The organism is Paracoccus thiocyanatus, from assembly GCF_900156255.1.
Classification (GTDB): domain Bacteria; phylum Pseudomonadota; class Alphaproteobacteria; order Rhodobacterales; family Rhodobacteraceae; genus Paracoccus; species Paracoccus thiocyanatus.
In genome coordinates this window covers 108,590-162,312 of the sequence record NZ_FTMK01000007.1, presented here as the reverse complement: position 1 = coordinate 162,312, position 53,723 = coordinate 108,590, and the positions used below count along the sequence as shown (strand labels likewise).

The 53,723-nt window shown below is 67.7% G+C and carries 52 protein-coding genes, 3 tRNA genes and 1 pseudogene (1 of these 56 cut by a window edge); 31 read left to right on the top strand and 25 right to left on the bottom strand.

The features are described from left to right. A pseudogene (locus F3H32_RS07700) lies at positions 1 to 210 on the bottom strand (IS21 family transposase); the annotation flags it as partial. 135 nt (positions 211 to 345) lie between these two features. Between F3H32_RS07700 and F3H32_RS18160 the strand changes: the two are divergent. Beyond that, positions 346 to 564: an integrase gene (locus F3H32_RS18160; protein ID WP_149765325.1), complete on the top strand. Its 219-nt coding sequence runs from the start codon at positions 346 to 348 to the stop codon at positions 562 to 564. Positions 565 to 579: 15 nt separating this feature from the next. Here the strand turns inward: F3H32_RS18160 and F3H32_RS07690 are convergent. Continuing rightward, positions 580 to 656: transfer RNA gene (locus F3H32_RS07690), tRNA-Arg, on the bottom strand. Between the two features lie 84 nt (positions 657 to 740). After that, the gene (locus F3H32_RS07685) at positions 741 to 2,171 is read right to left on the bottom strand and encodes a sensor histidine kinase (protein WP_149765324.1); all 1,431 of its coding nucleotides are present in this window, start codon (positions 2,169 to 2,171) and stop codon (positions 741 to 743) included. Between the two features lie 237 nt (positions 2,172 to 2,408). On the opposite strand from F3H32_RS07685, the gene rpmH reads away from it, so the two are divergent. The 10 genes from rpmH to F3H32_RS07635 all read left to right on the top strand — a co-directional run bounded on the left by rpmH (position 2,409) and on the right by F3H32_RS07635 (position 10,986). Beyond that, on the top strand, positions 2,409 to 2,546 hold the full coding sequence (gene rpmH, locus F3H32_RS07680) for a 50S ribosomal protein L34 (protein WP_115754894.1): 138 nt from the start codon (positions 2,409 to 2,411) through the stop codon (positions 2,544 to 2,546). A gap of 31 nt (positions 2,547 to 2,577) precedes the next feature. Then, the gene (rnpA, locus tag F3H32_RS07675; RefSeq protein ID WP_149765323.1) at positions 2,578 to 3,021 is read left to right on the top strand and encodes a ribonuclease P protein component; all 444 of its coding nucleotides are present in this window, start codon (positions 2,578 to 2,580) and stop codon (positions 3,019 to 3,021) included. Next, a complete protein-coding gene (gene yidD, locus F3H32_RS07670) occupies positions 3,018 to 3,260 on the top strand; it encodes a membrane protein insertion efficiency factor YidD (protein WP_149765322.1) in 243 nt (80 codons plus the stop codon). The genes rnpA and yidD overlap by 4 nt, the downstream gene beginning before the upstream one ends. A 49-nt stretch (positions 3,261 to 3,309) precedes the next feature. Next, entirely contained in the window at positions 3,310 to 4,203 is an 894-nt protein-coding gene (ttcA, locus tag F3H32_RS07665; protein ID WP_149765321.1) for a tRNA 2-thiocytidine(32) synthetase TtcA, read from the top strand. Between the two features lie 60 nt (positions 4,204 to 4,263). After that, entirely contained in the window at positions 4,264 to 5,544 is a 1,281-nt protein-coding gene (locus F3H32_RS07660) for an EAL domain-containing protein (protein ID WP_149765320.1), read from the top strand. 510 nt (positions 5,545 to 6,054) lie between these two features. After that, positions 6,055 to 7,965: a membrane protein insertase YidC gene (yidC, locus tag F3H32_RS07655; protein WP_149765319.1), complete on the top strand. Its 1,911-nt coding sequence runs from the start codon at positions 6,055 to 6,057 to the stop codon at positions 7,963 to 7,965. Continuing rightward, entirely contained in the window at positions 7,962 to 8,720 is a 759-nt protein-coding gene (locus tag F3H32_RS07650; RefSeq protein WP_149765318.1) for an MOSC domain-containing protein, read from the top strand. Before yidC ends, F3H32_RS07650 begins: the two co-directional genes overlap by 4 nt. After that, positions 8,717 to 9,367 carry a ribosome biogenesis GTP-binding protein YihA/YsxC gene (gene yihA, locus F3H32_RS07645; RefSeq protein ID WP_149765317.1) on the top strand — a complete coding sequence of 217 codons (651 nt, stop codon included), beginning with the start codon at positions 8,717 to 8,719 and terminating at the stop codon, positions 9,365 to 9,367. Before F3H32_RS07650 ends, yihA begins: the two co-directional genes overlap by 4 nt. A 93-nt stretch (positions 9,368 to 9,460) precedes the next feature. Continuing rightward, positions 9,461 to 10,360 carry an acetylglutamate kinase gene (gene argB, locus F3H32_RS07640; protein ID WP_115754920.1) on the top strand — a complete coding sequence of 300 codons (900 nt, stop codon included), beginning with the start codon at positions 9,461 to 9,463 and terminating at the stop codon, positions 10,358 to 10,360. Positions 10,361 to 10,467: 107 nt separating this feature from the next. Continuing rightward, positions 10,468 to 10,986, top strand: coding sequence for a SixA phosphatase family protein (locus F3H32_RS07635; RefSeq protein WP_149765316.1), 519 nt, complete (start codon positions 10,468 to 10,470; stop codon positions 10,984 to 10,986). Here the strand turns inward: F3H32_RS07635 and F3H32_RS07630 are convergent. Continuing rightward, positions 10,983 to 11,942, bottom strand: a complete 960-nt coding sequence (locus F3H32_RS07630; protein ID WP_149765315.1) for a 1-phosphofructokinase family hexose kinase — start codon at positions 11,940 to 11,942, stop codon at positions 10,983 to 10,985. The genes F3H32_RS07635 and F3H32_RS07630 overlap by 4 nt on opposite strands. Then, a complete protein-coding gene (locus tag F3H32_RS07625; protein WP_149765314.1) occupies positions 11,942 to 12,349 on the bottom strand; it encodes a metallopeptidase family protein in 408 nt (135 codons plus the stop codon). Before F3H32_RS07625 ends, F3H32_RS07630 begins: the two co-directional genes overlap by 1 nt. 78 nt (positions 12,350 to 12,427) lie before the next feature. On the opposite strand from F3H32_RS07625, the gene gltX reads away from it, so the two are divergent. Next, positions 12,428 to 13,753, top strand: a complete 1,326-nt coding sequence (gltX, locus tag F3H32_RS07620) for a glutamate--tRNA ligase (protein ID WP_149765313.1) — start codon at positions 12,428 to 12,430, stop codon at positions 13,751 to 13,753. Between the two features lie 517 nt (positions 13,754 to 14,270). After that, positions 14,271 to 15,605 carry a trigger factor gene (tig, locus tag F3H32_RS07615; protein ID WP_149765312.1) on the top strand — a complete coding sequence of 445 codons (1,335 nt, stop codon included), beginning with the start codon at positions 14,271 to 14,273 and terminating at the stop codon, positions 15,603 to 15,605. Positions 15,606 to 15,686: 81 nt separating this feature from the next. On the opposite strand, the gene F3H32_RS07610 is transcribed toward tig, so the two are convergent. From F3H32_RS07610 to rpsF, 4 genes are all read right to left on the bottom strand, one after another. Next, positions 15,687 to 16,511, bottom strand: a complete 825-nt coding sequence (locus F3H32_RS07610; protein WP_149765311.1) for a hypothetical protein — start codon at positions 16,509 to 16,511, stop codon at positions 15,687 to 15,689. Positions 16,512 to 16,669: 158 nt separating this feature from the next. After that, a complete protein-coding gene (gene rplI / locus F3H32_RS07605) occupies positions 16,670 to 17,254 on the bottom strand; it encodes a 50S ribosomal protein L9 (RefSeq protein WP_149765310.1) in 585 nt (194 codons plus the stop codon). Positions 17,255 to 17,266: 12 nt separating this feature from the next. Then, positions 17,267 to 17,494 carry a 30S ribosomal protein S18 gene (rpsR, locus tag F3H32_RS07600; RefSeq protein WP_022704737.1) on the bottom strand — a complete coding sequence of 76 codons (228 nt, stop codon included), beginning with the start codon at positions 17,492 to 17,494 and terminating at the stop codon, positions 17,267 to 17,269. Positions 17,495 to 17,512: 18 nt separating this feature from the next. Beyond that, positions 17,513 to 17,908 carry a 30S ribosomal protein S6 gene (rpsF, locus tag F3H32_RS07595; protein ID WP_115754880.1) on the bottom strand — a complete coding sequence of 132 codons (396 nt, stop codon included), beginning with the start codon at positions 17,906 to 17,908 and terminating at the stop codon, positions 17,513 to 17,515. A 289-nt stretch (positions 17,909 to 18,197) separates the two neighbouring features. Here rpsF and F3H32_RS07590 point away from each other — a divergent pair, with 289 nt between their 5' ends. Beyond that, positions 18,198 to 18,779 (top strand): YceI family protein, encoded by a 582-nt coding sequence (locus tag F3H32_RS07590; RefSeq protein WP_149765309.1) that lies wholly within the window; start codon positions 18,198 to 18,200, stop codon positions 18,777 to 18,779. A 73-nt stretch (positions 18,780 to 18,852) separates the two neighbouring features. Here the strand turns inward: F3H32_RS07590 and F3H32_RS07585 are convergent, their stop codons facing one another. Continuing rightward, positions 18,853 to 19,875 carry a cytochrome-c peroxidase gene (locus F3H32_RS07585; protein ID WP_149765334.1) on the bottom strand — a complete coding sequence of 341 codons (1,023 nt, stop codon included), beginning with the start codon at positions 19,873 to 19,875 and terminating at the stop codon, positions 18,853 to 18,855. Between the two features lie 186 nt (positions 19,876 to 20,061). Between F3H32_RS07585 and prfA the strand changes: the two genes are divergently transcribed. From prfA to F3H32_RS07570, 3 genes are all read left to right on the top strand, one after another. Further along, positions 20,062 to 21,117: a peptide chain release factor 1 gene (gene prfA / locus F3H32_RS07580; RefSeq protein WP_149765308.1), complete on the top strand. Its 1,056-nt coding sequence runs from the start codon at positions 20,062 to 20,064 to the stop codon at positions 21,115 to 21,117. A 4-nt stretch (positions 21,118 to 21,121) separates the two neighbouring features. After that, positions 21,122 to 21,949, top strand: coding sequence for a peptide chain release factor N(5)-glutamine methyltransferase (gene prmC, locus F3H32_RS07575; protein ID WP_149765307.1), 828 nt, complete (start codon positions 21,122 to 21,124; stop codon positions 21,947 to 21,949). 246 nt (positions 21,950 to 22,195) lie between these two features. Beyond that, positions 22,196 to 22,951: a DUF4167 domain-containing protein gene (locus tag F3H32_RS07570; protein ID WP_149765306.1), complete on the top strand. Its 756-nt coding sequence runs from the start codon at positions 22,196 to 22,198 to the stop codon at positions 22,949 to 22,951. A 3-nt stretch (positions 22,952 to 22,954) separates the two neighbouring features. On the opposite strand, the gene rsmA is transcribed toward F3H32_RS07570, so the two are convergent. The 6 genes from rsmA to lptF all read right to left on the bottom strand — a co-directional run bounded on the left by rsmA (position 22,955) and on the right by lptF (position 30,828). After that, positions 22,955 to 23,803 carry a 16S rRNA (adenine(1518)-N(6)/adenine(1519)-N(6))-dimethyltransferase RsmA gene (gene rsmA / locus F3H32_RS07565; RefSeq protein ID WP_149765305.1) on the bottom strand — a complete coding sequence of 283 codons (849 nt, stop codon included), beginning with the start codon at positions 23,801 to 23,803 and terminating at the stop codon, positions 22,955 to 22,957. Continuing rightward, positions 23,800 to 24,768 (bottom strand): 4-hydroxythreonine-4-phosphate dehydrogenase PdxA, encoded by a 969-nt coding sequence (gene pdxA, locus F3H32_RS07560; RefSeq protein ID WP_149765304.1) that lies wholly within the window; start codon positions 24,766 to 24,768, stop codon positions 23,800 to 23,802. The genes rsmA and pdxA overlap by 4 nt, the downstream gene beginning before the upstream one ends. 67 nt (positions 24,769 to 24,835) lie before the next feature. Next, complete coding sequence (locus F3H32_RS07555; protein ID WP_149765303.1) at positions 24,836 to 26,107, bottom strand: peptidylprolyl isomerase; 1,272 nt, start codon at positions 26,105 to 26,107, stop codon at positions 24,836 to 24,838. 31 nt (positions 26,108 to 26,138) lie between these two features. Further along, positions 26,139 to 28,553 (bottom strand): LPS-assembly protein LptD, encoded by a 2,415-nt coding sequence (locus tag F3H32_RS07550; RefSeq protein ID WP_223191375.1) that lies wholly within the window; start codon positions 28,551 to 28,553, stop codon positions 26,139 to 26,141. A 23-nt stretch (positions 28,554 to 28,576) separates the two neighbouring features. Beyond that, on the bottom strand, positions 28,577 to 29,698 hold the full coding sequence (gene lptG, locus F3H32_RS07545) for an LPS export ABC transporter permease LptG (protein WP_149765301.1): 1,122 nt from the start codon (positions 29,696 to 29,698) through the stop codon (positions 28,577 to 28,579). Next, positions 29,695 to 30,828: an LPS export ABC transporter permease LptF gene (lptF, locus tag F3H32_RS07540; RefSeq protein ID WP_149765300.1), complete on the bottom strand. Its 1,134-nt coding sequence runs from the start codon at positions 30,826 to 30,828 to the stop codon at positions 29,695 to 29,697. Before lptF ends, lptG begins: the two co-directional genes overlap by 4 nt. A gap of 128 nt (positions 30,829 to 30,956) precedes the next feature. Between lptF and F3H32_RS07535 the strand changes: the two genes are divergently transcribed. Both F3H32_RS07535 and F3H32_RS07530 read left to right on the top strand, forming a co-directional pair. Next, complete coding sequence (locus tag F3H32_RS07535) at positions 30,957 to 32,594, top strand: leucyl aminopeptidase (protein ID WP_149765299.1); 1,638 nt, start codon at positions 30,957 to 30,959, stop codon at positions 32,592 to 32,594. Next, positions 32,594 to 33,043: a DNA polymerase III subunit chi gene (locus tag F3H32_RS07530; protein WP_149765298.1), complete on the top strand. Its 450-nt coding sequence runs from the start codon at positions 32,594 to 32,596 to the stop codon at positions 33,041 to 33,043. The genes F3H32_RS07535 and F3H32_RS07530 overlap by 1 nt, the downstream gene beginning before the upstream one ends. Positions 33,044 to 33,106: 63 nt before the next feature. Here the strand turns inward: F3H32_RS07530 and F3H32_RS07525 are convergent, their stop codons facing one another. Both F3H32_RS07525 and F3H32_RS07520 read right to left on the bottom strand, forming a co-directional pair. Continuing rightward, the gene (locus F3H32_RS07525; protein WP_149765297.1) at positions 33,107 to 33,682 is read right to left on the bottom strand and encodes a retropepsin-like aspartic protease family protein; all 576 of its coding nucleotides are present in this window, start codon (positions 33,680 to 33,682) and stop codon (positions 33,107 to 33,109) included. Next, positions 33,682 to 34,293, bottom strand: coding sequence for a MarC family protein (locus F3H32_RS07520; RefSeq protein ID WP_115756197.1), 612 nt, complete (start codon positions 34,291 to 34,293; stop codon positions 33,682 to 33,684). Before F3H32_RS07520 ends, F3H32_RS07525 begins: the two co-directional genes overlap by 1 nt. 165 nt (positions 34,294 to 34,458) lie before the next feature. On the opposite strand from F3H32_RS07520, the gene F3H32_RS07515 reads away from it, so the two are divergent. From F3H32_RS07515 to F3H32_RS07485, 7 genes are all read left to right on the top strand, one after another. Then, positions 34,459 to 34,737 carry a twin-arginine translocase TatA/TatE family subunit gene (locus tag F3H32_RS07515; RefSeq protein WP_149765296.1) on the top strand — a complete coding sequence of 93 codons (279 nt, stop codon included), beginning with the start codon at positions 34,459 to 34,461 and terminating at the stop codon, positions 34,735 to 34,737. A gap of 18 nt (positions 34,738 to 34,755) precedes the next feature. After that, the gene (tatB, locus tag F3H32_RS07510; protein WP_149765295.1) at positions 34,756 to 35,271 is read left to right on the top strand and encodes a Sec-independent protein translocase protein TatB; all 516 of its coding nucleotides are present in this window, start codon (positions 34,756 to 34,758) and stop codon (positions 35,269 to 35,271) included. Then, complete coding sequence (tatC, locus tag F3H32_RS07505) at positions 35,272 to 36,117, top strand: twin-arginine translocase subunit TatC (RefSeq protein WP_149765294.1); 846 nt, start codon at positions 35,272 to 35,274, stop codon at positions 36,115 to 36,117. Continuing rightward, complete coding sequence (locus F3H32_RS07500; RefSeq protein ID WP_149765293.1) at positions 36,110 to 36,952, top strand: ATP-binding protein; 843 nt, start codon at positions 36,110 to 36,112, stop codon at positions 36,950 to 36,952. Before tatC ends, F3H32_RS07500 begins: the two co-directional genes overlap by 8 nt. Before the next feature lie 167 nt (positions 36,953 to 37,119). Next, positions 37,120 to 37,196 (top strand) — tRNA-Met (locus tag F3H32_RS07495). Between the two features lie 307 nt (positions 37,197 to 37,503). After that, positions 37,504 to 38,340, top strand: coding sequence for a hypothetical protein (locus tag F3H32_RS07490; RefSeq protein WP_149765292.1), 837 nt, complete (start codon positions 37,504 to 37,506; stop codon positions 38,338 to 38,340). 93 nt (positions 38,341 to 38,433) lie between these two features. Beyond that, a complete protein-coding gene (locus F3H32_RS07485) occupies positions 38,434 to 40,065 on the top strand; it encodes an acyl-CoA dehydrogenase family protein (protein ID WP_149765291.1) in 1,632 nt (543 codons plus the stop codon). Positions 40,066 to 40,108: 43 nt separating this feature from the next. Here the strand turns inward: F3H32_RS07485 and F3H32_RS07480 are convergent, their stop codons facing one another. The 5 genes from F3H32_RS07480 to thrS all read right to left on the bottom strand — a co-directional run bounded on the left by F3H32_RS07480 (position 40,109) and on the right by thrS (position 47,234). Further along, a complete protein-coding gene (locus F3H32_RS07480; protein WP_149765290.1) occupies positions 40,109 to 42,373 on the bottom strand; it encodes an adenosylcobalamin-dependent ribonucleoside-diphosphate reductase in 2,265 nt (754 codons plus the stop codon). A gap of 143 nt (positions 42,374 to 42,516) precedes the next feature. Further along, positions 42,517 to 43,155: a DsbA family oxidoreductase gene (locus F3H32_RS07475; RefSeq protein WP_149765289.1), complete on the bottom strand. Its 639-nt coding sequence runs from the start codon at positions 43,153 to 43,155 to the stop codon at positions 42,517 to 42,519. Then, positions 43,152 to 44,642 (bottom strand): class I adenylate-forming enzyme family protein, encoded by a 1,491-nt coding sequence (locus tag F3H32_RS07470; RefSeq protein WP_149765288.1) that lies wholly within the window; start codon positions 44,640 to 44,642, stop codon positions 43,152 to 43,154. The genes F3H32_RS07475 and F3H32_RS07470 overlap by 4 nt, the downstream gene beginning before the upstream one ends. Positions 44,643 to 44,852: 210 nt before the next feature. Further along, a complete protein-coding gene (locus F3H32_RS07465) occupies positions 44,853 to 45,059 on the bottom strand; it encodes a cold-shock protein (RefSeq protein ID WP_011747293.1) in 207 nt (68 codons plus the stop codon). A 228-nt stretch (positions 45,060 to 45,287) separates the two neighbouring features. Continuing rightward, complete coding sequence (gene thrS / locus F3H32_RS07460; protein WP_149765287.1) at positions 45,288 to 47,234, bottom strand: threonine--tRNA ligase; 1,947 nt, start codon at positions 47,232 to 47,234, stop codon at positions 45,288 to 45,290. A gap of 168 nt (positions 47,235 to 47,402) precedes the next feature. On the opposite strand from thrS, the gene F3H32_RS07455 reads away from it, so the two are divergent. Continuing rightward, positions 47,403 to 48,149, top strand: a complete 747-nt coding sequence (locus F3H32_RS07455; RefSeq protein WP_149765286.1) for an alpha/beta fold hydrolase — start codon at positions 47,403 to 47,405, stop codon at positions 48,147 to 48,149. Positions 48,150 to 48,178: 29 nt separating this feature from the next. Here the strand turns inward: F3H32_RS07455 and phaZ are convergent, their stop codons facing one another. Further along, a complete protein-coding gene (phaZ, locus tag F3H32_RS07450; protein WP_149765285.1) occupies positions 48,179 to 49,522 on the bottom strand; it encodes a polyhydroxyalkanoate depolymerase in 1,344 nt (447 codons plus the stop codon). Positions 49,523 to 50,256: 734 nt separating this feature from the next. Between phaZ and phaC the strand changes: the two genes are divergently transcribed. The 4 genes from phaC to F3H32_RS07430 all read left to right on the top strand — a co-directional run bounded on the left by phaC (position 50,257) and on the right by F3H32_RS07430 (position 53,465). Further along, entirely contained in the window at positions 50,257 to 52,005 is a 1,749-nt protein-coding gene (phaC, locus tag F3H32_RS07445) for a class I poly(R)-hydroxyalkanoic acid synthase (protein WP_223191378.1), read from the top strand. A gap of 114 nt (positions 52,006 to 52,119) precedes the next feature. Beyond that, the gene (locus tag F3H32_RS07440) at positions 52,120 to 52,593 is read left to right on the top strand and encodes a Phasin (RefSeq protein ID WP_149765284.1); all 474 of its coding nucleotides are present in this window, start codon (positions 52,120 to 52,122) and stop codon (positions 52,591 to 52,593) included. Positions 52,594 to 52,740: 147 nt separating this feature from the next. Further along, entirely contained in the window at positions 52,741 to 53,325 is a 585-nt protein-coding gene (gene phaR / locus F3H32_RS07435) for a polyhydroxyalkanoate synthesis repressor PhaR (RefSeq protein WP_149765283.1), read from the top strand. Between the two features lie 50 nt (positions 53,326 to 53,375). Continuing rightward, positions 53,376 to 53,465: transfer RNA gene (locus tag F3H32_RS07430), tRNA-Ser, on the top strand. 26 nt (positions 53,466 to 53,491) lie between these two features. Here F3H32_RS07430 and F3H32_RS07425 read toward each other — a convergent pair. Then, positions 53,492 to 53,723, bottom strand: the 3' end of a protein-coding gene (locus F3H32_RS07425) for a tyrosine-type recombinase/integrase (protein WP_149765282.1). Its footprint extends 848 nt past the window's final position; 232 of the gene's 1,080 nt are visible here — the last part of the coding sequence; the start codon falls outside the window, past its right edge; its stop codon occupies positions 53,492 to 53,494.

Below are 53,723 nucleotides of genomic sequence, written 5' to 3'. Positions count from 1 at the left end.
CGCCAGCATCTCGTCGAGCTTGCCTTTCCAGGGACCGATCTTCGGCTGCGGTTGGACGGTTCGCTCGTAAGTCATCTCCGTTGCGCCGGACCGGATCACCTTCCGAACCGTGTTCCGCGATACCCGCAGCTCTCGGCAGATATGCTTGATCGACTTCTTGTCCTGGAAATACGCCCGGCGGATCTTCGCAATCGTCTCCACAACCAGCATCCCACACTGTGCCCCCCGATAGCCTCGGAGGCATCATGACCATCAGCGTAAGGGGGTCATTTTTGGAAGCCGATTACCCCGTTACGGGGTCAATTTTGCACGCCGGTTCACAACCTGCGAGGCACAGCGGTCACCTTGCTGGCCGAGGCCGGCTGCGAGGTGCCCCAGATCGCGTCGATCACCGGGCACACGCTGCAATCGGCGACTCGCATTCTTGAGAAATACTTGGCGATGACGCCCGCGCTTTCGAGGGCCGCGATTCAGGCATTCGAGAGCAGCCCGGCCACCGCCTTTGCAAACCAGTTGCAAACCGGCCCCCAGAAGAAGGAGCAGAGCGATGAAGAAACACAATGATGTCTGGATGTTATATGGCGGACCCGGAGCGATTCGAACGCCCGACCCCCAGATTCGTAGTCTGGTGCTCTATCCAGCTGAGCTACGGGTCCGCTGTGAGGCGGTGATTTAGAGTGAGCGTCGGGGGGGCGCAAGGCCAAAATGACCGGGGCGGCAAAGTTTTTCCAGATCGCGCCCTATCCCTCGACTTCCGCATGCCGGGGGCCAAGGCCGGCCAGGTCGCGCGGCAGGTGCAGGACGAATTGCGTCCCCTCTTCGTCGCTGCGCAAAAGCTCCAGCCCGCCGCCATGGTTGCGCACAAGATCGGCGGCGATGGCAAGCCCCAATCCCGTGCCGCCCTTGCGCGACCCGCCCGAAAACGGCTGGAACAGGAAGTCGCGCGCCTTTTGCGGCAGGCCCGGCCCGGTGTCGCCGATGCGGATCCACCATTCCCGGTCGTCCTCGCCGGCGCCGATCTCGATGGTGCCGGGCCGGCGCGTGGCCTCGATGGCCTGGCGGGCGTTGCGCACCAGGTTCGACAGCACCCGGAATAGCTGGTCGCGGTCGGCGCGAATGATCAGGCTGGCCGGGATGTCGGTCAGGAATTCGATGGGCTCGGCGCCGTCCAGCCGGTCGGCGGCCATCGATTCGCCCTCGACCACCTCGGCGACCAGCGCCGAGAGGTTGAAGCGCGACAGCGACGGCGCCGGCTCTTCGGCCTTGCCAAAGGCCAGGGTCGTCTCGCACAGGGTCACCGCCCGGCTGATCGAGTTCAGCAGCTTGGGCGCGGCGCGGCGCACGGCCGGGTCGGCGCTGTTCTCCAGCCGGTCGGCAAAGATCTGCGCCGTGGTCAGGATATTGCGCAGGTCGTGGCTGATGCGGGCCACGGCCTGGCCCAACTGCGCCAGACGGTCCTTTTGCTTCAGCGCCGAAGTCACGGTGCGCTGCGTGGCGGCCAGGGCGGTCTCGGCCTCGTTCAGCTCGGTCAGACGCGCGCTGGGGGTGATGATCGAGCGCACATCTTCGGGGGCCTTGGCATAGGCGGTCATGTGGCTGATGACGCGCCGGATCGGCACCAGCAGCAGCCGCTGGGCGGCCAGGTTCAGCAAAATCGCCGTCAGGACCGAAAAGGCGGCCGAAATCAGCAACAGCCGCAGGCCGTAGTCGATCATCTCGGTGCGCAGGCGGCGGGTGTCGGTGGTGATCTCGATCAACTGCCCGGCCTGGTTCACCGGCGCGCCGATCACCCGGATCACCCGGTTTTGCGCATCGGCGATCTGCACCAGGGCGTCGCGGATCGAGGTCCAGAACGGCTGTTCGCGCAGGTCGTAGGTGGCCGCGATCGGCCCCGGAATCGGCGAGGACAGCACAAGCTGGCGCACATCGTTGCGCCGCAGCACCACGTTGAAGACGCCGGCATTCTCCAGCAGTTCCGATTCCAGCTCGGCGGCCAGCGATTCGTCGGTCGCCAGCAGCGCAAGGCTGGCGATCTGCGCGCGCTCCAGCCGCGATTCCAGGAAATCCAGCCGATAGTTCGCGATCGAAGGCAGCAGGATCAGCAATTCGGCCAGAAGCACGAAAAGGCCGGTGATCAGCGCGAATCGGCCGGATAAGCTATTCAGGGACATGGTGAGCTTTGTTATTCCCTTCGTCTGGCGCCGCTGCTTCACATAGTGGCTGACATTACGCAGTTCAAACCTGCGTGACCGCGGCCGGGTTCCGAAAAGCCGGCCCAGGTGGCGAAAGCTTCGCAATCCGGTTGACTTGGGCCGGCGGGGCGACTATCCAGCGGGCCTCGAATGACCGGCGCGTCTTGCGTGGGCTGATGGCCCATACCCTGGCACGCCCTGACCCGGAGTTTGAAGATGTCCAAACGCACTTTCCAGCCGTCGAACCTGGTTCGCGCCCGCCGCCACGGCTTTCGCGCGCGCATGGCGACCAAGGCCGGCCGCCGCGTGATCAACGCCCGTCGCGCCAAGGGCCGCAAGACCCTTAGCGCGTAAGCCCTGCGCCGCAGGGCGTGGGCTTGCCGTGATGGACAGCGCCACCAAAGCCGCCGCCACCGACCGGGCCGTCGCCGATGCGACGCTGGATGGGGCGGCTTCTGCCGTTTCCGGGCCGGCGCTTGCCACCCTGCGCAAGCGGGCGGATTTCCTGCGCGCGGCCTCGGCCAGGCGGCAGGGCATGCCCGGCTTTCTGCTCCAGGCGCGCCGCCGGCATCAGGACGAGGCGGGGCAGGCGATCCGGGTCGGCTTTACCTGTTCCAAGAAACTGGGCAACGCCGTGACGCGCAATCGGGCGAAACGCCGATTGCGGGCGCTGGCGCGCGCGGTCATGCCGGAAACAGCGCGGCCGGGCTGGGATTACGTGCTGGTCGGCCGGCCCGGCGTCACGGTCGAGCGCGGCTTTGCCGAGATGCGCGCCGACCTGGCCGCCGCCCTGGCGCGGGTCCACGGCCAGCGGGGCGAAGGGTCATGACGCCCTTGGCGCATCTTCTGGCGCTGCCGGTGCGGGCCTATCGGCTGGTGGCCAGTCCTTGGGTGGGGTATGGCTGCCGGTTCCAGCCCACCTGTTCCGCCTACGCGCTGGAGGCGCTGGAGCGGCACGGCGCGGCCAAGGGGGGCTGGCTGGCGGCGCGGCGGGTCTGCCGCTGCCATCCCTGGGGCGGGCACGGCTTTGACCCGGTGCCGGGAAGCGAGCAATCGCCGCAGGATTAACGCGGCGCTTATGCCAAGCAGGGCGCGCAAGCGCGATGGGGACCCAAAGATGCGCGATGAGTTCGATGAAACCGGCGACGGCGAGGCCGAGGAAATCCATCCGCTGTTTCGCGGCGCGCCCGCTTCGACCGAGTTTCGCAAGCTGCGCAAGCGCCTGGTGCGCGAGACCCGCGCCGCGATCGAAACCTATGACATGATCCGCCCCGGCGACCGCTGGCTGGTCTGCCTGTCGGGCGGCAAGGACAGCTACACGCTGCTGGCGGTGCTGCACGAGTTGAAATGGCGCGGTCTGCTGCCGGTGGAACTGCTGGCCTGCAATCTCGACCAGGGCCAGCCGGGTTTTCCGGCGACGGTGCTGCCGCAGTTCCTGACCGAACGCGGCGTGCCGCATCGCATCGAATACCAGGACACCTATTCCGTCGTGAAGGCCAAGGTGCCCCAGGGGCGGACTTATTGCAGCCTGTGTTCGCGCCTGCGCCGCGGCAATCTTTACCGCATCGCCCGCGAGGAAGGGTGCAGCGCCGTGGTGCTGGGCCACCATCGCGACGACATCCTGGAAACCTTTTTCATGAACCTGTTTCATGGCGGCCGGCTGGCGTCGATGCCGCCCAAGCTCTTGAACGAAGAGGGGGACCTGAACGTGCTGCGCCCCCTGGCCTTCGTGGCCGAGGCCGATTGCGACCGCTTTGCCCGCGCCATGGCCTATCCGGTGATTCCCTGCGATCTGTGCGGCAGCCAGGAGGGATTGCAGCGCGTGCAGGTCAAGAAGCTGCTGGACGAATGGGAATCGCGCGCGCCGGGCCGGCGCCAAGTGATGTTTCGGGCGTTGATGAACGTGCGGCCCTCGCATCTGCCGGATCCGAAACTGTTCGATTTCACCGCGCTGATGCCGGATATGTCGGATTTTAGCGAAAAAGACGTGCCGATCCTGCGCGAACATTAACGGAACGAAAAGCTTCGTCGGGCTAGGCTGCGATCCGTGGAACAACAGTCGGATCAAGCTATGGCTTATGGAATCGCGGCGGCCGCATCACGGCTGGCAAGGCTTGTCAGGGGGGAAGGGGCGGCCCAGGACAGGACCCGGCTGGCGCTGGTGCTGCGGGTCGAGAACCTGGATATGCTGCGCGCCAGCATCGGTCCGGTCCTGCTGGAACAGATGCTGGACAAGCTTTTGCTGCGGTTGGTCGCTGAACTGCGGCTGCTGCCGCAGGCCCGCGCCGCGGGCAGCGGTGAAATCCTGGGCCTGCTGGCCGTTGGCCGCCACCAGGCGGTGCCCGGTCTGCTCGCGCGGTTGCAGGCCATCCTGTCCGGCGGGATCGAACTGCCGGATCTGCGCGTCTGCCCGGTGGTGAATGCGGCCATCGTCAGGTGCGACGGCAGTCCGCCGCAGCCGGCGGCGCTTTATGCCAGGGGGCGGCTGGCCTTGCAGGGGCTGAGCCCGGTTTTCGCCACCGGGCAGATCCGGTTCGTCGAGATGCAGCCGCAGGCCGACCCGGCCGCGCTGCCGGACGGGGCGCTTGAGCGGCTTTGCCTGCTGTTCCAGCCGCAGCTTTGTTGCGACACCGGCCAGGTCCTGGCCTTGCGGGTCGCGCCGCGCATGCGGATGGATGGCCAAGACAGTTGCGATCTGGCCGCGCTTCAGCCGCGGCTGGACGATGGGACGCTGGGGCGGATCGTTGCCGAGATGCTGCGCCAGGCGCTGGCCGCGCTTCGCGGCTGGGACCGGCTGGGGGTGCGGGTGCCGGTGCTGTCGGTGCCGCTGACCGACCGGATGCTGGCCGATGCGGCGATTGCGGACATGATACTCTGGGAACTGGACCGGCACGACCTGGTCCCGGCGCGCTTGGAGATCGAGATGACCGAGCCGATCGGCCGCAGCGGTGGGCGGATGCCGGTGACGACCAGCTTGCAGCGCCTAACCGCAGCAGGCTGCGCGCTTGCCCTGGGCGAGTTCGGCACCGGCAGCGCCGGACTGGACGATCTGCGCCGCTTCGGCATCGGCCGCGTCCGCATCGGCCGCACGTTCATCGCCGACTGCGACCGCAGCGCCGAGCAGCAACGCATGATCCTGGCCATGCTGGCATTGGCCGAGCATCTGGACCTTGCCACCCTGGCCGACGGCGTATCGACGCCCGAGGAGAATGCGTTCCTGGCCCAGATCGGCTTCAGCGCGGTGCAGGGTCCGGCCGTCGTGCCGGCGATGGAGGCGGGCGCCGTGGACGATTTCCTGTTGGATCACGATCTTTCGCTGCCGGCCCCCTTCGTCCTGGGCCGCAAGGCGTGAGGGTTCGGGGATGGCAGCGCATGGCCTTTCTTGTCGCGCCGCGACGGGGGTTGCACGGGTGGCGGGGGCTTTGCCCCCCGCGCCGCCGGCCCCAGGGGCCGGCCGCGCGTCCCCCAGGATATTTGTCCACGGAAGACCGCCCAGGGGAAGGCGTACCGGCCCTGTCCTTGGGGCGGGATACCACCTTGCCTTGTCCCGCTTATGGCGAGTGGCAGGGTGGCTTTCGGCCGGGCCGCCCCTCTGCCCGGCGGTGTTCCCCGCCTTGGCGGGAAGTGCCCGATGTTTTGGGTCGTGAGGGCCGCTGCCTGGGAAATCCGGCAGGACCGACGCGCCCCGGTATCGGCCGACGGCAATTCGGCCCCGGACGCGGCGTTTGTGCGGCCCCCACAGTGCTGGGTGGGGGGCACTGGCCGGCCGGTTTTCCGGCAAATTCCCTTGACCTTTGCCGGTCGCTTCTGTTGAAGCGGCCCGAACCCTCGATGCGGGGTGACGACGAAGGGCTGGTCCGGCATGCAAGACAACAACCGCAACCTCATCCTGGCGATGGTGCTTTCCGCCCTCGTCATGCTCGTTTGGTCGATCTTCTTCGCCCCCGAGCCGGCGCCGCCCGCACAGGATGCCACGCCCCCCGCCAGCCAGGGCGCGGTCCAGCCCGAAGCCGCCGCCCCGGCCCTGCCCGGTGCGGTGCCGCAGGGCGCCGCGCCCGAGCTGGATCCGGCAGTTTCGGCCAACGCCGATCCGTCGGCCAATGCCGGGCGGGTGGCGATCGAATCCCCCGCGCTGGCCGGCACCATCTCGCTTGCGGGCGGGCGCATCGACGATCTGGAACTGACCGGCTATCGCGAGACGCTGGACCCCAATTCGCCCTTTGTGCGGCTGTTGTCGCCGACGGCGCAACGCAGGGTCCAGGACGATGGCAGCCCGGTCGCGCCGGGCGGCGATGCCCAGATCGCCGTGCAAAAGCCCTATTACGCGGTCTATGGCTGGATCCCCGCCGCCGGCACCGATCCGGCGCTGGTCCCCGGCCCGGCCACCCTGTGGGAGGTCGAATCCGGCTCGACCCTGGCGCCGGGCCAGCCGGTGACGCTGCGCTGGGACAACGGCGCGGGGCAGGTCTTCCGCCGCACCTATGCGCTGGACGACAAGTTCCTGTTCACCGTTACCCAGACCCTGGAAAATACTGCCGCCACCCCGTTTTCCGCCGCGCCCTATGGCATCCTGGCACGGCATGGCCGGCCCGACACCCAGAACTTCTTCGTCCTGCACGAGGGCGTCGTTGGCATGACCGACGGCAAGCTGCTGGAAGAGAAATACAAGAACCTGCCCGACCTGGACCCGGTTGCCGGCGAAGGCCCCGCGCAACTGATCGAAGTGCAGGAAAACGGCTGGATCGGCTTTACCGACAAATACTGGATGACCACCCTGGCGCCCGCGCCGGGCCAATCCTTTACCGCGGTGGTGAAATACGCCCCCGGCGCCGATATCTACCAGACCGAGGCGCGGATGCCCGTCCAGACCGTCGCGCCGGGCGCGACCGCCACCAGTTCCAGCTATCTGTTCGCCGGGGCCAAGGTGTGGGAGGTCATCAACGGCTACCAGGAAAATCCCGGCATCGACCGCTTCGTCGATTCCATCGACTGGGGCTGGTTCTATTTCCTGACCAAGCCGATCTTCCGCCTGCTGCACTGGCTGCACGCGATGATCGGCAACATGGGCTGGGCGATCATCGCGCTGACCTTCGTGCTGAAGCTGCTGGTCTTTCCGCTGGCGCGCAAATCCTACATCTCGATGGCCAAGATGAAGGAATTGCAGCCCGAGATGGAGGCGGTCAAGCAGCGCACCGGCGATGACCGGATGAAGTACCAAAAAGAGGTGATGGAGCTTTACAAGCGCGAAAAGGTGAACCCCGCCGCCGGCTGCCTGCCGGTGCTGTTGCAGGTTCCGATCTTCTTTGCGCTCTACAAGGTGATCTTCGTCACCATCGAGCTGCGCCACGCGCCCTGGATCGGCTGGATCCGCGACCTGGCCGCGCCCGATCCGTCCAGCCTGTGGAACCTGTTCGGCCTGCTTCCCTGGGCGGCGCCGGGCCAGGGCAGCTTCCTGCACAGCTTTACGCTGCCGGTGCTGGCGATCCTGCTGGGCATCTCGATGTGGATGCAGCAAAAGCTGAACCCGGCCCCGACGGATCCGGCGCAGAAAATGATCTTCGCCTGGATGCCCTGGGTGTTCATGTTCATGCTGGGCGGCTTTGCCTCGGGGCTGGTGCTGTACTGGATCACCAACAACACCATCACCATCATCCAGCAATACACCATCATGTCGATGCACGGCCACCGGCCCGACTTTTTCGGCAATATCCGCTCCAGCCTGCCGTCGCGGGGCAAGGCGGGGGGCAAAAGCCGGGACAAGGGCGGCAAATGACCGCTCGCATCGCGCGGATACGCCGGCACCCGATCAAGGCGATCGGCGGCGAGGATCTGCGCCGGGTCCGCCTGGATGCGGCGCGGCGCCTGCCGGGCGACCGGCTTTGGGCGCTGCTGACCGAGGGCGGAGAGCGTCACGCCGGCGCAGTGCCGGTGCGCTGGCTGCCCAAGTCGTGCTTTCTGCGCGGCGCGGCCGCGGCCGGGTTGCAGGCGGTGCGCGGCGGCTGGGGCGAAGATGCGGAAAGCGGCCGCATCCGCCTGAGCCATCCCGACCTGCCCGACCTGGATTTCGACCCCGAGTCCGAAGGGCCGCGCCTGGTGGACTGGGTCCGTCCGCTTTGGCCCGCGGAAAAGCCCGCGCCGACGCGGCTGGTGCGAGGACCCACCGGCTGGACCGATGAAAGCCAGCCCTGGATCTCGATCCTGTCGCTGGCAAGCCTGGCCGATCTGGAAACGCGGCTGGGCAGGCCGCTGGGCGTGGAACGCTGGCGCGGGAACCTGTGGCTAGAGGGCTGGGCGCCTTATGCCGAACGCGAATTGATCGGCCATGTCCTGACGCTGGGTGGGGTCGAACTGCGCGTCACCCAAGCCATCGGCCGCTGCCCGGCGACCAGCGCCGATCCCACCACCGGGCGCATCGACATCGACATGCCCGAGGCGCTGGAGGCGCAGTTCGGCCATCGCGATTTCGGCATCTATGCCGAGGTGGTGACCGGCGGCGACATCACGCTTGGCGACGAGGTGCGGGCATGAAGGTCGCCTTTCCCATCGCGCCCGAGCCCGATGCCGAAGCCGCCGAGGCGGCGCGCAAGCTGTTCGCCGGCCCGGTCGATTTCCTGAAGGGCGTCGTGGCCATGGACGGGCTGCCCCCGGCCGACCGGCCCGAGATCTGCTTTGCCGGGCGCTCGAATGTCGGAAAATCCAGCCTGATCAACGCACTGACCGGGCGCAACGGGCTTGCCCGCGCCTCGAACACGCCGGGGCGCACGCAAGAGATCAACTATTTCACCCTGGGCGAACAGGCCTATCTGGTGGACCTGCCGGGCTATGGTTTCGCCAAGGCCCCGGTTGCCGTGGTCGCGAAATGGCAGGCGCTGCTGAAAAGCTATCTCGCCGGCCGGCCGACCCTGCGCCGCGCCTTTGCGCTGATCGATTCGCGCCATGGCGTCAAGGATGTGGATCACGAGATCATGAAGCTGCTGGACCGCTCGGCCGTGCCGTTCCAGGTGGTGCTGACCAAGGCCGACAAGATCGGCCCGCAGGCCATGGAGGCGACCGTCGCGCAGGTGCAGCAGGCGTTGCAAAAGCACCCGGCCGCCTATCCCGAGCTTGTGATCACAAGCTCGGACAAGGGCCAGGGCATCGCCACGCTGCGCACGATCATCGCCGGGCTCGACTAGGCGGCGGGGTTGGAACGGCGCGGTCTGGACTGGCCGGCGCGCGCATCCTAGGGTCGGTGCGACGAACAGGGGCTCCTGATGAGAAAGCAGAACATGAACCGAGACTGGATCGCCACCGCCCGCACTCTGTCCGAAGCGCTGCCCTATATGCAGCGATATTCGGGCGCGGTGGTGGTGGTGAAGTTCGGCGGCAATGCCATGGGCGACGACGAGGCGATGGCAGAATTCGCCCGCGATGTCGTGCTGATGCGCCAGGTCGGCATCCATCCGGTGGTCTGCCATGGCGGCGGGCCGATGATCAACGACCTGCTGGGCAAGCTGGGCATCGAGAGCCGTTTCGTGCGCGGCAAGCGCGTCACCACCCGCGAGACGGTCGAGGTGGTGGAAATGGTGCTGTCGGGTCTGGTCAACAAGCGCATCGTGCAGGCGATCAACGATGCCGGCGGCCGCGCGGTCGGGATTTCCGGCAAGGACGACGACCTGATGGTCTGCGAGCCGGACGACCCGGAACTGGGCTTCGTCGGCCGCCCGGTCGAGATGAACGTGCAGATCATCCGCGACCTTTACAATGCCGGGCTGATCCCGGTCATCGCCCCGGTGGCCACGGGGATGGAGGATAACGAGACCTTCAACGTCAACGGCGACACCGCGGCCGGCGCCATTGCCGGCGCGCTAAAGGCCGATCGGCTGCTGCTGCTGACCGATGTGGCCGGGGTCAAGAACGCCTCGGGCGAGGTGGTGACGGCGATGCATCCCGACCAGGTGCGCGCCATGATCGCCGACGGCACTATCGCCGGCGGCATGATCCCCAAGACCGAAACCGCGCTGAAGGCGCTGGAGGAAGGGGTGCGCGCCGTGGTGATCCTGGACGGGCGGGTGCCCAATGCCTGCCTGCTGGAACTGTTCACCGAACATGGCGCGGGTTCGCTGATCCGCTCGACCGAATCGCGGGTCAAGCCGCGGGGCTTGCGCCAGGGCGACAGCGGGCTTTGAACCGCGCGACAACCCGCCACAAAGAGAAGGCTTGCCGCCGCCGCCGCAGCTATGGCAGGCTCGGCGACGCCGCCAAAACTTAACCGCATGGCCGAAAAGGCAATTCGATGACTCCACTCGGACACTGCCGACTGATCCTGACCCGTCATGCGAAATCGTCATGGGACGATCCGGCGCAACCCGATCACGACCGTCCGCTGAATGCGCGCGGCCGCCGTTCGGCGCGCGAACTGGGCGACTGGCTGGCCAGCCGCGGCTATGAGCCCGAAGAGGTGCTGTGTTCCACCGCCGAGCGCACGCGCGAAACCTGGGAGCGGATCGCGCTTGCCCCGCTGGAGGTGCGGCCGCATATCCGGTACGAGCCGGGGCTTTACCACGCCGCGCCCGAGAAGATGCTGGAGGTGCTGCGCAGCGCCTCGGCGCCCACGGTGATGATGATCGGCCATAATCCCGGCATCGCCGAATTTGCCGCCATGCTGCCGGCGCGGCTGCCCCTGGACCCGGATTTCCGCCGCTATCCGACGGCGGCGACGCTGGTGGTCGATTTCCAGATCGGCGATTGGTCCGAATTGCGCCCGGCCCAGGGCAGCGTGCTGGATTTCGTGCGCATGGACGGGCGCGACTAGGCCCCCATCCGCGTCACCACGCGGGCGGCGAACAGCCGCTCGACATCCTCGCCCCGGCACAGTTCGGTTGCGGGCGTCTGAACCGTGGCCGAGGCGGCGGCGGCCGCAAGCCCCAGCGCGTCCCAGACCGGCCAGCCCCGCGCATGGCCCAGCGTGAAGCCGGCCAGGAAGCTGTCGCCGGCGCCGACCTTGCTGACCACCTGGACCCGTGCCGCCTCGGCATGCCAGATGCCCTTATCGGTGGCGATGATATTGCCGTCGCGGCCGCGCGCCACGATCACCCCATGCGCCGCCCCCGAGGCGACAAGGCTGGCCGCAAAGCCCGCCGTATCGGCGCGATAGGGCAGGGGGCGGCCGGCCAGCCCCTCGGCCTCTTCGTCGTCCATGCGCAGGATCTCGACCCGGCGGTCGGTGGCGGCGGCGACCTGGGCCAGCGCCGGGCCCGAAGTGTCCACGACCAGCCGCGCGCCGCTGCCGCGCAGCCGCTGGGCCAGCATGGCGGCAAAGCGTGCCGGCACCCCCGGCGGGTTCGAACCCGACAGCACCACCAGCGCGCCGGGCCGGGCGGCACTGGCGGCGGCTTCCAGCGCGGCATCGACATCGGCCGCGGACCATTCCGGGCCGGGCATGACAAAGCGGTATTGCTGGCGGATGGTGCGGTCGTCCACGGTCACGGATTGCCGCGTCTCGCCCGGCGCGGGCAGGGTGTGCAGCGGGATGCCGGTCGCCGCCAGCAATTCGGCGATGCGCTGCCCGGTGGCGCCGCCAAGCGCGACCAGCGCCGTGCTGTCGCCGCCCATGGCGCGGATCGCCCGGCTGACATTGATGCCGCCCCCGCCCGGATCGAAGCGCGGCGGCTCGCAGCGCAGCTTGGTGTCGGGCACGACGCGAGCGGCGCCGGTGGTCAGGTCCAGGGCGGGATTCAGCGTGATGGTCAGGATCGGCGCCTGGCCCATCATTCCCACCAGCGGTCGATGGCAGCGATGTCGTCGTCGGACCAGCCGAAGTGATGGGCGAATTCATGCACCACGACATGGGCGACCAACTGGCCCAGCGTCACGTCCCCGCGCGCGGCCCATTCGTCCAGGATGGCGCGGCGGAACAGCCAGACCGTGTCGGGGAAATGCTGCGGGTCGCTGGGCGATTTCTCGGTCATCGGCACGCCGTCGTAAAGCCCGGTCAGCTCCAGCGGGTCGTCGATCTCCAACTCGTCCAGGAACTCGTCGCCGGCAAAATCCTCGACGCGCAGCACCACCTGGGCGGCGGGGGCGGCGAATTCCGGCGGCAGGCCGGCGATGGCCTCGCGCGCCAGTTCCTCGATCATGGCCGCGTCCGGGGCCTCGGCATTCTTCCAGTCCAGCATCGGCTTACCTCTGTCTTTGGTCCCCGATATGGACAAAAACCGCCGTTTGTGAAAGAGCGAAGCCGACAGGAGATCCCCATGACCACCACCCGTTTCGCCCCTTCGCCCACCGGCCATATCCATGTCGGCAACCTGCGCACGGCGCTGATGAACTATCTGATCGCGCGCAAGGCGGGCGGCACCTTCATCCTGCGGCTGGACGACACCGACCGCGAGCGCAGCAAGCAGGAATATGCCGACGGCATCCAGCGCGACCTGGAATGGCTGGGCCTGACCTGGGACCGGATCGAGCGGCAGTCGGACCGCCTGGACCGCTATGGCGAGATGGCCCAGGAGCTGCGGGCGTCCGGCCGGCTTTACGAGGTGTTCGAGACCCCGACCGAGCTGGACCTGAAGCGCAAGAAGCAGCTCAACATGGGCAGGCCGCCGGTTTATGACCGCGCCGGGCTGAAGCTTTCGGCCGAGGACAAGGACCGGCTGCGCGCCGAGGGCCGCGCCGGCTATTGGCGCTTCCTGCTGGACCAGGAGCGGATCGAATGGACCGACGGCATCCTTGGGGGTATCTCCATCGACGCGGCCAGCGTGTCGGACCCGGTGCTGATCCGCGCCGACGGGCAGGTGCTTTATACTTTTGCCAGTTCCGTGGATGACGCCGACATGGGCGTGACCCATATCGTGCGCGGCGCCGACCACGTGACCAATACCGCGACGCAGATCCAGATCATCCGCGCCCTGGGGTCGGAACCTCCGGCCTTTGCCCATCACAGCCTGCTGACCGGGGCGCAGGGCGAGGAACTGTCCAAGCGCCTGGGCACCCTGTCGATCAAGGACCTGCGCGAAAACGGCGTGGCGCCCGAGGCGCTGTTGTCGCTGATGGCGCGGCTGGGCTCGTCGCAGCCGGTGGAACTGAAGACTTCGCTGGACGAGCTGGCCGAGGGGTTCGAGCTGTCGCAATTCGGCGCCTCGCCCACCAAGTTCGACGCCGAGGACCTGTGGCCGCTGACGCGCGAGGCGAACCAGGCATTGCCCTTTGACCGGGTGCGGGCGCGAATCGACGCGCTGGGCGTGCCGGCCGATCTGGCCGAGCGGTTCTGGCGCGTCGCCTCGCAGAACATCACCCGGCTGGACGACCTGGCCGGTTGGTGGGACATCTTCTCGCAAGGGGCCGAGCCGCAGATCGACCCCGAGGATGCAGATTTCATTGCCCAGGCGATGACGCTGCTGCCGCCGCCGCCCTATAGCGATGCGACCTGGGGCGAGTTCACCAATGCGGTCAAGCAGGCGACCGGCCGCAAGGGCAAGGGCCTGTTCATGCCGCTGCGCAAGGCGCTGACCGGCCAGGCGCATGGGCCGGACATGTCCGATGTCATGCCGCTATTGCAGGTGGTGCGGGCCCGCGGCTGATCGCCCGTAAAGGGGCGTCCATGCGCGCCGCCCGATGGGGCCGGGATGACCGGGGTGGAATCGACAACCGGGCGAACGCAAGGCGCGTCCGCCCGGTCGGGTCGAACAAGACCACTGAACCACTTACCCAGGTTAACAAACAACCACTTACGGCACAGGAACTCTATGAACCTTGCCCGCGGGAAAGGAAATATGTCCATAAGTTAGGTTCCGTTCGTTGACCTAATCACATCCAAGCCAAGGCTGCAGGCGGATTTTTCCCGTGAGTTCCTGGATCGCGCCGCGGCGGTTCTTTTGGCCTTGCATTGCTGCGCCGCGTGGCGTTTTCCCCACCCCTTTGCCCCAGGCCGCAGCGGGCGCGCAACCGGGGTAAATCCGCGTTCCTCCTTGCTATGCGGGGCGAAATCCCCTAGCTAGCGCGCTGAAACAGGCGGGGGCGCGGGACGGCAGGTTCCGGTGCCGGCAGGGCTGGCAAGCCTTGGACCCGCGCGATCGGTTCGTGGATGAAGGAAGACAAATGCAGGTCAAGGAAACCCGGAACGAAGGGCTGAAGCGGGGCTATGAATTCACCCTGCCCGCGGCCGATCTGGCGGCGCAGGTGGATGCGAAGCTGAAAGAGACCCAGCCCGAGGTCGAGATGAAGGGCTTCCGCAAGGGCAAGGTGCCGATGGCGCTGCTGAAAAAGCAGTTCGGCCAGCGTATCATGAGCGATGCCATGCAGGAGGCGATCGACAAGGCGCTGCGCGACCATCTGGAGCAGTCGGGCGACCGCCCCGCCGTGCAGCCCAAGATCGAGATGGTCAATGGCGAGACCTGGAAGGAAGGCGACGACGTCGTCGTCACCGTCGCCTATGAGGCGCTGCCCACCATCCCCCAGGCCGACCTGTCCGGTGTCGAACTTGAGCGGCTGGTCGTCGCCGCCGGCGAAGACCAGGTGACCGAGGCGCTGGAAAACCTGGCCAAGAACGCCCAGAACTTCGAAGATCGCAAGAAGGGCACCAAGGCCAAGGACGGCGACCAGGTCGTGATCGACTTCAAGGGCATGGTCGATGGCGAAGCCTTCGAGGGTGGCTCGGCCGAGGATTACCCGCTGGTGCTGGGCTCGAACAGCTTCATTCCCGGCTTTGAGGAACAGCTGGTCGGCGCCAAGGCTGGCGACGAGGTCAAGGTCGAGGTGAAATTCCCCGAGGATTATGGCCACCCCACGCTGGCCGGCAAGGACGCCGTCTTCGAAACCACCGTCAAGGCGGTCAAGGCGCCGAAAGCCGCCGAGATCGACGACGAACTGGCCAAGAAATTCGGTGCCGACAGCCTGGACGCGCTGAAAGCCCAGATCCGCGAGCGGCTGGAGGCGGAATACCAGGGCGCCTCGCGCCAGGTGCTCAAGCGCGCGTTGCTCGACAAGCTGGACGAGCTGGTCAAGTTCGAGCTGCCGGATTCGCTGGTCGAGGCCGAGGCGCAGCAGATCGCGCATCAGCTTTGGCACGAAGAACACCCCGAAGAGCACGGCCATAACCATGGCGAGATCGAGCCGACGGACGAGCACAAGGCGCTGGCCGAACGCCGCGTCCGCCTGGGCCTGCTGCTGGCCGAGATCGGCCAGAAGGCCGAGATCAGCGTCTCGGACCAAGAGATGACGCAGGCGGTCATGCGCCAGGCCCGGCAATATCCGGGGCAGGAGCGCGCTTTCTTCGAGTTCATCCAGCAAAACCCGCAGGCGCAGCAGCAACTGCGTGCGCCGATCTTCGAAGACAAGGTCGTGGACCATATCGTCGAAGGCGCCAAGGTTTCGGAAAAGCCCGTGACCAAGGAAGAACTGGAAAAAGCCATCGAGGCGCTGGATCAGCTTTGATCCCCTGCACCGGCTGACATGGAATGGCCGCCCCATTAGGGGGCGGCCATTTTCGTTGCGGCGACGATGCTGGCCCCCGCGTCAAAGCCGGTGGATGCGCGGGTCCTGGTCTGCCGGGCCGCCAGGCGGCACCGCATCGGCGCCGTCGTCAAGCAGCGGGTCGTCACGCAGGTCCGGCATGCCGGTCGCGGCGGTCCGCGAGCCGGGGCGCGCGGTTTCGCGATTCTGGCTGCGGGCCTGCGGCGATGCGGGCTTGCGGTCGACGATATCGCGTACCAAGGCGGCCGCGTCGCCGAATTCCCGCATGATCGCGCTGGCTTGGCCGGCGACGGTGCGAAAGCCGCTGACGGCCGATTCCACCGCACGCATCACGTTTTCGACACCTTCGGTCAGGCTGGCCGTATTGGCCTCGATCTCTTTCATCAGCGGTTGCCGCGGGCGGCGCGGCGCGGGGCGGGGCTGCCGGTCGCGTTCGGCGGCGGCCCGGATGTGCTGCGCGGCGCGGGCGGCCTCTGCGTCGCGGCTGCGCATCCGCTCGCGCATGGCCTCGCGTTCGGCGGGGCTAAGGTCGGCATAGCACGGCGCCAGGCTGCCGCGCCGCCCCGAGGGCGAATCGTCTTGCGAGAATCGGTCGAACAGATGCCGGGCCGCGACGACCGTTCCCGCGGTCAGGGCCGCGGCGGCCAGCCCGGCGCCGCCCAGCACCAGCCATTTCGCCCCGCGCGAGGGTCGCGGCCAAGGCCGGCTGCCATCGGGGGCAAGATCGCCATGCGGCGGAATGCGCCGCGATTCGGCCGGCCCCGGCCGGGGGCGATGGCCTGGGGGAACCGGGCGCGGGCCAAAGCGGGTTTCGCTGGTCACGTCGGCCTGGGTATGGGTGATGGGCGGGTCGTCCTGGTGGCGCATTCGGGAACATCCTCTGCGAAGGGCGCTTCGGGATTTCAACCCGGCAACCCCGCTAATGTTCCGCCAAAGCCGCGGGGCGGGCAAGCCGCCCAGGCCCGCGGCCATGAAAAAACGCGCCGGCAAGCGGCGCGTTCTTGATGTTTGGCGATAAGGCGCGATCAGTTCGCGACTTCGTCCTCGTCGCGGCCGGCCGAGCCGAGATCGTCGAACAGTTCGGCGATTTCGAATTCCGCGGCGGCTTCCTCTTCGGCGGCCAGTTCCTGGATCGACTTGCCCGTGGCTTGCAGCTCTGCCTCTTCGGTCGAGCGGGCGACGTTCAGCCGGATCGTCACATCGACTTCCGGGTGCAGGTGCACGCGAACCTCGTGCAGGCCCAGATCCTTGATCGGGGCGGTCAGCACAACCTGGCGACGCTCGATTGCGAAACCTTCGGCATTGGCGACATCGGCGGCATCGCGCGGCGTGACCGAGCCATAAAGCGCGCCGGCATCAGAAGCCGAGCGGATGATGACGAAGGACTGGCCGTCAAGCTTTTCGGCGACCTTCAGCGCTTCGGCGCGGGATTCGTCGTTGCGCGAGGCGAGTTCGGCCTTGCGGGCTTCGAACGCCTGGATATTGGCGTCCGAGGCGCGCAGCGCCTTGCCTTGCGGCAGCAGGTAGTTGCGCGCGAAACCGTCCTTGACGCGCACGACTTCGCCCATCTGGCCCAGCCGGGCCACGCGTTCCAGCAGGATGACTTGCATGATCGTCTCTCCTTACTTCACGGCATAGGGCAGCAGGGCGAGGAAGCGGGCGCGCTTGATGGCGCGCGCCAGTTCGCGCTGCTTCTTGGCCGAGACTGCGGTGATGCGCGAGGGCACGATCTTGCCGCGTTCGCTGACGTAACGCTGAAGCAGACGCGTGTCCTTGTAATCGATGGCGGGGGCATTGTCGCCCGAGAAGGGGCAGACCTTGCGGCGGCGGAAGAAGGGTTTGTTGGCCATGATCCTGGTTCCTTTCCCTTAGTTCCGGTCGTCGCGGTCGCGACGCTCGCGCCGCTCGCCGCGGTCGCCACGATCACCGCGCTCGCGCTCGTCGCGCTTTTGCATCTGGATCGAGGGGCCGTCCTTGTGCTCTTCCACGCGGATGGTCAGCACGCGCATGACATCGTCATGCAGGCCAGCAAGACGCTCCATTTCCTGCACGGCGGCCGAGGGCGCGTCCGAACGCAGGAAGGCGTAATGGCCCTTGCGGTTCTTGTTGATCTTGTAGGCGAGCGTGCGAACGCCCCAATATTCGTTGTCCACGACCTTGCCGCCATTGTCGGCGATCACGGTCGAGAAATGTTCGATCAGCCCCTCGGCCTGCGCATTCGACAGGTCCTGGCGGGCGATCAGCACATGCTCGTAAAGCGGCATGTCTGCACCTTTTTTCGGGGCGCACTTCAACGGCGGGACAGCCCTTCCGCGCCCCGCCACGAGAGGCTGCGCCGGTTTCGCATTTGCGGAAGGATGCGGCCTTATAGCCGCCAGGGCAGGGATTGCAAGGAAAAACCCCGGAAACGCTGCCCCAGTGCCCGGCTGCGGCGATTTCGTTTCTGCGCTGCGGCGAAACACGAAATTGTCAGGCCGGTTTCGGGAAACCTTGTTGAAGCCGCAGGATTTTGTGGCAGAACCTTTCCAGAGTCATTCAAACCGGGAGTTCAGCATGAAATCCGTTCTCACCTCTTCGGCCGCCCTGGTCCTGCTTGCGGGCGCGGCCATGGCAGAGCCGGTGGTCTATGAATTCGACCCCGCCCACAGCCAGGTGGTCTTCGAATACGATCACATGGGCTTTTCGACCAGCACCGGCATCATCAACGGCGTCACCGGCACGCTGACGCTGGACGCCGAAAATCCCACCAATTCCAGCGTCGAGGCGACCATCCCGCTTGCCGGGCTGCGCACGGTTTCGGCAGAACTGGACAAGCACCTGTTCGGGCCGGATTTCTTCAATACCGACGCCAGCGGCGCGGTCGCGACCTTCAAATCGACCAAGGTCGAGCCCGAAGGCGACGACAAGGAAGCCAAGGTCACCGGCGATCTGACGCTGAATGGCGTGACCAAGCAGGTGGTGCTGGATGTCGATCTGAACCAGCTTGGCAACCATCCGATGACCGGCAACGAGGTTGCAGGCTTCGACGCCGAATCCGAAATCAGGCGTTCGGAGTTCAACCTGGGCAAGTTCGCGCCCGCCGTCGAGGATGAGGTCGAGATCAAGATCACGGTCGAGGCCGCAAAGGCCGGCTGATCGGCCTGGCCCTGCTGACAGTTGAAAGGGGCCCTTGGGCCCCTTTTTCCGTTCCGTGCAGATGGCCCTGGGCCTACATGGGCGCCGGCAGCGGCGTCGTGTCGGTGCGCATGGGCAGGATCGGGTGGTCGATGATCGGCTGTTCGCCGGTCAGCGCCCCCAGGAAGGCGGTGATGTCTTCCGCCTGCTGGTCGGACAGCTCGGTGCCGATCTGGGCCGAGGACATGATCTTCACCGCCTCGGCCAGATCCCAAACCACGCCCGAGTGGAAATAGGGCGCGGTCAGCGCCGCGTTGCGCAGCGGCGCGGCACGGAAGACATATTCGTCATCCGCCGTCTGGCTGATCTCGTAGCGGCCCTTGTCGCCAGCGGGCAGCACCTCGGCGCCGGGCTTCGCGATCAGGCCGAACGGGTGATAGTCCTGTCCGCCGAAGTTCACGCCATAGTGGCAGGCGGTGCAGCCCGTTTCGATAAAGGCTTGCAGCCCGCGCTTTTCCTGGTCGTCCATCGCCGCGTCATCGCCCGCAAGATAGCGGTCGAAGGCGCTGTTGGGGGTGATCAGGGTCGCTTCGAACTGTTCGATCGCGGCGGCGAAATTGTCGAAGGTGACGGGGTCGGCCTCGCCAGGGAAGGCGGCCTTGAAGGCATCGACATATTCGGGCATCGAATTGAGCGTCTGGACCACCACTTCGGGGGTATTGCTCATCTCGACCCCGGCCTGGACCGGCCCCTTGGCCTGTTCGGCCAGGTCGCCCGCGCGACCGTCCCAGAACTGCGCCGCGTTGAAGATCGCGTTAAGCATGGTGGGCGAGTTGCGCGGCCCCTTTTGCCAGCCATGGCCGATCGAGGTCGGCAGCGCATCCGTGCCGCCCATGCCGACGTTGTGGCAGGTCTGGCACGAGATCAACTGCGAGCTGGACATCCGGGGATCAAAGAACAGCAGCTTGCCGAGTTCGATTTTCTCGGCAGTCAGCGGAACGCCATCGGGATTTTCTTCGGTCTGCTTGATGGCGGTCATCTTTTGGGGAATCGCCTCGAACACGCCCAGGGCTTCCTCGCGCAGGGCGCTGTCGTTCACGGCTTCGGTCTGCGCCATGACCGGCAATGCGGACAGGGCAAGTCCCGTCGCTGTCAGAAAGGGGACGAGTTTCACGTGGTGCCTCCTTTGGCTTGGTGGGCGCGTCTTGCGATAATCTGCACGGATGCGCGCCGCCTTGCTTTGATCTGGGTCATGCCGAGGTTCTGTCTTGTCGCTTTGCGGCGCAACGGCTAATTGCATCAAATGCTGCCGGAAGACCGCCTGAACCAGATCGTCGAGCGCTTCGAATATCTCGAAGCGCGGCTGAATGCCGGCCCTTCGCCCGATGAAATCGCCGGTATTGGCCGGGAATATGCCGAGTTGAAGCCGGTGGTCGCGCAGGTCGCCGCCTGGCGCGAGGCGCGGCGCGCCATCCGCGAGGCCGAGGCGATGTTGGACGATCCCGAGATGCGGGAACTGGCGCAGGACGAATTGTCGCGCCTGCGCGCCGCGCTCCCCGATCAGGAACAGGCGCTGCGCATCGCGCTTTTGCCGCGGGACGCCGCCGACGCCCGGCCCGCGATCCTGGAAATCCGTCCAGGCACCGGCGGCGAAGAGGCGGCGCTGTTCGCGGGCGACCTGCTGGACATGTATCGCCGCTTTGCCGAATCGCAGGGCTGGCAGTTCCAGATGCTGGAACTGGTGCAATCCGATCTGGGCGGCGTCCGCGAGGCCGTGGCGCGGATCGAGGGCGAGGGGGTCTTTGCCCGGCTGAAATACGAATCGGGCGTCCACCGCGTGCAGCGCGTCCCCGAAACGGAATCGGGGGGCCGCATCCATACCAGCGCCGCCACCGTCGCCGTTCTGCCCGAGGCGGAAGAGGTCGATATCGACATCCCCGCGGGCGATATCCGCATCGACACCATGCGCGCCAGCGGCGCGGGGGGCCAGCATGTCAACACCACCGATTCGGCGGTGCGCATCACCCACCTGCCCACAGGGATCATCGTGACCAGTTCGGAAAAGTCGCAGCACCAGAACCGCGCCAACGCCATGGCGGTGCTGCGTGCGCGGCTTTACGACATGGAACGCTTGCGCGCCGATGCCGAACGCGCCGCCGATCGGCGGTCTCAGGTCGGCTCGGGCGACCGTTCGGAACGCATCCGCACCTATAACTTCCCCCAGGGCCGCATGACCGATCATCGCATCGGCCTGACCCTTTACGCGCTTGACCGCATCATGCAGGGCGAGATCGGCGAAATCGTCGAGGCGCTGACCGCCCATGACCAGGCCGCGCGCCTGGCGGCGCAGGGCGGCTAAGCGGATGACCGGGGCCGAGGCGTTGCGGCAAGGCGTCGCACGGCTTGCCGCGGCGGGGGTGCCGGCCGCCGAGGGGGACGCCCGGCTGCTTCTGGGCCATGCCCTTGGCCTGCCGCGCCATCATCTGCCCGCCGCCCTGGCCGCGCCGCTGCCACCCGACGCGCTGCGACGTTTCGACGCATCCCTTGCCGCCCGCGCCGCGCGCCAGCCGGTCAGCCAGATCCTGGGCCGCCGCGCGTTCTGGAAGCACGAGTTCCGCGTGACCCGCGACACGCTCGACCCGCGCCCCGAAACCGAAACCCTGGTCGAGGCCGCGCTGGCCCAGCCCTTTGCCTCGGTTCTGGACCTGGGCACGGGCACGGGCGCCATTCTGATCTCGCTTCTGGCCGAGCGGCCGGCCGCGCAAGGGCTGGGAACCGACATTTCGCCCGCCGCGCTGGCGGTGGCGCGGGACAATGCGGCGCGGATCGGGGTTTGCGCGGATTTCCTGGAATCCGACTGGTTTTCCACGGTCCAGGGACAGTTCGACCTGATCGTCTCGAACCCGCCTTATATCGCACTGGCAGAGATGGAGTCGCTGGTCCCCGAGGTGCGGGAATGGGAGCCGATCCAGGCGCTGACCGACGGGGCGGACGGGCTTTCGGCCTATCGCGCCATCGCCGCCGGCGCGCCGGCGCATCTGCGCCCCGGCGGCCGGCTGCTGGTCGAGATCGGCCCGACGCAGGGCGCCGCCGTCGCGCAACTGATGCATGACGCGGGGCTGGACGGGCCGCAGATCCTGCCCGATCTGGACGGGCGCGACCGCGTCGTCGCCGCCCGGAAGCCGCTTTGATCCGGCAAGGTTCCGCACCTTTTGCCGGTTGTGGCGAAATTTTCGCTTGTAAGCGACGGCCCAGCGTGTTTATTCGCAACTGTGACGGGGGCGCGACGCCCACGCACGGGTCAGTCATACTCGGATAACCCAGCCTTTCACTGGTGACGCGGAAAGCGGACCAAGCGCCGCACCTGCGCTGACACCCGCCTTAGCAATGACCCCAACCTCAGCCGGCCTTGCCGGACATAAACTGACAACAAGCTGATGAGATCATCCAAATCCCGTTCGCGTAACAAGTCGAACCGACAGCGTTCGCTGGGCAATATCGTCAACCGCGTCTTCGATTCCTCGGGTCCCGAGGGCAAGGTGCGCGGCACGCCCCAGCAGATCATCGAGAAATACCTGACGCTCGCCCGCGACGCCCAGCTTTCCAACGACCGGGTGGCCGAGCAGAGCTTTCTTCAGCATGCAGAGCATTACACCCGCATGCTGGGAGAGGCGCAGCGCGAACAGGCCGAGCGCCAGAACCAGCAACAAGGCCGTGACGAGGACCTCTCTGACAGCAATGGACAGGGCGGATCCGAAAACGGCCAGAATGGCCAGAACGGCCATCACGGGCACCGCCACGACCGGCAAGAGCGCCAGGACCGCCGCGAGGATCGCCGGGACGAGCGCCAGCCCGCCCCCAAAGGCGAAGAGCGCGCCGCACCTGCCGCCGCCCAGCCCGCCGCAAGCGGCCTTCCGCCGGCCATCGCCTCGGACGAAGAGGCCGAGGGGCCAATCCAGACCCCGGAAAGCAGCGCGGCCGAAGCCGTGGCCGAACCGGCCGCCAGCCCCGAAGAGCCAGCGGCCGCCGCCCCCGAGCCGGCGCCGCGTCGCCGCACCCGGACCACGCCGGCCGCCGCCGCGCCGCGCAGCCGCAAGAAACCGGCCGACGACGAGGCCAAGCCCGCCACCAAATCCGGCCGGGGCGCGGGCAAGGCCGCCAAGACCCAATCGGAAAGCGCATCGGGCGAATAAGCTTCAGCGTGGCGCGGCGGCCAGACCCCGCGCCAATGCGCAGAACTGCTCCAGCCCGATCTCTTCCGCCCTGGCGGTGGGGGCGATTCCGGCCTGGACCAGCAGCGATTCGATCTGCGGATGCAGCCCCTTGAGCGAGGCGCGCAGCATCTTGCGGCGCTGGTTGAAGCCCGCCGCCACCACCCGGTTCAGCACCGCCGGATCGGCCGGATAGCGCGGCTCGGCCAGCGCGGTCAATTGCACGACCGCCGAATGCACCTTGGGCGCCGGAACAAAGGCTTCGGGCGGCAAGGTCATCACGATCCGCGCCTCGGCCCGCCATTGCGCCAGCACGGCCAGCCGGCCATAGGCCTTGCCGCCGGGCCGCGCCACGATGCGCTCGGCCACCTCTTTCTGGAACATCAGCGTCAGCGATTGCCAGAACGGCGGCCAGGCCGCCGGCGTCAGCCAGCGGATCAGCAATTCGGTGCCGACATTATAGGGCAGGTTGGCGACGATACGGATCGGCGGCGTCAGATGCGCCAGCGGATCGACCTCCAGCGCATCGCCATGGATCACCTCCAGCCGCCCCGGATAGGCAGCGGCGATCTCGGCCAAGGCGGGCAGGGCGCGCGCGTCCTTCTCGATGGCCAGCACATGCCGCGCGCCTTCGGCCAGCAATCCGCGGGTCAGGCCGCCGGGGCCGGGGCCGACCTCGATCACGTCGCAGCCGGTCAGGTCGCCGGCGGCGCGGGCGATCTTGGCGGTCAGGTTCAGGTCCAGCAGGAAATTCTGCCCCAACTGCTTCTTGGCGCGCAGGTCATGCTGCGCGATCACCGCGCGCAGCGGCGGCAGCCCGTCGATGGCGCTCATCGCCGCGCCGCCATCTCATGCGCCATGCGCAGCGCCGCGATGACGCTTTGCGCATCGGCGATGCCTTGCCCGGCAATGTCGAAGGCGGTGCCATGGTCGGGCGAGGTGCGCACGAAGGGCAGGCCCAGCGTCACGTTCACCCCGCCCGCGAAATCCAGGGTCTTGATCGGGATCAGCGCCTGGTCGTGATAGGCGCAAAGCGCCGCGTCGTAACGCGCCCGCGCCGCCGGGTGGAACATGGTATCGGCAGGCAGCGGCCCGCGCAGCTCGAACCCTTCGCCGCGCAGCCGCTCGATCAATGGCGCCATCCAGCGCGCCTCTTCTTCACCCATGACGCCGTTCTCGCCGGCATGGGGGTTCAGCCCGGCGATGGCCAGCCGCGGCCGGGCGATGCCGAAATCGCGCCGCATCGCCGCATCGGTGATGCGGATCGCCTGTTCCAGCAGGGCGGGGGTCAGCGCCGCCGCGACCTCGGCCAGCGGGATGTGGATCGTCACCGGCACCACCCGGCAGGGCGGCTCGACATTGGTCGAAGCCAGCATCATCGCCACCGGCACGTCGCCGGCCAGATGCGCCAGGTATTCGGTATGGCCGGGAAAGGCGAAACCGGCGCCGCGCTTCAGCGCCTCCTTGCTGATCGGCAGGGTGCAGATGCCGCCGGCCGCGCCCGTCAGCGCCAGATCGACGGCACGGGCGATGACCTCGACCACCGCGGGCGCGTTGGCGGGATCGGGCCGGCCCGGCACCGCCGGCGCCGGGAAATCATGGCGCAGCACCGCCAGAACGCCCGGCGCCACCGGGTCGCCGGGGGCCGCCACCTCGGCCCAGGCGGTGCCCGCGGGCAAATGCCGCGGGTCGCCCAGGAACACGAAAGGCAGGCCCAGGGCCAGCGCCTTGGGCGCAAGCTCGGGGCCCACGCCGGCAGGCTCGCCGCAGGTCAGGATGATGGGCCGGGCCTCGGTCATTTTCTCCGTTTCCCAAATACTCTCGGGGGGTCCGGGGGGCGAAGCGCCCCCGGTGGCTCAACCGGGCTCAAGGCCGCCGGATGATCGCATTGGCCCGCAACTCGGCCAGATAGTTTTCCGCCGCCTGCCCGACCTTGCGGCTGAAGATCTGGTCGCGCATCTGTTCGCGGTCGGGCAGCGCGTCGGGTTCGGAGGCGGCGCTTTCCTCGGCCTCGGGGCTGACGGCGATGGGCGGTTCCTGCGCCCCCTGGGCCAGCAGCGCCGGCTGGCGCTTGCACAGCATCAGGATGTCCGCCTGGCCGTCCTGGCCGGCCACGCTGGCTTCGTCATCGTCCAGCACCGCCAGCCGGATCGCCTCGGCGGTCGGGATCTGGCCCTGCGGCAGGGTCTGGCGCTGGATCTGTTCCGGCGGCAGGCCGCGGGCATGCACGAAAAGATCCGCGCAGGACTGCGAAAGCGCGGCGATCCGGCGGGCCTCGGCCAGGCTGGCCAGGCGAATGCGCACATAGTCCAGCACCTGTTCCCTGGCGCCGGGCCGCAGCGTGCCGCGGCTGTCGCGCAGATAGAACAGGACGACCGCCCCCTCGACGCTTAGCGGCTGGCTGATCTGGCCCGGCTGCATCGACAGGATGATCGGGCGCAGCGAAGGCGGCAGGTTTTCCAGCGGCGTCCAGGGCAGCCGCCCGCCATTCTCGGCCGAGGGCGTGGCCGAATGCTGCCGCGCGGCGGCCGCGAAATCCGCCTCGGACCGGACCGAGCCGACCAGCGATTCCGCCAGCCCCATGGCCTGCGCCTCCTGGCCGGGGGGGGCGGGAATGATCAGTTCCGACAGCGCCACATGGGTGATGCGCGGGGTTTCGATCAGGCGCTGCATTTCCTGGTCAAGCTCGGCATCGCTGACCTCGACCTGCGGCACCAGCCGCTGGCGCACAACTTCGCGCCAGACGATGCCGGCGGTGACGAAATCGCGAAAGGTCTGGCCCTCGACCCCGGCCTGGGCCAGGGCCTGGGTGAACTCTTCGACGCCCATGTTCGCGCGGCCGGCGAATTCCGCCAGCCCGGCCTCGATCTGTTCGTCGCGGGCGGTGATGCCCAGTTGCTGGGCCGCAAAGATGCGCAGCCGGTCGTCGATGAGCGCCTGTTCGGCCGAGGCGCGATCGGCATCCGGCGCGCGCAGGATTTGCAGAAAGCGGATGCGCTGGTCCAGTTCGTAGCGGGTGACGGCCGTGTCGTTGACATGGACCAGCGGCTGGAACGGATTGCCCTGCGCCAGGGCCGGGGCCGCCCCGCCCGCTGCCAGCATCGCGGTCATCGCCGCCCCCAGAAGAATTCGCCGCATCAGCTTCCTCGCCGCTTGGTTTTGCCGGACATTAGCGCAGGCAGGCGCGGCGCGCCACCGTTCCGCGACCGGGCTTTTGCTGGCCAAAGCCGCCCAGCCTTATGCCCAGGTCGAAGCGGGTATCCGGCCGCACCTCGTCCGACGAGGTAAAGCGCCGCTCGACCGACATTTCCACGGTTATGCATTCGTTGCGGTATTCCAGCCCAAGCTGCGCCTTTTGCGCGCGATCGGCGGTAAAGTCATAGCGCGTCTCGGTCGTGGCCCACCAGCCGGGGGCCATCTGCCAGCCGCCGGCCATGGTCAGTTCCGAAACGTCCTGGTCGCGGCTTTCGCTTTCATCCGAATCAAGCCAGAGATAGCCGGCCGAGACCTGCAAGCCGGGCCGGAACCAGCCCAGGCGCAATTCGTTGCGGCTGATCGAGAAGCCGTCGTCGAACAGCGCGCGGTTGGCGATGGCAAGCCCGTTCGCCCCCGAATAATGCGCCGCCAGCAGCCAGTCCGAGCGCTTGCCGCCCAAGGGGCCGCCGTCCCAGAACGACGGATCGTCCGCACCGCTTTCAAAGGCCGCGTCGGCTTCGTCGCGAAGGACGCGGCCGGCGGTCAGGCCGATGGACCAGCCGGCCGGGTCGATCCGCGTCCAGCCGATGCCCAGATTGGCCCGCCAGCCCGATTCGCGCGCATCCCAGCCCGGAAAGCGGTTCAGCGCGAACAGGTTGCCTTCGTCGAACTCGATCAGGCGGCTGTCCTCGTTCGGGACTTCGTCCTCGGCCTCGCGTTCGGGCGACCAGACCAGTTGTGCGACGGGCTCGACGATATGGGTCACGCCGCCGGCATGGCGGGCAAGCGGCCAGCGCAGTTCCGCGGCCAGGGTCGGGTCGGCGCGCACCACCCAGTCGTCGTAATCGCTGTCCTGGTTGATGCGGTAGAAATCGGCGTTCAGCCGCGCCTGGGCGGCCCCAAGCAGCCCGCCGGGCAGGATGGTGCTGCGCTGCCAGCCCAGCTCGACCGAGCCGCGCGCCATGTCGCGGCCCAGCCTGTCTTCCCCCGACGAGCGGCGATGGGCGTGCAGTGACCATTCCAGGCTGGCGATGCCGCCGATCCGGCCGGGGGTCCAGCGCCGCTTCCACAGCGCGTCGGCGACGACCGAGGGGGTGAACTCATCGGCCTCGGCCTCGGCGCCGCGCAGCGATTCGTAATTGCCGATCCGCGCCATGACCATCCGGTCGCGGCGCACGCGGTCCAGGGTCAGCCCGCTCCACAGCCGGTCCGCGCTGGAGATGTCGTAATCCAGCAGATAGGCGCGGTTGCTGGCCATCTGGATCTGCAAGCCCAGCATATAGCCGCGCGGCAGCTCGAATCGCGCGCCGCCGAACAGATAGCCGCGGGTGCGCCCCGGCTCCAGATCGTCGCGCGACAGCGCCGCGTTCCATTCCATCGCGCCATTGCTGAAGGCCTGACGATAGCGCAGTTCCAGCGTCCGGGTGCGCGAGGCGGCGACATAGGGCGTCAGCGTCAGGTCGGCATGGTCGCCCAGCGTGATGAAATAAGGCAGCTTGACGCCGAAACCCAGCCCCGAGGTGGTGCGCAGTTGCGGCCGCAGAAAGCCGCTCATCCGTTCGACGCTGGGATCGGGCGCAGTCAGCCAGGGCAGGGCGGCGACCGGCAGGCCAAGCATGCGCAATTGCGGCTGGTCGAAATGCAGTTGGCTGGTGCGCGCGTCATGCGTGATCGAGCGGGCGCGGATTTCCCATAGCGGGATCGGGCTTTCGGCGCAGATCTGGCAACTGGAGGCGACGACATTGTCCAGGCGCGTCACCGCCCCGTTCTGGCTGCGGCGCATCTGGCGCGCGGCCATCTGCATCTCGCGCGCCAGCACCAGCCGGGCGCCGCGCAGGATGCCGTCCTGCATATTGGGGTCAAGCTGGGCGCTGTCGGCGATCAGGATGGTTTCCTGGGACGTGCCGGCGCGGGCCGGTTCGGTCAGGTGGATCGGCCCCTCGATCACCGCGCCGCCGGTTTCGTTGTCATAGACCACGCGCGAGGCGATCAGCCGGCTGCCGCGATACCAGATGACCACCCCGCCCGAGGCGGTCAGGCGATTGTCCGCGCCCAGCGTGACCTGATCGGCCAGCAGCGTGGCCGGGCTGCCTTCGGCCTGGGCTTCGGTCGCGGCGATATGCACCGCGCCGGGGCGGGTGCCAAAGCGCGGCATGTGCAGCACCTGGGTGCCGTCGGCGAAGCGGGCATTGCTGTCCGAGGTCTCGGTCGGGGCCAGGGCGGGTCCGGCGGGGCCCGCGGTCCGATCAGGGGACACGGTTTCGGGTTCGTCATAGACCGGCAGGGTCTGGCCGTCCGGGGTCAGGCTTTGGCCCAGGGCCATGCCGGGCAGCAGGGCGGCCAGCAGCGCGGCGCGCGCGGTTGTCCCGGCCTTATGTCTTCCGGCCATATATCGCTTGTGCCTGCGCGCCATCATCCGTCCTCCAGCCGCAACAGCGCGCCAAGCGCGAACAGCAGCGCCACCATGGGCGGCGCCCAGCCGGCCAGGGCCGGCGGGATGTCGCCATTGTCGCCCAGCACCTGCGCCAGGTTGCGCAGGAAGAACAGTCCGATGCCGCAGCCAAAGGCGCCCAGCACCCAAAGCCCCATCTTGCCGCCCCGCAGGTGGCGCATGGTAAAGACCGCCGCGATGGCGATCATCGCCACCATAAGAAGCGGGCGGGCCAGTTCCATCTGGAACCAGACCTTGTGGCGCTGGGCGGAAAAGCCCGCGCGTTCCAGCCCGCGGATAAAGGTGGGCAATTGCCAGACCGGAATCGCCTCGGGCCGGCCGAAACTGTCGCGGATGCGCGCCGCGGTCAGGTCGGTCGGCAATTCCAGCCGCGGCGCGGTGCGGGCCATCGCCTCGGGATTGGCCTGCGTCAGGGGCCATTCCTTGGTGTCGGTCAATTCCCAGGCGCCGGCGGTCAGCCGCGCCTGGGCCGCGTCGATGCGGCGCGTGGGCCCGCTTTCGGGCGAAAACACCATGAAGGTCGCATCGTAAAGCGTGATGGCGTCCGGGCTGGCGCGGCTGGCGCGGATGACGACCTGGCCCGAGGTTTCGTCCCCCTTGGCATCCTGCGTCGGCAGCGCCTGGCGCAGCCAGACCGCGTTCTCGCCGACGCTGACGGTCTGGCCGCCGCCGCTTTTCATGCGCGCGACCGCATCGTCATAGCGTTTCGCGGTTGCCGCGACCATCGGGTTCAGCATCGCCACCGCCAACATGCCGGCCAGCGCCGCGGCAAGGGCGGGCGCGGCCAGCACGCGCAGCCCCGACCGCCCCGCCGCGCGGATCGCCACCAGTTCCGACGTGCGCGACAGGCCCAGAAACAGCGCGATCCCCGCAAGCACCGTGATCAGCGGCAGGATGGAATAGAAGCTGGCGGTGATGTTCAGCAGCGACAGGCCCGCCGCCCCGGCCAAGCCGATATTCTCGTCCGAAAAGCGTCGGATCTGTTCGACGATGTCGATCAGGAACAGGATGGCGCCGAAGATGGCGGCGATCATCACCAGCATGCGCAGGAAACGCCGCGCGACATAGACCGACAGGATCATGCCGCGCCCCCCCTGGCCCGCCGGCGCAGGTGCCGCGGCCTTGCGGCAAGCCACAGCACGCCCAGGCAGATCGCCGCCCCGGCCAGCGGCGAGACATAGATCAGCGGCCAGCGCCCGGCATTGGCCGCGACCTGGTTTTCGGCCGCGGTGGCCAGGAATTGCACCGCGATCAGCGCCAGCACCGCCCAGACCACCTGCCGCCAGGCGCCAAAGCGGCTGAAGCCGCCCAAAAGCAGCATGGCAAAGCCAAGCAGCGCCGCAACCGGGGCCTGGAAGGGCTTGGACAGCCGCTCATGCGCCTCGGCCAGGGCGCGGTCGGGGGTGGCGCCGGTGGCGGCCAGCAGCTCGGGGTCGGGATCCAGCAGCCGCAGCGTCCCATAGGCGCGCAGGTCGCGCATGCGGCTGGCGCCGGCGTCGATCAGCGAGCCCAGGTCATAGGTCAGTTCCGAAAACCGCGTCGCCGCCAGGCTTTGCCGATTGCCGGACTGGCGCAGGTTCTGCACCATGCCCTGCATCATCACCAGCCGTGGCCCGGCCTCGGTCCGGACCAGCAGCGCCTCGGTCGCGGTATAGGTGGCCTCGTTGCCGGGGTCGCGGGCATCTTCGAGGAAGAAATCCATCATCCGCCCGTCCGGCGCGATGTCGCGGATGTAAAGCGTCACCCCCGGCACCGGATACTGGAACGCGCCGGCGCGCAGGAATTGCGCGGTGACGTTCTGCGCGATCTCGGCCTGGCGGTCGGCCAGCCGCCCCCGCGCCATCGGCACCACCGCATGGACCAGCAGCGCCACCATCAGCCCGACCAGCACGCCAAAGACCAGCACCGGCCGCGCCAGCCGCCAGGGCGACATGCCGGCCGCCTGCATCGCCACCAGCTCGGATTCCGCCGACAGCCGGTTCGTGCCATAGGCGCTGGCCGCGAAGGCCGCGATGGGCAGCACGACCGAGATGACCAGCGGCAGGGTCAGGGCGGTGAATTCCAGCACCACCAGCGCCGTCTGCCCGTCCGAGATCAGTTGCTCGAACAGGGACACCGCGCGGTTGATCCAGTAGACCGAGACCAGCACCAGCGCAAAGAACCCGAACAGGGTCAGCAGTTGCGACAGGATGTAGCGGTCGATGCGGGGCATGGGGGCTTTCGCGGCTCGGTTCCCGCCTGATTAGCCGCTGCGCGACGGTTGGGAAAGCCCCGGCACTGGTCAAGCCGCCTGCGCATGTCTAGTTTCCGGCAATACGGAGCAAAGCGAGGGGCGGGATCATGACTCATCCGGTGGAAATTTCCTTCACGGCGATGGACGCCGCGGGGCTGGCCGAACGGCAGGGCCGCGTCGCCATCCTGGTGCCCAAGGCCGGGCGGCTGCCCGCCGGCCTGCCGCGCGCCACGCGCGAGGCGCTGGGGCGGGCTTTCGCGTCCGACGCATGGAAGGGGGTCAAGCCCGGCAAGGCGCTGGAACTGGCCTTTCCTGCCGGGCTGAAGGCCGAGGCGCTGCAACTGGTGCTGCTGCCCGCCGATGCCGATGCCAAGACGGCGCGGGCGGCCGGCGCCAGCATCGGCGCCAGGCTCGGCAAGGCCGAAACCCTGGTGCTGGCCGGCAACCACGGCCGCGCGGCCGAGGTGGCGCTGGGGCTGGCGCTCAGGGCCTATGACTTCTTGGCCTACAAGACCAGGAAATCCGGCGACGGTGACGGCGATGGCGCCGAGGCCGCCGAGGGCGGGGCCGAGGGTGAGACGCCGGCCGAACCGCCCGCCACCACCAGCCGCACCGGCGCGCCCCAGGATGCGCGGCTGTCCGATGCGGCGGGGGCGGCGGATGCGGCCGGGCCTGCGGCGGATGCGACCCTATCGGGCACGCCGCGCGGCCGCGTGACCTTCATGCACCAGGACCCCGAGGCGCTGGCGCGTGCGGCGGCCGACGGCGCGGCGCTGGCCGAGGGCGTGTTCTTTACCCGCGACCTGGTGAACGAGCCGGCGAATGTGCTGACCACCAGCGATTTCGCCGACCGCCTGCTGGCCATGCGCGAGCTGGGCTTGGAGGTCGAGGTTCTGGAGGAGGAGGAGCTGGCCCGGCTGGGCATGCGGGCGCTGCTGGCCGTGGGCCGGGGTTCGGAAAGCCCGTCCAAGGTCGTGGTCATGCGCTGGAACGGCGGCGGCGACGCGGCGCCGCTGGCGCTGGTCGGCAAGGGCGTGGTCTTCGATACCGGCGGCATCTCGATCAAGCCCGCCGCCGGCATGGAGGAGATGACGATGGACATGGGCGGCGCCGGCGTGGTCGCGGGCGTCATGCGCGCCCTGGCGCTGCGCCGGGCCAAGGCCAATGTCGTGGGCCTGGTCGGGCTGGTCGAGAACATGCCCGACGGCCGCGCCCAGCGTCCGGGCGATATCGTCCGCTCGATGAAGGGCGACACGATCGAGGTCATCAACACCGATGCCGAGGGCCGGCTGGTGCTGGCCGACGTGCTTTGGTATGCCCAGGAACGCTTTGCACCCGCGGCAGTGGTCGATCTGGCGACGCTGACCGGCGCCGTGATCGTTGCGCTGGGCCATGACCATGCCGGGGTCTTCTCGAACGACGACGCCTTTGCCGCGGCGGTGCTGGACGCCGCCCAGGCCGAGGGCGAGGGCGCCTGGCGCCTGCCGCTGGCGCCAGCCTATGACAAGCTGATCGATTCGCGCCTGGCCGATGTCAAGAACAGCGGCGGGCGCGCGGCCGGGTCGATCACCGCCGCGCAATTCCTGCAACGCTTCGTGCGCGAGGGGCTGCCCTGGGCGCATCTGGACATCGCCGGCGTCGCCTTGCCGCCGGGCGAGACGGCGCTGGCGCCCAAGGGCGCCTCGGGCTGGGGGGTGATGACGCTGGACCGGCTGGTGCGCGACCGTTTCGAGCAGCGCGGCTGATGGGCTCGGCCCTGTTCTATCACCTGACCCGCTCGGGTCCGGCGCAGCTTTTGCCGATGCTGGTCGGCAAGAGCCTGCAAGCGGGCTGGCGGGTCGAGCTGCGGGGCAGGGACCGGGCGCGGCAGGCGGCGCTGGACGAAAGCCTTTGGCTGGGCGAGGGCTTTTTGCCGCATGGCCTGGCCGGCGGGCCGCATGACGCCCGCCAGCCGGTGCTGCTGACGGTCGAGGGCCAGGCGGCGGCCAATGCCGCGCGCTGCCTGATCGCGCTGGACGGGGCCGAGGTTGCGGGCGCGGAATGCCAGGCGCTGGAACGCGCCTGCATCGTCTTTGACGGCAACGATCCCCAGGCGCTGGAACGGGCGCGGGCGCAGTGGCGGGCGCTGAAGGAGGCGCAGGTGGCGGCGGAATACTGGTCCGAGGCCGGCGGGCGCTGGGAACGCAGGCAATAGGGGGCTCTGCCCCCCGCGCCTGCGGCGCTCCCCCCAGGGATATTTGGCCACGAAAGAAGCGGATCAGCGTTCGAGGATGAGGCGGTTGCCCTCGATGCTGACGCGGGCGAAGCGCGACAGATAGGACATGCCCATCAGCGACTGGCCAAGATCGGCCCGCAGCACCAGCGCCGGCACCCGGCTGTCGCGGATTTCGCCGATGACGACCGAATCGAGCAGGACCGTCGCCGTTTCGACGACGCCGTTCGCGGTGCGGGCCTGGCCGGCATAGGCCAGCGCCTGGGGGTCGATGCCGATGCGGGCGGCATCCGCCGGTCCCAGCGCGATGCTGCTGGCGCCGGTGTCGATCACGAAGCGGACGGGGGTGCCGTTCACCTGCGCGGTCAGGTGGTAATGGCCGTCATTGCCCACCGGCACCTCGATCCGGCCGCCCTCGATCACCCGCGCCTGGGGCGAGATCGCGCCGCGGATGTCGTCCCACAGGCCGGCCAGCGCCACCGCGCCCAGGAAGATCAGCCCCCAGGCGGCCGCCTGGCGCAGGGTCTGGCCGGGACGCGCGCGCAGCTCGACCACCAGGAAGCCGCCGACGGCCACGAGCAGGAGGACCAGATAGGCGGCGCGGGTGAATTCCTCGGCCATCAGACCAGCCCCGAGCCCTTGAGCCCGTCGATGACGAACTGGATCGACAGCGCGGCCAGCAGCATGCCGAAAAGCCGCGTGACCACCATGGTGCCGGTGCGTCCCAGCACATGGGCAATGGGCCCGGCGATGGCGAAAAGTGCCGCGGCGATGCCCAGCACCGCCAGCATGACCAGGTGGATCATCAGCGTATGGGCGGGGCCGGGATCCTGGCCGACCAGCAGGATCATCGAGGCCAGCGCCCCCGGACCGGCCAAGAGCGGCGTGGCCAGCGGAAAGACCGAGGGGTCGTCGTCATCGTCGCGCGCCTGGCCCTCGCGCCGCTCGGTCCGCCGCTCGAAAAGCATGTCGAGCGCGGTCAGGAACAACAGCAGCCCCCCGGCGATGCGAAAGGCGGAAAGCGAGATGCCGATGCCGGTCAGGATCGCCTCTCCGGCCAGGCCGAAAAGCGTCATCAGCGCCGCGGCGATGCCCAGCGCGCGCCAGCCGATTCGCCGCCGCCGCTGGTCGGACATGCCGCGGGTCAGCGCGATGAACAGCGGCGCAAGCCCCACCGGGTCGATCACGACGAACAGCGTGACGAAGGCGCTGATGGTCTGGGTAATCTCCATATCGTTACTGTATTCCCCAGATTTCATGCGATGGAAAGCATGGCGGATTTCCCGCCGGGCTGCCATGGTCGGAAGAGGAAAGCGCGTTTGTGCTTTGCATTGCAACGGTCGAGGACTACATATGGCCCGTCAACGCCGGCACTGCCGGCAAGGAGTGGAAACGACATGCTGAACAACATCGGCCTTCCGGGGCTTTTGCTCATCGCGGTGGTGGTGCTGGTGCTTTTCGGGCGCGGCAAGGTCTCGTCCCTGATGGGCGAGGTGGGCAAGGGCATCACCGCTTTCAAGAAGGGCGTCAAGGACGGCTCCGACGAATATGACCGTGCCGCCGAGGACGCCGCCAAGCCCATCGGCCAAAGCCCGGCCGAGGACGCAGCCCGCGCTCAGGCCCAGACGAACGAGGCCCTGCGCGACGTCACGCCGCAGAGCACCGATCGTTCGTAACCGTCGCGGGACATCGTAATGCTGGATATCGGCTGGAGCGAGCTGCTGCTGATCGGGGTCGTCGCGCTGATCGTGGTCGGGCCGAAGGATCTGCCGCATCTGTTTCATTCGCTGGGACGGATCACGGCGCGCGCCCGCTCGATGGCGCGCGAGTTTTCCAGCGCGATGGAGGATGCAGCCAAGAATACCGGCCTGGACGAGGCCGGCAATGCGCTGCGCGACGTCAAGTCGCTGACCTCGAAAAAGGCGCTGGGGCTGGACGCCCTGGATCGCGCCGCCGAACGGTTCGAGAAATGGGACCCCAAGGTCCCCTCGGGCAGCACGCAGGCCAAGCCGGATCCGGGCATGGCCGGGCCCGTGGCCGGGGACGGCCCCAGTCCCGCCGCCGACGATCCCGCCGCCAGCCCGTCCGGGGATGGGCCGGGGGTCGCGCCAGCGGCGCCGATCGCTGCCACCGGTATCGCTGCCACCGATCATGAACCCGGCCAGCGCCGCCTGCATGCGGTGCGCCGCTCCGATACGAAAGATCGCTGAGTGTCCGCGAAATCCGACAAGAAATCCGAAAGCGTCGACGACAGCTCGGCCCCGCTGATCGAACATCTGGCCGAGTTGCGGACCCGGCTGATCTGGTCGGTCCTGGCCTTCGTCGTGGCGATGGTGCTGTGCTATACGGTCTGGAACCCGATCTACAACTTCCTGACCCGGCCGATCTGCCACGCGCTTGAAACGCGCGGGCAGGAATGCGGGCTGATCCTGCTGAAGCTTCAGGAAGGCTTTTTCGTCGCCATCCAGATCTCTTTCCTGGGCGGCTTCGTGCTGGCCTTTCCGGTCATCGCCTATCAACTGTGGCGCTTTGTCGCGCCGGGCCTGTATCGCAGCGAAAAGGCGGCCTTCCTGCCGTTCCTGGTCGCCTCGCCGGTGATGTTCATGATCGGCGCGGCCTTTGCCTATTACATCATCCTGCCCATGGCCTATGATTTCTTCCTGGGCTTCCAGCAAGGCCCGCTGGCCTTGCCCGACGATCCGTCGGCGGCGGCAGAGCCGAATCCGCATCTGGCCGGGATCGTCTTCCAGGGCTCGGTCAGCGAATACCTGACGCTGACCACCAAGTTCATCCTGGCCTTTGGCCTGTCCTTCCAATTGCCGGTGGCGCTGACGCTGATGGGCAAGGCCGGGCTGGTCTCGTCCGAGGGGCTGGGCAGCGTGCGCCGCTATGCCATCCTGGTGATCCTTGTTCTGGCCGCCATTGTCACCCCGCCCGATGTGATCAGCCAGGCGGTGCTGTTTGCGGTGATCTATGGGCTTTACGAGATCTCGATCTTCCTGGTGCGGCGGATGGAGAAGAAGCGCGAACTGGAAGAACAGGAAGCCGATGTCTGACGAAACGCTGCTGCGCATTGCCGCGGCGCTGGAGCGCATGTCGCCCCCGGCTGCGGCCGAGCCCAGCTTTACCGAAGCCGCGGCCTATGTCTGGCAGCCCGATCCCGACCGGCTGGAGCCGGTGGCCCAGGTCAATCGCGTCGACCTGGTGCAGTTGATCGGCATCGACCGGGCGCGCGACACGCTTTTGGCCAACACGCTGCAATTCGCCCGCGGCCATGCGGCGAACAACGCGCTGCTTTGGGGTTCGCGCGGCATGGGCAAAAGCTCGCTGGTCAAGGCCGTGCATGCCGAGGCGGTGCGCCAGGGCCTGCCCCTGGTCCTGGTCGAGATCGCGCGCGAGGATCTGGGTTCGGTCGGGCGGCTCTTGGCGATCCTGGGCCGGGCGCAGGACCGTCGCTTCGTGCTGTTTTCGGACGACCTGTCCTTTAGCCATGACGATACGCAATACAAATCGCTCAAGGCGGTTCTGGACGGCGGCATCTCGGGGCGGCCGGCGAACGTGATCCTTTACGCCACTTCGAACCGACGTCACCTGATGCCGCGCGACATGATCGACAACGAGCGTTCGACCGCCATCCATCCCGGCGAGGCGGTCGAGGAAAAGGTCTCGCTGTCGGACCGTTTCGGGCTGTGGCTGGGCTTCCATCCCTGTTCGCAGGACGAATACCTGGCGATGGTGCGGGGCTATTGCGACGCCTATGGCTTGCAGATCCCGCAAGAGCAGTTGCGCGCCGAGGCCATCGAATGGCAGGCGACGCGCGGTTCGCGTTCGGGGCGGGTGGCCTGGCAGTTCTTTACCGATCTGGCGGGGCGCAGCGGCGTCGCGGTCTGATGCTTTCCCATCGAGGGCGGCGGTGCTGGCGCCGTCGCTTTTCGGGTATTTGGGCAACGAAGAAGCCGGGCGTCGGACCAGTCTGGCAAGCGGGGCAAAAACTTTGACGAAGCTGCGTTCCGCCCCTTGACGCCCCCCGCCACCCGCCGTAAATCGCACCCACCCGTGGCGGAGTAGCTCAGCTGGTTAGAGCAGAGGAATCATAATCCTTGTGTCGGGGGTTCAAATCCCTCCTCCGCTACCATTTCCCCTTGCTGAAATGTCCTTGGATCCGGGCCGCGATGCCTGGCATCGGCGGCCGGTCGTCCTGCGTGCGGGGCGACGCGCCCATGCGTCGGCATGGTCTTTCGACGGACGGTCGGTGCGGCATCCCGGCGTTTACGGGTGTCGGCTTTCTGGTTAGAAGCCGCTCTTGCCTGCCTGCCGGAATGCGGGGCGCGCGCGTTCTGTCCAAACCACGGATCGACCATGAAAAACACCCTTGCCGACCATGCCGATTATCGCATCACCCTGCACCAGGGCGCCGACGCGGGGGGGGGCGACCGCTCGTCGTGACCTTTGGCGGCCAGCCTTCGGGCCTGGCGGCATCGGGGTTCGGCACGGGATGGTGCCTGGGCAAGGGCTGGGATACGATCTATGTCGCCCAGCGGGCCGGAACCCAATACCAGGACCTGCCGCTGGACGCCTTTGTCGCCGCGGTTGCGCCGGTGATTTCGGGGCGTGACGTCGTCTGTTACGGGTCCAGCCTGGGGGCCTATGCGGCGCTTTACTATGGCGGCAGCATCGACGCCCGGATCATCGCGGCCGCACCGATGTTGCCGGCCTGGCCACCGCTTAACCGGGTCAAAGACGCCATTCCGCTAAGGCATCTGCCGCTGCAAGACGCGCCGCGCAGCCGCCACGCGCCGGTCCTGCTTTATGATCCGATGATGCCGGACGACAAGACCATGGTCGAAAGCATGGTGCTGCCGCGCTATCCCGACGCGCGCGCCATCACGGTAGAGTTTGCGGGCCATACGATCCTGCAAATGCTGGCCCGCTCTGGCTTGATCAGCCAGATCCTGGTTCCGCTTTTCCTAGAGGACAGGATCGTCGAGTTCGACCTGGACCCCAGGGACAATTCGATCTGGCATTTCCGCAAGGGCCGCCACCTGATGCGCGACGACCCCAAGCGCGCGCGCCAGCATCTGGAACGCAGCCTGGAGATCGAGCCGTCGCGCCATGTCATCGGCAACCTGTTGTCGCTGCTTCTGCGGTTGGGCGACAACCTGGCCGCGCAGCGCCTGGTGGACCGGGTCAGGGCAAGCGACCATCCCGAAATGCGCATCCCGCCGGGCAATCTGGAGCGGGCCCGCGCCGCCGGCCTGGACCTGGGTAAGCTGGGCTAGGCGGCGGTTCGGCGGGACGATCCCGGACAGACTCGCGCCAGGGCCCCGGTCCGGGCTAGGATCGGCCAAAGGCGCAAGGAAAGGGCCCCGGCGATGGATCTTGACCCGACGGCGGAACTGGGCACCCATGAGGTGCTGAACCAGCCCGAAAGCCGCGCGGACCGCGATCTGTGGCGCGATGACGGGGCGCTGCGCGCGATGCTGGCCACCGGCGGCGCGCAAGCCGGCGGGCTGGCGCGCTACGGCGCGCTCATGGGCCGGGACGCGACGGCACAGGCGGCGCGCGATGCCAACCGCTACCCGCCCGAGCTTGTGCAGTTCGACAGCGGCGGCCGGCGGCTGGACGAGCTGCGCTTTCATCCCGCCTGGCACGGTTTCATGCGGGATTCCATCGCCGCCGGATATCACTCGGTCGCGTGGGAGCGCGGGCCGGCCGGCCACCTGACCCATGCCGCCATGGTCTATCTGGCCAGCCAGGTCGAGCCGGGGCATTGCTGCCCTCTGACCATGACCTATGCCGCCGTCCCGGTGATCGCGGGCGCGGCGGACCTGCCCGGCGACTGGCGCGGGGCGCTGATGTCGCGGCGCTACGACCCGGCGGTGCTGCCGCTTGGCGCCAAGCAGGGCGCAACGCTGGGCATGGCGATGACGGAAAAGCAGGGCGGTTCCGACCTGCGCGTCAATAGCACGCGGGCCGAGCCGGACGGCGATGCCTGGCGGCTGACCGGGCATAAATGGTTCTGTTCGGCGCCGATGTCGGACGGGTTCCTGACGCTGGCGCAGACCGGGCGCGGGCTGACCTGTTTCCTGGTGCCGCGCTGGCTGGAGGGCGGGCGCAACGCCATCCGCATCCAGCGGCTCAAGGACAAGCTCGGCAACCGCTCGAACGGGTCGGCCGAGATCGAATACCAGCGCGCCCTGGCCTGGCAGATCGGCGATCAGGGCGCGGGCATCCGCACCATCGTCGAAATGGTGCATCACACCCGGCTGGACACCGCCATGGCGCCGGCGGGGCTGATGCGCGCGGCGCTGCGCCAGGCGCATCACTGGACCGCCCATCGCAGCGCCTTTCAGCGCCGGCTGATCGACCAGCCGCTGATGCGGGCGGTGCTGGCCGACCTGGTGCTGGACTGGCTGGGCTGCCTGGCGCTTGGCCTGCATGTCGCGGCCAGTTTCGACGGCCATAGCGCCGAGGATCGCGCCTTTGCCCGCATCGGCGTGGCGCTAGCGAAATACCTGTCGAACAAGCTGTGCCCGATGGTCGTGGCCGAGGCGATGGAGGTCCTGGGCGGCATGGGCTATGTCGAGGACACGCCCCTGCCGCTTTTATACCGCGAGGCGCCCTTGAACGGCATCTGGGAGGGCTCGGGCAACGTGATCTGCCTGGACGCCCTGCGCACCCTGGCGCGCGAACCGCTGGCGGCCGCGACGCTGGCGGCGCAGCTTGATGCGGCAAAGGGGCAGGAGCCGGCCTATGACGCGGCGCTGGCCGCCCATCGCGCCCGCTGGAGCGGCAGCGTCCCCGAGGCCGAGGCGCGCTGGTTCACCGAGCGCAGCGCGCTGCTGCTGACCGCCGCGGTGCTGCTGGACGGGGACGATGGCGACATGGCGGCGGCATTCGTCCAGACGCGGCTGGCGACCGAGCGCGGCCGCACCCCCGGCACCATCCCCGCCGCCTGGGCCGAGCGTATCCTGGCCCGCGGCTTTCCCGTCGCGGCGGATTAGGGGCGGGCAAGCCCCCGCCTGTTCCAGTGCCGCCGCCGACCCGTCAGCCGCATTTGGAATGGCCGCAGGACGGGCAGGTCATGCAGCCCTCGATCATCCGCATGCCGTATTGGCCGCAGGCCGGGCAGGCCGGGCCGCGCGGGCGCTCGCCCACCGCCATGACCTCGGCCTGGGGGTCGGATTTCAGCCCCATCCCCTCGCCTGCCAGAAAGCCGGTCGCGACCATGTGGCGTTCGATCACCCCGCCGATGGCGGCCAGGATCGAGGGCACGTAGCGCCCCTCGATCCAGGCGCCGCCGCGCGGGTCGAACACCGCCTTCAACTCTTCGACCACGAAGGACACGTCGCCGCCACGCCGGAACACGGCCGAGATCATCCGGGTCAGCGCCACGGTCCAGGCGAAATGCTCCATGTTCTTCGAGTTGATGAAGACCTCGAACGGCCGGCGATGCCCGCCCTGCACGATGTCGTTGATGGTGATGTAGATCGCGTGCTCGCTGCCGGGAAACTTCAGCTTGTAGGTCGCGCCCTCCAGCGCTGCCGGGCGGTCCAGCGGCTCGGTCAGATAGACGACGTCAGCGCCCTTGTCGGCCTGGGGCGCTGCATCGGTCTTTTCGCTGACCGACAGGACCGAGCCGGTGACGTCGTTCGGCCGATAGGTGGTGCAGCCCTTGCAGCCGCTGTCCCAGGCCGCCAGGTAGACGTCCTTGAAATCCTGGAAGGAAATATCCTCGGGGCAGTTGATGGTCTTGGAGATGGAACTGTCCACCCATTCTTGCGCCGCCGCCTGCATGGCGACATGGTCCAAGGGCGCAAGCGTCTGGGCGTTGACGAAATAATCGGGCAGGGGCGCGTTGCCATGCAGGTCGCGCCACATCTGCACGGCGTAGTCCACCACCTCTTCCTCGGTGCGCGAGCCGTCCTTTTGCAGCACCTTGCGGGTATAGGCATAGGCAAAGACCGGCTCGATCCCGGAACTGACATTGCCGGCGTAAAGGCTGATCGTCCCGGTCGGCGCGATCGAGGTCAGCAGCGCGTTGCGGATGCCGTGTTCCGCCACCGCCTCGCGCAGGTCCGCATCCATGCGCTGCATGAAGCCCGAGGCCAGGTATTTCTGCGCGTCGAACAGCGGGAAGGCGCCCTTTTCGCGGGCCAGATCGACCGAGGCCAGATAGGCGGAACGCGCGATGGCCTTCATCCAGACGCGGGTCTGCGCGACCGCGTCGTCGGCGCCATAGCGCAGGCCCAGCATCAGCAGCGCATCGGCCAGCCCGGTGACGCCCAGCCCGATGCGGCGCTTGGCCTGCGCCTCGGCCGCCTGCTGCGGCAGCGGGAATTTCGAGGCATCGACGACGTTGTCCATCATCCGCACCGCGGTGCGCACCAGCTCGTCCAGCGCCTCGGGGTTCAGGCGCGCATCGGCGGTAAAGGGCGCCTCGACCAGCCGGGCCAGGTTGACCGAACCCAGAAGGCAGGCGCCATAGGGCGGCAGGGGCTGTTCGCCGCAAGGATTGGTCGCGGCGATGGTTTCGCAATAGTTCAGGTTGTTCTGCTGGTTGATGCGGTCGATGAAGATCACGCCCGGCTCGGCATAATCATAGGTCGCGCGCATGATCCGGTTCCACAGGTCGCGCGCCTGGACGGTGTGATAGACCTTGCCGTCGAAGCGCAGGTCCCAGGGGCCGTCGGCCTTGACCGCCTGCATGAAGGCATCCGTCACCAGCACCGACAGGTTGAACATGCGCAGCCGGGCGCTGTCCTGCTTGGCCTCGATAAAGGCTTCGATATCGGGATGGTCGCAGCGCATGGTCGCCATCATGGCGCCGCGGCGACTGCCGGCGGACATGATGGTGCGGCACATCGCGTCCCAGACATCCATGAAGGACAGCGGCCCCGAGGCGTCGGCGGCCACGCCCTTTACCTCGGCCCCGCGCGGGCGGATGGTGCTGAAGTCATAGCCGATGCCGCCGCCCTGCTGCATGGTCAGCGCAGCCTCTTTCAGCATCTCGAAGATGCCGCCCATGCTGTCTGGAATGGTGCCCATGACGAAGCAGTTGAACAGCGTCACTTCCCGTCCGGTGCCGGCGCCGGCCAGGATGCGGCCGGCGGGCAGGAATTTGAAATCCGCAAGCGCGGCATGGAATCGATCCTCCCACAGGGCCGGGTCTTTTTCGACACGGGCCAGGTCGCGGGCGACGCGGCGCCAGCTATCCTCGACCGACAGGTCGATGGGCTGGCCGGCGCCATCCTTGAGCCGGTATTTCATGTCCCAGATCTGTTCGGCGATAGGGGCAGAGAATCGGCTCATGGCGAGGCATCCTTGATTGGTGGTCTGAACGGGCGAACGGGTCTTATACAGACGCTTGCGCCGGCTTCCAGTGGGAAGTCCGATTGTAACCGAAATCGCCACCGATTTCCAGATTTAGGTGTCGCCCGGCCCCTCACCCCCATCTATTGCGGGCCAGCCTCGTCGATCACCCGCTGCCACAGCTCGGCCGGCTGCGCGCCGGTGACGACATGGCTGTCGGCGACGATGAAGGTCGGGGCCGAGTTCACGCCGCGCCGCCGGGCGTGCAATTCGCGCGCCTGCACCGTGTCCACATCCGCGTCCGAAGCCAGAAGGCGACGGATCATCGCCCCCTTCATCCCAGCGCCTTCGCCGATGGCCACCAGAACGTCGGGATTCGAGATGTTCCTGCCCTCGCGCCAATGCGCCCGCATCAGCGCCGCCATGACCGGGGTCTGCACCGCCTCGATACCGGCCCAATGCAGCAGGCGATGGGCGTCAAGCGTGTTCGGCACCCGTTCGATCAGCGAGGGGTTGATCCACAGGCCCAGCCGCTCGCTGGCCTCCATTACCGGCTTCATCGCGTCGATGATGCCCTTTTCGCCGCCGAATTTCATCTTCATGTAGGCGACATGGTCCATCCCCGCCCGCGGCATCTGCGGGTCCAGCCGAAAGGGCTGCCAGGTGATGGCAAAGGGATGGGCGGGGCGGCTTTCCAGCGCCCGGTCAAGCTCGGCCTTGCCGATCAGGCACCAGGGGCAGACGGGATCGGCAAAGATGTCGAGGCGGATCTGCTGGCTCATGTCCGGTCCTTGCGATGGGCCGCTTGCTGGCTGGGTGCGTGGATGTCGCGAAGCGCGCGGCGGTTGATCTTGCCCGTGGGCGTGCGGGGCAGGGCGGGCAGGCCGATGTATTCGCGCGGCTGCTTGTAGCGGGCAAGCCCACGCTCGGCGGCCTGGCGCAACTGTGCTTCGTCGGCGCTGCCGGTCCAGAAGGCGGCGATGATGCTAGACCCCGGCCCGACGCGCAATTCGGTCGCGGCGATCTCGCCGATCTGGGGGATGCCGGCCAGCGCGTCCTCGACCTCGCCGGGCGATACGCGAAAGCCGCCGGCATTCATCATGTCATCGGCGCGGCCCAGGGTGCGGACCGCGCCATCGGGCCCGGCCTCGGCAAGGTCGCCGGTCAGGAACCAGTCGCCGTGAAAGCGCGCGGCGGTTTCCTGGGGCTGGTCCAGATAGCCCAGGAACAGGCCGGGATCCGAACGGTGGACCGCAAGGATGCCCGGCGCACCGGGCGCAAGTTCGGCGCCGCCGTCGTCCAGGATGGCGATGCGGCGGCCGGGTTGGGGAAAGCCCGCCGTTCCCTGGGGCGCCGGGCGGGCAGGACTGCCGGACAGGAAGGTCGAGCATTCCGACATGCCCATCGCCTCGTGCAGGTCGGTGTCGGTGCGTTCCTGCCAGGCGCGGCGCAGGCCCGGATCCAGCCTTTCGCCGGCGGTCAGGCCATGGCGAAGCCCGGCCCATGGCTTCCAATCGGCGCGCAGCATGCGGCGAAAGACGCCGGGCGCTGCGGCCAGGATCGTGGCGCCGTGGCGGCTGGCGATCAGCGGGATCTGTTCGGGGGCGATGCCCTGGGCCGGGATCAGCGCGGTGGCGCCCAGCGTCCAGGGATCCATCAGTCCGGTGCCAAGGGTAAAGGTCCAGTTGAAGGCGCCGGCATGCAGCAGCCGGTCCTGCGGCGTCAGCCCATACCAGCCATCGAACATCATCCGGCGGGCATGGATGGCGCGATGCGCGTGGCAGACGGCGCGCGGCTGGCCCGATGTGCCGGAGGTGAAGACGATATAGGCCAGGTCGTCGGGCGCGGCCTGGACGAAATCTGCCGGCGGCAGCGTGGCGAAATCGGCGAGGCGGGCGGCGGGCAGCACCGGGGCCGGATGGTCGGGCAGGGCGATGCCCTGATCGGCGATAATCATGGCCGGCCGGATCGCGGCGGCGATCTTGCCGATCTCGGGCGCGGTCAACATGGGCGAGGTCGGGACCGGCACGATACCGGCGGCGATGGCGGCCAGGTAGGTCACGGGAAAGCCCGGATGGTTGCCCAGCCGCATCAGCAGCCGGTCGCCCGGTGCAAGGCCGGATTGGCGCAGCCCGGTGGCGGCGCCCAGCACCGCCTGGCGCAGCCGGGCATGCGACCAGCGGTCGGCGCGCGCCAGGCCCAGCACGGACATGGCCAGCCTGTCCGGCGCGGCAAGCCCCGCCCTGAGCACATGTTCGGCCAGATTCATTGCCGTTTCCCCACCTGTTCCAGGGCTTGGGAATAGTCGCTTGCGGCAAGGCTGGGAAGGGGGCTTTGCCCCCCGCGGGACCGGCCCCTGGACGGGGCCCGTCCCGCACCCCCCAGGATATTTGACCACGAAAGAAAGGCTTGGCGCGCGAAAATGAAAACGGCCGAAGCCTTTACCGGCCGGCCGTTTCCGAATTCCGGTTTCTGCGAATCAGAGCAGCTTCAGGTCCGAGGCCGAGCTGCGGCCGTCGCGGCCGGATTGCAGTTCATAGGCGATTTTCTGGTTGTCGTTCAGGCCGGTCAGGCCGGCGCGCTCGACCGCCGAGATATGGACGAACACGTCCTTGCCGCCGTCATCGGGTGCGATGAAGCCATAGCCTTTGGTGGCGTTGAACCATTTTACGGTGCCGGTAGCCATTTTACCGTCTCTCTCCTTCAAGTCCTCCCGGAGCGATATTGCACCGGGCCGTGCAGCCCTTTCTCGTCAAGTCCGGCTGCCCCGTGAAGGGAGGCGGGTAGAAAGTCGTGCTCACGCGGACGAGAGGATGAACGATTCGCGAAAAAACGCAAGCGTGAATGCGCGGCGCAAGATGACGCCGGGTCGGCTTACGCTTTCGCATCGGCAAATTGTCGCCAAGCCGGAAACCTAGCGCAGATCCGGGGGCGCGGCCTCGGCCCGCAGCAGGGCGATGGCCGCTTCGAGCCCATGGCTTTCGCTGCCCTGGCGGTCGAGCCGGCGGACCGAGACGCTGCGCTCTTCGACCTCTTTCAAGCCCACGGCCATGATGACGGGGACCTTGCCGACGGAATGTTCGCGCACCTTGTAGTTGATCTTTTCGTTGCGGGTGTCGGCCTCGGCCCGCAGCCCGGCGGCGCGCAGGGCGGCCACCACCTGATGCACGTAATCGTCGGCGCCCGAGACGATCGAGGCGACCACCACCTGGCGCGGCGCCAGCCACAGCGGCAGCTTGCCCGAATAGTTTTCGATCAGGATGCCGATGAAGCGTTCGAAACTGCCCAGCACGGCGCGGTGCAGCATGACCGGCATGTGCTTCATGCCGTCTTCGCCGACATATTCCGCGTCCAGCCGGTCGGGCAGGTTGAAGTCGCATTGGAAGGTGCCGCATTGCCATTCGCGGCCGATGGCGTCGGTCAGCTTGAAGTCGAGCTTGGGCCCGTAGAAGGCGCCGTCGCCGGGATTGACCTCATAGGGCAGGCCCAGATGTTCGATGGCGCCTTTCAGCGCCGCCTCGGCCTTGTCCCAGATCGCGTCGGAGCCGACGCGCACATCGGGACGGGTCGAAAGCTTGATGTCGAATTTCTCGAAGCCCAGGTCCTTGTAGACCGAGGACAGAAGCCCGATGAAGCCGGCGCATTCCGCCTGGATCTGGTCCTCGGTGCAGAAGATATGCGCATCGTCCTGGACGAAGCCGCGCACCCGCATCAGCCCGTGCATGGCCCCCGAGGGCTCGTAGCGGTGGCACGAGCCGAATTCGGCCAGCCGCAAAGGCAGGTCGCGATAGGATTTCAGGCCCTGGTTGTAGATCTGGACATGGCAGGGGCAGTTCATCGGCTTGAGCGCGTTGATGCGCTTTTCCTTGGCGCCCTCTTCGTCCACCTCGACGATGAACATGTTCTCGCGGTAGGCTTCCCAGTGGCCGGATTTTTCCCAAAGGATGCGGTCCACGACCTGGGGCGTCTTGATTTCCTTGTAATCGGCGCGGATCAGCCGGCGGCGCATATAGGCTTCCAGCTCGCGATAGATCGACCAGCCGTTCGGGTGCCAGAACACCATGCCCGGCGCTTCCTCCTGGAAATGGAACAGTTCCATTTCCCGGCCCAGCTTGCGGTGGTCGCGTTTCGCGGCCTCTTCCAGCATGGTCAGATGCGCCTTGAGGTCGTCGCGGTTCCTGAAGGCCACGCCGTAGATGCGTTGCAGCATCGGCCGCGACGCGTCGCCCAGCCAATAGGCGCCCGCGACATGCGTCAGCTTGAACGCATCGGCCGGCACCTGGCCGGTATGTTGCAGATGCGGCCCGCGGCACAGGTCCTGCCAGTCGCCGTGCCAATACATCCGCAGGTCCTCGCCCTCGGGGATGCGGTTCACCAGTTCGACCTTGAAGGGCTCGTTCCGGTCTTCGTAATAGGCCAGCGCGCGGGCGCGGTCCCAGACCTCGGTGCGGACCGGGTCGCGGGCGGCGATGATCTGCTTCATCCGCGCCTCGATGGCGCCCAGGTCTTCGGGGGTGAAGGGCTCGGCGCGGTCGAAGTCGTAGAACCAGCCCTGGTCGCGGACCGGGCCGATGGTGACTTTCACGTCCGGCCATAGTTCCTGCACGGCGCGGGCCATGATATGGGCGAGGTCGTGGCGGATCAGCTCCAGCGCCGGCTCGCTGTCCTTCATGGTGTTGATCGAGATGCGGCCGCTGGCCGTGATCGGCCATTGCAGGTCGATATGCCGGCCGTCCAGGCTGGCCGAGATGGCGTTTTTCGCCAGGCTGGGGGCGATGGAGGCCGCGACCTCGGCCGCGGTCGTGCCGGCGGGGTAGTCGCGTGCATTGCCATCGGGAAAGGTCAGGGAGATCTGGGACATAAGTCCTCCTCGTCGGTTTGGCGCCCACGGAACGCCCGGTTGCGGGTATGTGGCGCGGGTGTGGCGCGATTGCCGGGGCTTGTCAATGCGGCTAGGTGGGCAGGGGGGCTTTGCGCCCCCCGTCGCGTTCCGCGACTCCCCCCGCAGGGTATTTGGGAAACGGAGAAAATGACGCAGTATCTGGAAGCGCCGCAGGGACGGCGCATCGCTTATGAGCGGGTCGAGGGGCAGGGGCCCGGGGTGGTGTTCCTGGGCGGGTTCCGCTCGGACATGCAGGGCACCAAGGCGCTGTGGCTGGAGGAATGGGCGCGGGCGCGGGGCCGGGCCTTTTTGCGCCTGGACTATTCGGGGCATGGCCAGTCCTCGGGCGCCTTCGAGGATGGGGGGATCGGCGACTGGCTGGCCGATGCCAGGGCGGCGATCGGCGCGTTGACCGAGGGGCCGCAGGTTCTGGTCGGCTCGTCCATGGGCGGCTGGATCGGCCTGCTGTTGGCGCGGGCGATGCCCGAGCGGCTGGCCGGGCTGGTCACGGTGGCGGCGGCGCCGGATTTCACCGAGCGCGGCTATTGGGCCGGGTTTTCCGCGGCCGAGCGCGCGGCGCTGATCGAGCATGGCCGGGTCGAGCAGCCCAGCGATTACGGCGATCCCTATGTCATCACCCGCCGGCTGATCGAGGACGGGCGCGACCATCTGGTGCTGGACCAGCCCTTGGCCCTGCCTTTCCCGGTGCGTTTCCTGCAAGGCACCGCGGATGCCGACGTGCCGGCGTCCTGGGCGCTGGATCTGCTGGCCCATGCCGCGGGCCAGGACATGCGGCTGGTGCTGGTCAAGGGCGCCGACCACCGCTTTTCCACCCCCGACTGCCTGGCGCTGATCGGCGCGGCGGTCGAGGAGGTGCTGGCCCGCGCAGGCTGAGGGGCTGCGCGGGCGGCGGCGCTGCGAGGTCAGACGGCGATCTTGGAATCGCGTTCCGAAAGGGTGGTCGCGCCGCAATCGACAGGGGCCGCGCCGCCGCGGCGGCGCTTGCGGGGACCGGCAGGATGCATCTGGTCGTCGATGAAGTCCAGCACCAGCGGGCGGATGTTCAGCCGCCAGCTTTTCCCGGCAAAGATGCCGTAATGGCCGGCTCCGGGTTCCAGGTGCTGGGTCTTGCGGCTGTCGGGCACGCCGGTGCAAAGCCCCAGCGCCGCGACGCATTGGCCGGGCGCCGAGATGTCGTCATTCGCGCCCTCGACCGTCATCACCGCCGTCTGGGTGATCTTGCCCAGGTCCACCGGCTTTCCGTTCACGGTAAAGCGGTTCTGCGCGATTTCCAGCCCCTTGAAGATGCGCTCGACCGTCGAGAGATAGAATTCGGCGGTCATGTCCATGACGGCCAGGTATTCGTCGTAGAAGGTATTGTGCCTGTCGCCTTCGGACGCCTCGCCGCGGGCCTCGGCGAAGATTTTGTCCAGGAAGGCCTTGGCATGGGTCTCGGCATTCATGGTGATGAAGGAGGAAAGCTGGGCGAGGCCCGGATAGACCATGCGCCCGGCGCCGCGATACTTGAAGCCGACCTGCTGGATCATCAGGTAGTCGAGTTCCCCCATGGTCATGCGGTTGCCGAAATCCGTCACCTCGGTCGCGGCCGCATCGGGGTCGATCGGGCCGCCGATCAGGATCAGCGAGCGGGGCTGGGCCTTGGGATCTTCCTCGGCCAGCATGGCCGTCGCGGCCAGGGCCAGCGGCGCGGGCTGGCAGACCGCGACCACATTGGTGTCGGGGCCCAGGTGGCGGATGAAGTCCACCAGGTATTGGGTATAGTCCTCGATGTCGAACTTGCCGCAGCTCACCGGGATGTCGCGGGCATTGTGCCAGTCGGTGACATAGACTTCGCAATCGGGCAGCAGCGAGGTGACGGTGGTGCGCAAGAGTGTGGCGTAATGGCCCGACATCGGCGCGACCAGCAGCACCTTGCGCGCCACGGGATCGCGGCGGGCGACGCGGAAATGCACCAGGTCGCCGAAGGGGCGGCGCAGCACCGGCTCGACATAGACGACATGGTCCTGGCCGTCCTCGGACACGACGGGGGGGATTTCCCAGTCGGGCTTGATGACCATGCGCGCAAAGCTGCGCTCGGTCACGCGGCCCCAGGCGGACATCAGCTTGAAAACCGGGTTCGGCAGCAGCGCGAAGGCGGGGTAGGAGCCAAGCGCCCGCGCGCTGGCGCCCATCCATTCGTTGGTGTTGCGGATCGTCTCCATCGCATCATAGGAGATGATGCCCCTTAAACCCTTGTACGTCGTCATCACAGCCTTCTTTCTTGAACCCGCCGGAATCGGCCTTGCCGGGAAGGACACGGCTTTACCTGCGTATTGTGCTAGGCATAATGATTTTTACGGTTCAGGGAGGATTGTCAATTATGGCCGGCAAGGATGAAAAACCGCAAACCGCGCCCAAGGCCGGCCCTGCGCCCAGGCCGCGCAAGGCGGGCGGGGCAGGGACCGGCGCGCGGGGCGGCGCGAAATCGGCGAAGGACCAGCCGGTGGCGGGCGATTCGGAAAAGCCGGCGCGCGGACGCGGGACAAAGGCCGCAGCCGCGTCGGCCAAGGCCGCGGACCCGTCCCCTTCGGCGGGCGGCGGGCCCCTTAAATCCGGGCCGGCCCCCCGATCCGGTCAGGCCGCCGCCCCTGGGGCCGCGGCGGAAGGCGGCGCCAAGCCTGCCGCCCCAGCCAAAGCCGCGTCGGGCAAGCAGGCGCCCGGCAAGTCCGGGGCGCGCAAGCCCTCGTCGCGGGTCCGGGCCGCCAGCCGCAGCGATCCGCGCACCGGCACCCGCCGCAAGCCGGCCGCCAAAAGCGCGGCAAAGACCCAGGCCGAACCGGATGCGCTGGCCGCTGTCGATGATGCCCTGCGCGCCGCCGGCAGTGTCGCGCGCCCGGCTGCCGCCCCGTCCCTGGACGCAGGCCCCGAGAAGGCCGAAACCCCTGTTCCCGGCCAGGCCGCATCCGCCTTTGCCGAGGCCGCCTTTGGGGCCGGCAGCCGCTTGCCCGAACAACTGGCCCGGAATATCGAGCGCATCGAATCGCTGACCCAACGCCTGGTCGCCGCCCTGGCGCAGCGCCGCGCGCCCAATCCCGGCGTCGAAATGCCCGGCCCCGACTTTTTCGCCAGTGCCGCCGGGGCATGGCTTCGGCTTCTGGCCCAGCAGCCCGAACGCGTGATCGGCCAGCAGGTCAGCTATTGGGGCCAGACCCTGCGCCACTTTGCCGAGGCCCAGGCGGCGCTGGCCCGCGGCACCCCCGCGCCGCCGCCGCCTGCCGAAGAGCCCAAGGACCGGCGCTTTTCCAACCCCCTATGGGAGGCGCATCCGTTTTTCAGCTTCATCCGGCGGCAATACCAGATCAATGCCCAGGCCCTGCAAGAGGCGGCAGGCGCGCTGGACCTGCCCGAGATGACCGACCGGCGCCGGATCGAATGGTTCACCCGGCAGATGATCGACATGATGGCGCCGACGAATTTCCTGGCCACCAATCCCGATGCGCTGGAAAAGGCGCTGGAGACCGAAGGGGAAAGCCTGGTCCGCGGCCTGGAAAACCTGGTGCGGGACGTCGAACAGAACAATGGCGAACTGATCGTTTCGCTGGCCGACCGCAGCGCCTTTCGCGTGGGCGAGAATATCGGCACCACCGAAGGCACCGTCGTCGCGCGCACCCGGCTTTACGAACTGATCCAGTACAAGCCCACCACCGGACAGGTGCATGAAATCCCGCTGGTGATCTTTCCGCCCTGGATCAACAAGTTCTACATCCTCGACCTCAAGCCGCAGAACAGCCTGATCAAGTGGATCGTCGATCAGGGCCATACGCTGTTCGTGGTGGCCTGGAAGAACCCCGATCCCAGCTATGGCGATACCGGCATGGACGATTACGTCTCGGCCTATCTTGAGATCATGGACAGGGTGCTGGACCTGTCCGACCAGCCCCGGCTGAACGTGGTCGGCTATTGCATCGCCGGCACTACCCTGGCCTTGACCCTGTCGCTGCTCAAGCAGCGCGGAGACGAGCGGGTGAACTCGGCCACGTTCTTCACCACCCTGACCGATTTCTCGGACCAGGGAGAGTTCACCGCCTATCTGCAAGACGATTTCGTCTCGGGGATCGAGGAAGAGGCGGCGCGCACCGGCGTGCTGGGCGCGCAACTGATGACGCGCACCTTCAGCTTCCTGCGCGCCAACGACCTGGTCTGGGGGCCGGCGATCCGCAGCTATATGCTGGGCGAGACGCCGCCGGCCTTCGACCTGCTTTACTGGAACGGCGACGGCACCAACCTGCCCGGACGCATGGCGGTGGAATATCTGCGCGGGCTTTGCCAGCAGAACCGCTTCGTGCGCGAAGGGTTCGACCTGCTGGGCCACCGGCTGCATATCCGCGACGTGACCGTGCCGCTATGCGCCATCGCCTGCGAGACCGACCATATCGCGCCCTGGAAGGACAGTTGGCGCGGCATCGCGCAGATGGGCGCGCGGGACAAGACCTTCATCCTGTCCGAATCGGGTCATATCGCCGGCATCGTCAACCCGCCAAGCAAGAAGAAATACGGGCATTACGTTTCGGATGCCGGCTTTGGCACGGATGAGCAGCACTGGCGCGACCAGGCCCGCCATCACCAGGGAAGCTGGTGGGCCCGCTGGGGCGAATGGCTGGCCGGCCGGGCCGGCGCCATGGTTGCGGCCCGCGATCCCGGCACCGGCCTGGGTCCCGCGCCCGGCGCCTATGTCCACGAGCGGGCTTAAGGTTTTTTCTGCACCGCAGCGAAGAAAATCTTGCAATGCTGCGGTGCAGAAAGTATATGGGGGACAGGACAGTTCACCCGGTGCCGGACTTCGCACCATTCAAGGAGAGAGCACATGGCCAAGACCCCTGACTTCACCAAGACCCTGCAAGACGTGATGGCGAAATTCCCGGTCGACACTTCGTCGTTCCAGGACGCCTTCAAATCCCAGACCGCCCTGGGCGAGCGGATGGCCCAGGTCGCCCTGGCCGCCGCCGAGCGTTCGACCGAGATTTCCGCCCGATGGGCCAAGGACACCATTGCCCGCATGGGCGAGCTGACCGCGACCAAGGAAGAGCCGGCCGAATATGCCAAGGCGCTGGGCGATTTCGCCTCGGCCGCCGCGGAAATGGCTGCCGAGCATATGGCCGCCTTTGCCGAAGTGGCCAAGAAGGTCCAGATGGACACCGTCGACCTGATGCTGACCGCCGGCAAGGATCTGGCGTCCGACGCTCAGCAGGCCGCCGAAAACGCGACCCGCGAAACCCAGGCCGCGGTCAAGAAGGCCGCTGCCGCGGCGTCCTCGGCCGGCACCTCCGCCAAGCTCTGATCCCGGTTTCCGGGATGTTCGGGACAAGGGGCAGTTCGCTGCTCCTTTTCTCATGCCGGGGGGCGGCCGGGACGCGCGCAGGATGGCGATTTTCTTTGCATTTCCGCGGGCCATTTCCCATCATGCTGCAAATGCACCGGAGGAGCCATGGCCGAGGCCGAGAACACGACCCCGCTTCTGATCAAGCGTTACGCGAGCCGCCGCCTCTATAATACCGAGACGAGCGATTACGTCACGCTGGACGATATCGCGGGGTTCATCCGGGCCGGGCGGCAGGTGCGCATCGTCGACCTGAAAAGCGGCGACGACCTGACCCGGCAATATCTGTTGCAGATCATCGCCGAGCACGAGGGCCGGGGCGAAAGCGTGTTGCCGATCGAGGTGCTGATCGACCTGGTGCGCAGCTATACGACCCAGGCGCAATCCGTCGTGCCGCAATTCCTGGCCGCCAGTTTCGAGATGCTGCGCGACGGCCAGTCCAAGATGATGGAGAATCTGTCGACGTTCCCGAACCCGATGTCCTCGATGCCGGGTTTCGAGGCGCTCCAGCGCCAGCAGCAGCTTTTCCTTAGGGCGATGGCATCGGGCTGGGGCGCCGGCAGCAGCGGCCCCGACCAGGACGCGGCGGAAGATGCGACCGCGCCCGGCGGGCCCAAGGATTCCGCCCCCGAGGACATGGCCGAGATCCGCCGCCAGCTTGCCGAGTTGCAGAAGCGGATTTCGAAGCTATGAGGCATCTGCGGCTTGCGCAATCCGCGCCGCCGCGCTAGACGATCCGCCACGGACGGTTGGCCGAGTGGTCGAAGGCGCACGCCTGGAAAGTGTGTAGGCGGGGAACCGTCTCGAGGGTTCGAATCCCTCACCGTCCGCCATCGCCCCAAAACAAGATTGATTTCACTCATTTATTTGCGGTTTTTGTATCGCGTTCGGAAGGTGATACAATGTTCTGTTCCTGTTCCGTGCCGGTGACCAACCGCTTTGCATCGGCGGACTCGGTGTAATGTGCCGCCTCGGCCAGGGTCTTGTGGCCGCCCCATGACTTGATGGCGTGCGCCGACCCGCCTGCCTCCGCTATCCGGGTCAAGCGCGCCTTGCGAAGGCCATGTGCGGTGCGGCCTTCGAGCTTCGCC

Bases quoted from the DNA above. Each gene is read 5' to 3' on its own strand.
- F3H32_RS07480 (WP_149765290.1), bottom strand. From the start codon at position 42,373: ATGAGCCGATTCTCTGCCCCTATCGCCGAACAGATCTGGGACATGAAA.
- tatB (WP_149765295.1), top strand. From the start codon at position 34,756: ATGCTGGATATCGGCTGGAGCGAGCTGCTGCTGATCGGGGTCGTCGCG.
- F3H32_RS07650 (WP_149765318.1), top strand. From the start codon at position 7,962: ATGACCGCTCGCATCGCGCGGATACGCCGGCACCCGATCAAGGCGATC.
- F3H32_RS07685 (WP_149765324.1), bottom strand. From the start codon at position 2,171: ATGTCCCTGAATAGCTTATCCGGCCGATTCGCGCTGATCACCGGCCTT.
- phaR (WP_149765283.1), top strand. From the start codon at position 52,741: ATGGCCGAGGCCGAGAACACGACCCCGCTTCTGATCAAGCGTTACGCG.
- F3H32_RS07555 (WP_149765303.1), bottom strand. From the start codon at position 26,107: ATGCGGCGAATTCTTCTGGGGGCGGCGATGACCGCGATGCTGGCAGCG.
- F3H32_RS07455 (WP_149765286.1), top strand. From the start codon at position 47,403: ATGACGCAGTATCTGGAAGCGCCGCAGGGACGGCGCATCGCTTATGAG.
- rpmH (WP_115754894.1), top strand. From the start codon at position 2,409: ATGTCCAAACGCACTTTCCAGCCGTCGAACCTGGTTCGCGCCCGCCGC.
- phaZ (WP_149765285.1), bottom strand. From the start codon at position 49,522: ATGACGACGTACAAGGGTTTAAGGGGCATCATCTCCTATGATGCGATG.
- F3H32_RS07550 (WP_223191375.1), bottom strand. From the start codon at position 28,553: ATGGCCGGAAGACATAAGGCCGGGACAACCGCGCGCGCCGCGCTGCTG.
- yidD (WP_149765322.1), top strand. From the start codon at position 3,018: ATGACGCCCTTGGCGCATCTTCTGGCGCTGCCGGTGCGGGCCTATCGG.
- rpsF (WP_115754880.1), bottom strand. From the start codon at position 17,908: ATGCCGCTTTACGAGCATGTGCTGATCGCCCGCCAGGACCTGTCGAAT.
- F3H32_RS07525 (WP_149765297.1), bottom strand. From the start codon at position 33,682: ATGGCCGAGGAATTCACCCGCGCCGCCTATCTGGTCCTCCTGCTCGTG.
- F3H32_RS07500 (WP_149765293.1), top strand. From the start codon at position 36,110: ATGTCTGACGAAACGCTGCTGCGCATTGCCGCGGCGCTGGAGCGCATG.
- lptG (WP_149765301.1), bottom strand. From the start codon at position 29,698: ATGATCCTGTCGGTCTATGTCGCGCGGCGTTTCCTGCGCATGCTGGTG.
- F3H32_RS07660 (WP_149765320.1), top strand. From the start codon at position 4,264: ATGGCTTATGGAATCGCGGCGGCCGCATCACGGCTGGCAAGGCTTGTC.
- yihA (WP_149765317.1), top strand. From the start codon at position 8,717: ATGAAGGTCGCCTTTCCCATCGCGCCCGAGCCCGATGCCGAAGCCGCC.
- F3H32_RS07465 (WP_011747293.1), bottom strand. From the start codon at position 45,059: ATGGCTACCGGCACCGTAAAATGGTTCAACGCCACCAAAGGCTATGGC.
- F3H32_RS07440 (WP_149765284.1), top strand. From the start codon at position 52,120: ATGGCCAAGACCCCTGACTTCACCAAGACCCTGCAAGACGTGATGGCG.
- F3H32_RS07475 (WP_149765289.1), bottom strand. From the start codon at position 43,155: ATGAGCCAGCAGATCCGCCTCGACATCTTTGCCGATCCCGTCTGCCCC.
- gltX (WP_149765313.1), top strand. From the start codon at position 12,428: ATGACCACCACCCGTTTCGCCCCTTCGCCCACCGGCCATATCCATGTC.
- rnpA (WP_149765323.1), top strand. From the start codon at position 2,578: ATGGACAGCGCCACCAAAGCCGCCGCCACCGACCGGGCCGTCGCCGAT.
- pdxA (WP_149765304.1), bottom strand. From the start codon at position 24,768: ATGACCGAGGCCCGGCCCATCATCCTGACCTGCGGCGAGCCTGCCGGC.
- F3H32_RS07630 (WP_149765315.1), bottom strand. From the start codon at position 11,942: ATGGGCCAGGCGCCGATCCTGACCATCACGCTGAATCCCGCCCTGGAC.
- F3H32_RS07515 (WP_149765296.1), top strand. From the start codon at position 34,459: ATGCTGAACAACATCGGCCTTCCGGGGCTTTTGCTCATCGCGGTGGTG.
- tig (WP_149765312.1), top strand. From the start codon at position 14,271: ATGCAGGTCAAGGAAACCCGGAACGAAGGGCTGAAGCGGGGCTATGAA.
- F3H32_RS07585 (WP_149765334.1), bottom strand. From the start codon at position 19,875: ATGGCGCAGACCGAAGCCGTGAACGACAGCGCCCTGCGCGAGGAAGCC.
- F3H32_RS07570 (WP_149765306.1), top strand. From the start codon at position 22,196: ATGAGATCATCCAAATCCCGTTCGCGTAACAAGTCGAACCGACAGCGT.
- F3H32_RS07635 (WP_149765316.1), top strand. From the start codon at position 10,468: ATGACTCCACTCGGACACTGCCGACTGATCCTGACCCGTCATGCGAAA.
- rsmA (WP_149765305.1), bottom strand. From the start codon at position 23,803: ATGAGCGCCATCGACGGGCTGCCGCCGCTGCGCGCGGTGATCGCGCAG.
- F3H32_RS07590 (WP_149765309.1), top strand. From the start codon at position 18,198: ATGAAATCCGTTCTCACCTCTTCGGCCGCCCTGGTCCTGCTTGCGGGC.
- prmC (WP_149765307.1), top strand. From the start codon at position 21,122: ATGACCGGGGCCGAGGCGTTGCGGCAAGGCGTCGCACGGCTTGCCGCG.
- rplI (WP_149765310.1), bottom strand. From the start codon at position 17,254: ATGCAAGTCATCCTGCTGGAACGCGTGGCCCGGCTGGGCCAGATGGGC.
- F3H32_RS07535 (WP_149765299.1), top strand. From the start codon at position 30,957: ATGACTCATCCGGTGGAAATTTCCTTCACGGCGATGGACGCCGCGGGG.
- F3H32_RS07625 (WP_149765314.1), bottom strand. From the start codon at position 12,349: ATGCTGGACTGGAAGAATGCCGAGGCCCCGGACGCGGCCATGATCGAG.
- thrS (WP_149765287.1), bottom strand. From the start codon at position 47,234: ATGTCCCAGATCTCCCTGACCTTTCCCGATGGCAATGCACGCGACTAC.
- argB (WP_115754920.1), top strand. From the start codon at position 9,461: ATGAACCGAGACTGGATCGCCACCGCCCGCACTCTGTCCGAAGCGCTG.
- F3H32_RS07530 (WP_149765298.1), top strand. From the start codon at position 32,594: ATGGGCTCGGCCCTGTTCTATCACCTGACCCGCTCGGGTCCGGCGCAG.
- F3H32_RS07485 (WP_149765291.1), top strand. From the start codon at position 38,434: ATGGATCTTGACCCGACGGCGGAACTGGGCACCCATGAGGTGCTGAAC.
- rpsR (WP_022704737.1), bottom strand. From the start codon at position 17,494: ATGGCCAACAAACCCTTCTTCCGCCGCCGCAAGGTCTGCCCCTTCTCG.
- lptF (WP_149765300.1), bottom strand. From the start codon at position 30,828: ATGCCCCGCATCGACCGCTACATCCTGTCGCAACTGCTGACCCTGTTC.
- prfA (WP_149765308.1), top strand. From the start codon at position 20,062: ATGCTGCCGGAAGACCGCCTGAACCAGATCGTCGAGCGCTTCGAATAT.
- yidC (WP_149765319.1), top strand. From the start codon at position 6,055: ATGCAAGACAACAACCGCAACCTCATCCTGGCGATGGTGCTTTCCGCC.
- ttcA (WP_149765321.1), top strand. From the start codon at position 3,310: ATGCGCGATGAGTTCGATGAAACCGGCGACGGCGAGGCCGAGGAAATC.
- F3H32_RS07470 (WP_149765288.1), bottom strand. From the start codon at position 44,642: ATGAATCTGGCCGAACATGTGCTCAGGGCGGGGCTTGCCGCGCCGGAC.
- F3H32_RS07520 (WP_115756197.1), bottom strand. From the start codon at position 34,293: ATGGAGATTACCCAGACCATCAGCGCCTTCGTCACGCTGTTCGTCGTG.
- F3H32_RS07610 (WP_149765311.1), bottom strand. From the start codon at position 16,511: ATGCGCCACCAGGACGACCCGCCCATCACCCATACCCAGGCCGACGTG.